At 69.8% G+C, this 57671-nt stretch carries 42 protein-coding genes and 1 riboswitch (2 of these 43 only partly in view); of the genes, 20 read left to right on the top strand and 22 right to left on the bottom strand.

Features of this window, described 5'->3' with window-relative positions; genetic code table 11:
- Positions 1–2173: the 5' portion of a winged helix-turn-helix domain-containing protein gene (locus tag H570_RS15730; protein WP_051175937.1), read on the bottom strand. It extends 362 nt beyond the left edge of the window; only the first 2173 of its 2535 coding nucleotides appear in the window; the start codon lies at positions 2171–2173; its stop codon lies beyond the left edge, outside the window.
- 199 nt (positions 2174–2372) lie between these two features.
- Here H570_RS15730 and H570_RS0100610 point away from each other — a divergent pair, with 199 nt between their 5' ends.
- Positions 2373–3950 (top strand): tetratricopeptide repeat-containing sulfotransferase family protein, encoded by a 1578-nt coding sequence (locus tag H570_RS0100610; protein WP_027079067.1) that lies wholly within the window; start codon positions 2373–2375, stop codon positions 3948–3950.
- A gap of 223 nt (positions 3951–4173) precedes the next feature.
- Here the strand turns inward: H570_RS0100610 and H570_RS0100605 are convergent, their stop codons facing one another.
- Positions 4174–7020 carry a TonB-dependent receptor plug domain-containing protein gene (locus H570_RS0100605; protein ID WP_036134551.1) on the bottom strand — a complete coding sequence of 949 codons (2847 nt, stop codon included), beginning with the start codon at positions 7018–7020 and terminating at the stop codon, positions 4174–4176.
- A 216-nt stretch (positions 7021–7236) separates the two neighbouring features.
- Between H570_RS0100605 and H570_RS17945 the strand changes: the two genes are divergently transcribed.
- A complete protein-coding gene (locus H570_RS17945; RefSeq protein ID WP_051175936.1) occupies positions 7237–8088 on the top strand; it encodes a DNA/RNA non-specific endonuclease in 852 nt (283 codons plus the stop codon).
- A 24-nt stretch (positions 8089–8112) separates the two neighbouring features.
- On the top strand, positions 8113–8499 hold the full coding sequence (locus H570_RS0100595) for a hypothetical protein (protein WP_027079065.1): 387 nt from the start codon (positions 8113–8115) through the stop codon (positions 8497–8499).
- 139 nt (positions 8500–8638) lie between these two features.
- On the opposite strand, the gene H570_RS0100590 is transcribed toward H570_RS0100595, so the two are convergent.
- From H570_RS0100590 to thiC, 3 genes are all read right to left on the bottom strand, one after another.
- Complete coding sequence (locus H570_RS0100590) at positions 8639–9328, bottom strand: ion channel (protein ID WP_036134549.1); 690 nt, start codon at positions 9326–9328, stop codon at positions 8639–8641.
- Between the two features lie 13 nt (positions 9329–9341).
- The gene (locus tag H570_RS0100585) at positions 9342–9944 is read right to left on the bottom strand and encodes a DUF4136 domain-containing protein (RefSeq protein WP_051175934.1); all 603 of its coding nucleotides are present in this window, start codon (positions 9942–9944) and stop codon (positions 9342–9344) included.
- Positions 9945–10074: 130 nt separating this feature from the next.
- On the bottom strand, positions 10075–11952 hold the full coding sequence (thiC, locus tag H570_RS0100580; RefSeq protein WP_027079062.1) for a phosphomethylpyrimidine synthase ThiC: 1878 nt from the start codon (positions 11950–11952) through the stop codon (positions 10075–10077).
- 100 nt (positions 11953–12052) lie between these two features.
- Positions 12053–12149: riboswitch (TPP riboswitch) on the bottom strand.
- A gap of 360 nt (positions 12150–12509) precedes the next feature.
- On the opposite strand from thiC, the gene H570_RS15715 reads away from it, so the two are divergent.
- A complete protein-coding gene (locus H570_RS15715; protein WP_036134547.1) occupies positions 12510–13457 on the top strand; it encodes a homoserine kinase in 948 nt (315 codons plus the stop codon).
- Between the two features lie 127 nt (positions 13458–13584).
- Here H570_RS15715 and H570_RS0100570 read toward each other — a convergent pair whose 3' ends face one another.
- The 3 genes from H570_RS0100570 to H570_RS0100560 all read right to left on the bottom strand — a co-directional run bounded on the left by H570_RS0100570 (position 13585) and on the right by H570_RS0100560 (position 18579).
- Positions 13585–14640 (bottom strand): 2-oxoacid:ferredoxin oxidoreductase subunit beta, encoded by a 1056-nt coding sequence (locus H570_RS0100570; RefSeq protein ID WP_027079061.1) that lies wholly within the window; start codon positions 14638–14640, stop codon positions 13585–13587.
- A gap of 191 nt (positions 14641–14831) precedes the next feature.
- Positions 14832–16685 (bottom strand): 2-oxoacid:acceptor oxidoreductase subunit alpha, encoded by a 1854-nt coding sequence (locus tag H570_RS15710; RefSeq protein WP_036134545.1) that lies wholly within the window; start codon positions 16683–16685, stop codon positions 14832–14834.
- 55 nt (positions 16686–16740) lie between these two features.
- Positions 16741–18579: an FAD-dependent oxidoreductase gene (locus tag H570_RS0100560; RefSeq protein ID WP_027079060.1), complete on the bottom strand. Its 1839-nt coding sequence runs from the start codon at positions 18577–18579 to the stop codon at positions 16741–16743.
- A gap of 254 nt (positions 18580–18833) precedes the next feature.
- Between H570_RS0100560 and H570_RS0100550 the strand changes: the two genes are divergently transcribed.
- From H570_RS0100550 to H570_RS0100540, 3 genes are all read left to right on the top strand, one after another.
- Positions 18834–19514: a TetR/AcrR family transcriptional regulator gene (locus H570_RS0100550; RefSeq protein ID WP_027079059.1), complete on the top strand. Its 681-nt coding sequence runs from the start codon at positions 18834–18836 to the stop codon at positions 19512–19514.
- 158 nt (positions 19515–19672) lie between these two features.
- Positions 19673–20323, top strand: coding sequence for a protein-L-isoaspartate O-methyltransferase family protein (locus tag H570_RS0100545; protein ID WP_027079058.1), 651 nt, complete (start codon positions 19673–19675; stop codon positions 20321–20323).
- Between the two features lie 46 nt (positions 20324–20369).
- A complete protein-coding gene (locus tag H570_RS0100540) occupies positions 20370–21761 on the top strand; it encodes a TolC family outer membrane protein (protein ID WP_027079057.1) in 1392 nt (463 codons plus the stop codon).
- A gap of 80 nt (positions 21762–21841) precedes the next feature.
- On the opposite strand, the gene waaA is transcribed toward H570_RS0100540, so the two are convergent.
- Complete coding sequence (waaA, locus tag H570_RS0100535) at positions 21842–23140, bottom strand: lipid IV(A) 3-deoxy-D-manno-octulosonic acid transferase (RefSeq protein ID WP_027079056.1); 1299 nt, start codon at positions 23138–23140, stop codon at positions 21842–21844.
- 39 nt (positions 23141–23179) lie between these two features.
- On the opposite strand from waaA, the gene H570_RS18720 reads away from it, so the two are divergent.
- Positions 23180–23383: a hypothetical protein gene (locus H570_RS18720; RefSeq protein WP_156899781.1), complete on the top strand. Its 204-nt coding sequence runs from the start codon at positions 23180–23182 to the stop codon at positions 23381–23383.
- Positions 23380–24294 (top strand): LpxL/LpxP family Kdo(2)-lipid IV(A) lauroyl/palmitoleoyl acyltransferase, encoded by a 915-nt coding sequence (gene lpxL / locus H570_RS0100530; RefSeq protein WP_027079055.1) that lies wholly within the window; start codon positions 23380–23382, stop codon positions 24292–24294. Before H570_RS18720 ends, lpxL begins: the two co-directional genes overlap by 4 nt.
- Positions 24295–24375: 81 nt before the next feature.
- Here lpxL and H570_RS18715 read toward each other — a convergent pair whose 3' ends face one another.
- From H570_RS18715 to H570_RS0100495, 7 genes are all read right to left on the bottom strand, one after another.
- Positions 24376–24702, bottom strand: coding sequence for a hypothetical protein (locus H570_RS18715; RefSeq protein ID WP_169447713.1), 327 nt, complete (start codon positions 24700–24702; stop codon positions 24376–24378).
- A gap of 228 nt (positions 24703–24930) precedes the next feature.
- Positions 24931–26280 (bottom strand): O-antigen ligase family protein, encoded by a 1350-nt coding sequence (locus H570_RS0100520; RefSeq protein WP_027079054.1) that lies wholly within the window; start codon positions 26278–26280, stop codon positions 24931–24933.
- Complete coding sequence (locus tag H570_RS0100515) at positions 26277–27416, bottom strand: glycosyltransferase (RefSeq protein WP_027079053.1); 1140 nt, start codon at positions 27414–27416, stop codon at positions 26277–26279. Before H570_RS0100515 ends, H570_RS0100520 begins: the two co-directional genes overlap by 4 nt.
- Before the next feature lie 31 nt (positions 27417–27447).
- Complete coding sequence (locus H570_RS0100510) at positions 27448–27648, bottom strand: zinc-finger domain-containing protein (RefSeq protein WP_027079052.1); 201 nt, start codon at positions 27646–27648, stop codon at positions 27448–27450.
- A 402-nt stretch (positions 27649–28050) separates the two neighbouring features.
- Complete coding sequence (locus H570_RS0100505; protein ID WP_027079051.1) at positions 28051–28761, bottom strand: pirin family protein; 711 nt, start codon at positions 28759–28761, stop codon at positions 28051–28053.
- Positions 28762–28844: 83 nt separating this feature from the next.
- Positions 28845–29432, bottom strand: coding sequence for a YceI family protein (locus tag H570_RS0100500; protein ID WP_027079050.1), 588 nt, complete (start codon positions 29430–29432; stop codon positions 28845–28847).
- Positions 29433–29499: 67 nt separating this feature from the next.
- Positions 29500–30090: a malonic semialdehyde reductase gene (locus tag H570_RS0100495; protein ID WP_027079049.1), complete on the bottom strand. Its 591-nt coding sequence runs from the start codon at positions 30088–30090 to the stop codon at positions 29500–29502.
- A 130-nt stretch (positions 30091–30220) separates the two neighbouring features.
- Here H570_RS0100495 and H570_RS0100490 point away from each other — a divergent pair, with 130 nt between their 5' ends.
- Positions 30221–31174, top strand: a complete 954-nt coding sequence (locus H570_RS0100490) for a mitochondrial fission ELM1 family protein (protein ID WP_027079048.1) — start codon at positions 30221–30223, stop codon at positions 31172–31174.
- 58 nt (positions 31175–31232) lie between these two features.
- On the opposite strand, the gene H570_RS15700 is transcribed toward H570_RS0100490, so the two are convergent.
- From H570_RS15700 to H570_RS0100465, 5 genes are all read right to left on the bottom strand, one after another.
- On the bottom strand, positions 31233–32393 hold the full coding sequence (locus tag H570_RS15700; RefSeq protein ID WP_051176004.1) for a PQQ-dependent sugar dehydrogenase: 1161 nt from the start codon (positions 32391–32393) through the stop codon (positions 31233–31235).
- Between the two features lie 714 nt (positions 32394–33107).
- Positions 33108–35969, bottom strand: a complete 2862-nt coding sequence (glnE, locus tag H570_RS15695) for a bifunctional [glutamate--ammonia ligase]-adenylyl-L-tyrosine phosphorylase/[glutamate--ammonia-ligase] adenylyltransferase (protein WP_051175933.1) — start codon at positions 35967–35969, stop codon at positions 33108–33110.
- A gap of 160 nt (positions 35970–36129) precedes the next feature.
- Positions 36130–37710: a flavin monoamine oxidase family protein gene (locus H570_RS15690; protein ID WP_036134541.1), complete on the bottom strand. Its 1581-nt coding sequence runs from the start codon at positions 37708–37710 to the stop codon at positions 36130–36132.
- Positions 37711–37933: 223 nt separating this feature from the next.
- Positions 37934–39550 carry a phytoene desaturase family protein gene (locus H570_RS0100470; protein ID WP_027079047.1) on the bottom strand — a complete coding sequence of 539 codons (1617 nt, stop codon included), beginning with the start codon at positions 39548–39550 and terminating at the stop codon, positions 37934–37936.
- Positions 39551–39643: 93 nt separating this feature from the next.
- Positions 39644–40774: a UDP-N-acetylglucosamine--N-acetylmuramyl-(pentapeptide) pyrophosphoryl-undecaprenol N-acetylglucosamine transferase gene (locus tag H570_RS0100465; RefSeq protein WP_051175932.1), complete on the bottom strand. Its 1131-nt coding sequence runs from the start codon at positions 40772–40774 to the stop codon at positions 39644–39646.
- A gap of 822 nt (positions 40775–41596) precedes the next feature.
- On the opposite strand from H570_RS0100465, the gene H570_RS0100455 reads away from it, so the two are divergent.
- From H570_RS0100455 to H570_RS0100415, 9 genes are all read left to right on the top strand, one after another.
- Entirely contained in the window at positions 41597–42166 is a 570-nt protein-coding gene (locus tag H570_RS0100455) for an ECF-type sigma factor (protein ID WP_027079045.1), read from the top strand.
- Positions 42156–44771, top strand: a complete 2616-nt coding sequence (locus tag H570_RS17940) for a serine/threonine protein kinase (protein WP_027079044.1) — start codon at positions 42156–42158, stop codon at positions 44769–44771. The genes H570_RS0100455 and H570_RS17940 overlap by 11 nt, the downstream gene beginning before the upstream one ends.
- Positions 44772–44938: 167 nt before the next feature.
- Entirely contained in the window at positions 44939–47557 is a 2619-nt protein-coding gene (locus H570_RS17935; RefSeq protein WP_027079043.1) for a serine/threonine-protein kinase, read from the top strand.
- Between the two features lie 271 nt (positions 47558–47828).
- Positions 47829–49790: a hypothetical protein gene (locus H570_RS17930; RefSeq protein WP_027079042.1), complete on the top strand. Its 1962-nt coding sequence runs from the start codon at positions 47829–47831 to the stop codon at positions 49788–49790.
- A 335-nt stretch (positions 49791–50125) separates the two neighbouring features.
- Positions 50126–51301 carry a hypothetical protein gene (locus H570_RS0100435; RefSeq protein ID WP_027079041.1) on the top strand — a complete coding sequence of 392 codons (1176 nt, stop codon included), beginning with the start codon at positions 50126–50128 and terminating at the stop codon, positions 51299–51301.
- 61 nt (positions 51302–51362) lie between these two features.
- A complete protein-coding gene (locus tag H570_RS15670; protein WP_051175931.1) occupies positions 51363–52121 on the top strand; it encodes a carboxypeptidase-like regulatory domain-containing protein in 759 nt (252 codons plus the stop codon).
- Positions 52122–52170: 49 nt separating this feature from the next.
- On the top strand, positions 52171–52527 hold the full coding sequence (locus tag H570_RS0100425) for a hypothetical protein (RefSeq protein ID WP_027079040.1): 357 nt from the start codon (positions 52171–52173) through the stop codon (positions 52525–52527).
- Positions 52524–52979: a hypothetical protein gene (locus tag H570_RS0100420; protein WP_027079039.1), complete on the top strand. Its 456-nt coding sequence runs from the start codon at positions 52524–52526 to the stop codon at positions 52977–52979. Before H570_RS0100425 ends, H570_RS0100420 begins: the two co-directional genes overlap by 4 nt.
- Before the next feature lie 50 nt (positions 52980–53029).
- Positions 53030–56044 (top strand): PKD domain-containing protein, encoded by a 3015-nt coding sequence (locus tag H570_RS0100415; RefSeq protein WP_027079038.1) that lies wholly within the window; start codon positions 53030–53032, stop codon positions 56042–56044.
- Between the two features lie 88 nt (positions 56045–56132).
- Here H570_RS0100415 and H570_RS0100410 read toward each other — a convergent pair whose 3' ends face one another.
- On the bottom strand, positions 56133–56741 hold the full coding sequence (locus tag H570_RS0100410; RefSeq protein WP_027079037.1) for a DUF6445 family protein: 609 nt from the start codon (positions 56739–56741) through the stop codon (positions 56133–56135).
- A gap of 292 nt (positions 56742–57033) precedes the next feature.
- On the opposite strand from H570_RS0100410, the gene H570_RS0100405 reads away from it, so the two are divergent.
- On the top strand, positions 57034–57671 hold the 5' portion of the coding sequence (locus H570_RS0100405) for a hypothetical protein (RefSeq protein WP_156899777.1). The gene runs 19 nt beyond the window's last position; only the first 638 of its 657 coding nucleotides appear in the window; it begins with the start codon at positions 57034–57036; its stop codon lies beyond the right edge, outside the window.

Genomic DNA, 57671 nt, shown 5'->3' with positions numbered 1-57671 from the left:
AGACCACGTCGTCGAGCGTCGCCAGCGCGCGCCACGGACGCGCGCCGCGGTCGTACAGGATGAGCGCCAGCCGCCCGCCGCCGGCGTCGGCCACCACCAGCAGGCGGTTGGGATCGGGCAGGTACTCGGCGCGGATCGGGTTGTCGGCCGGCACCGGCAGGCGGTCCACCCGGGCCGAGGCCGGATCGATCTCGAAGATTGCCTGCCGCTCGTCGCCCGGCGCGCGCCCGGCCACCAGCAGGCGTCGGCTGTCGGCGGACCAGACCGGCGCGTAGCGTGCCATCGGCACCAGTCCTTCGAGCAGGCGCAGCGACTCGGGCCGGCCAAGCTCGGCCCACCACAGCGCGTCACGCTGCGAGCGGTCGGACAGGAAAGCGATCTGGCGCCCATCGGGCGACACCGCGGGCAGCAGGTCCTGGCCGCTGGAGGGGAACAGCGGCTCCGGCTTCGCCGCCGCGCTTCCGGTCGACCCGACCTGCAGCGAATACATGCGCGACTGCGGATCGCTGAGCACGAAGGCCAGCGACTGCGCCGCGGTGGAGGTGCTCGGCGAGCTGGCATGCCCTTCGAGGCTTCCCAGCTCCTCGATCCGGCGGCTGTCCAGGTCGAGGCGCATCAGCTTGACCAGGTGGTCGCGGTAGCCGCCGAACACGATGGCCTTCGCATCGTGGGTCCACGCCAGGCCATGGATGTTGACCCGCAGCCGCGTGAGCCGCTCCGGCGTGCCGCCCGCGGCCGGCATGCGCCACAGGTCCGACAGCGAGATGTTGCGCTGGAAGGCGATCCAGCGACCGTCGGGCGAATAGACCGGCGACATGTCGACGTCGGTATCGGCCTTGTCGTAGGGCAGCGGCGTCCACTGGCCGGTCGCCAGGTCGAGCACCTGGAAACCGGTGGCTGCAGCCCGGGTGGCGCCCACTCCCGCGGCAATGATGTGGGCACTGTCGGGATGCCAGCCCAGCGCCGGCATCAGGTCGACATGGCACTTGCCGACGGTGCGCGGCGCTCCTCCGGTCGAAGGAATCAGCAATACCGCGCAGCCGGCCTTGCCCTCGTCGCGGACGAAGGCGATCTGGCGGCCGTCGGGCGACCACACCGCCATCATGTCGACGCGGCCATCGACCGCCGGGGTGAGTTCGCGCGGCGGCACCGGCGCGGTCGCCTGCACCATCAGGCGCGCCGATCCGGCCTGGGCGCCCGCGCTGTAGACCACCTGGCCACCATCGGGCGACAGGCTGGGCCAGCCTTCGCCCCCGGGCGAGGAGGTGATGCGCTGGAAGTCGAGCGGAGCAGTTGCGTCTTCGACCCGCTCCGCCGGCACCCCCGGACGCGCCTGGCGAGCCGCCGGCGACGACGCGGCAGGATCGGGCGTCGGCCGCTGGCCGCGCCAGCCGAAGACGCCGACGAGAATCAGCGCGACCGCAGCGACGCCGATCGCAAGCGGGGCGGGGCGGCGCGCGCGTCCGCTCAGAAGTGGCGCAGCAAGGGGGACGGTCGCGGCCGCGGAAGCCTCCGCCCCGGACGCCGGCAACACCGCTGCCGAAGTCGTGGCCGGGGCCGGCGTGTCGCCGGGTAACGCGACGGCCTGCGGCGCCACGACCTGCGCGGCGCTGCCCGAGGTTGCCTGGCCCGCGCCGAACGCGCGCGCCGGTGCCTCCGGAAGCCATTCGATGTCGGCCTGCAGCCGGTAGCCGCCCTTGGCGATGGTCTCCACGTAGCGCGGCGCTTCCCGGTCGTCGCAGAAAGCCTTGCGCAGCTGCGCGATGGCCTGCGTCAGCACGTCATCGGTGGGCAGCGTGTCGGGCCAGACCCATTCGATCAGCGCCTCGCGGCTGAGCACGCGCCCGCGGTGCGCCACCAGCACCATCAGCACCTGCTGCGCCTTGGGCGTGATCCGCATCGGCTGCGCCCGGCACGGGGCATCCACCTCGCGCCGCGGCAGGTCGAGCACGCACTCCCCGACCCGAAGGAAGTCGGACTGGGGCACGCTCAGGTTGCGGTGCTGGTCGAGCATTTCGGGATACGTCGTCCGTGGTTCGAGGAAGGACACGCTCGCAACTGCCTGTGCATCGCCGCGACCCGCGACCTGCGCGACGGCCTCGCCGCGGGTCGCGGCGACCGCCCCCGATGGCGACACCACCGCCGGGCCGGGCCCGACGCTTGCGCCAAGCATCCCCTGAATCACCGGGCCGCGCATATGACATTCGTCTTGGTCCGCGCTTGTGTACAGCTTGGCGACAGGGCCTGCCATTGGCCACGCCGCTGTGCCGCGCTTGGCGGCTGTGGCCGGGCGCGCCCACGCCCGGCGCCGCCTGGGCGACCATGCGCCAGGCGGCGGCACGAGCCGCGGTGCCGGCCCACGAGGTGACCGGATGGCGTCATCCCCGCAGGCAATCGCAGACCGCGCGCTCTGGCAGCAGGCCCGACTGCACCTGCACGACGGCCGCTACGCCGAAGCGCAGCGCGCGTTCGTGCGGCTGCTCGAGCGCCATCCCGCGCTGGTGCCAGCGCGGCTGATGTGCGCCGCTACCCTGCTCGCGCAGGGCCGGCTGCGCGAGGCCTGCGAGCAGACCCGGCGCGCGGCTGGCACGATCGGCGACGACGCCGCCCTGGCCTGCCGGGTCGCGCAGGCGCTGTCGGCGCTCGGCGAAACCAATGCCGCGCGCGCCTGCCTGGCGCATCCGGCGGTCGCCTCGACCCGCTCCGGCGCCGTGCTGGTTGCGCTCGCGCACGTCCACCAGGGACTGGGCGAGCACCCCAGGGCGCTGGCGCTGATGGAGCGGGCGCGCGCGCTCGGCCACGCCGATCCGGACTTCCGCTACTACCGCGCCCTGCAGCTGCAGTTCAACGGCCGCCTCGACGAAGCGGAGGCGGAGATGGAAGCCTGCCTGCGCCAGGGCGCGACCCTCGGCCGCGCCTCGCTGAGTCTGGCGCGGATCCGCCGCCAGCGCCCCGGCGCGAACCACGTCGACGCCCTGCGCGCACGCCTGCGGCAGGCGCCGGCCGGCTCGGAGGACCACGCCGCGATCGCCTTCGCGCTGCACAAGGAACTCGACGACCTCGACGATCGCGCGCCGGCCTGGGAGGCACTGCAGCTTGCCAACGCGACCATGGCCGCGCGCCTGCCGCCCTGTGACAGTGGCGCCGAGGCGGCGCTGTTCGACGCGCTCGTCGCTCGCAGCGGTGCCGCCGAGCTGGCGAACGTGGCCGCGCCCGCGCCCGGGCCTGCGCCGGTCTTCGTCGTCGGCCTGCCGCGCTCGGGCACCACGCTGCTCGAGCGCGTGCTCGGCAACCACTCGCGGATGGCCGCCGCGGGCGAGCTCGACGACTTCCCGCGGCAGTTGCGCTGGTGCGCCGACCGCCACGGCCACGGCCTGCTCGACCACGCCCTGCTGCAGGCCAGCGACGGCATCGACCACGCCCTGCTGGGCCAGCGCTATCTCGCGCAGACCCGCTGGCGGGCCCAGGGCCGCGACTTCTTCATCGACAAGCTGCCGCCCAACTTCATGCTGCTGGGCTTCATCCACCGCGCCCTGCCGCAGGCGCGGATCGTGCACGTTTCGCGCGCGCCGATGGATGTGTGTTTCTCCAACTATCGCGCCATGTTCGGCAGTGCCTACCACTACAGCTACGGGTTCGACTCGCTGGCCCGCCACCACCGCCAGTACCGGCGGCTGATGGCGCACTGGCACGCAGCCATGCCCGGCGCCGTGCTCGACCTGCCGTACGAGCTGCTGGTGCGCGACAGCGAGGCCGCGGCGCGGCGCGTGTTCGACTTCTGCGGGCTGCCTTTCGAGCCCGGCTGCGGTGACACCCGCCGCAACACCAGCGCGGTGGCGACGCTCAGTGCCGCGCAGGTGCGCCAGCCGATCCATGCCCGCGGGATCGGCGAATGGCGGCGCTACGAACGCCAGCTCGCGCCGCTGCGCGCGCTCGTCGAACCGGGCTGAGCGCTGCCCGTCTGCGCGACCTGTCGCCGTCCCGCCGGCGCCACGCGAACGGCGCCACGGCCACAAGGGCGGCAGGATGCAGCCACGGCATCCACCGCGGCGCATCCGTAAGCACGGGCAACCGCAGTTCCAATGCACCGCCGGCGATCGACGGCACCGACGCCAGCAGGGCGCCGCTTGCCGGTGGGTCGTGGTGGACCGCTCCCTAGGCCCGCCAGGCGCCTCAATCATCCGCGCCGAAGTCGATCCGGTACTCCAGCCACAGCGATCGCCCGTAACCGTTGTAGGCGAAGATGTTGTAGTACGGCGGCGCGAAACCCTGCGAGCCGTCGTAGCTCGGGTCCCTGGGCGGCCGCGAGTTGCGCACGTTGTTGACGATCAGGCTCAGCGTGCTGCTGTCGGTGATGGCGTAGTCCACGCTCAGGTTGTAGAGCATCCAGGGCCGGATCGTGCCCGGACCGACGCCATTGGAGGTGACGTACGGATTTTCCGGATCGCTGGTGAACTGCCTGGCGTAGTTGGGCAGCGAACCGTAGCGCACGCCATGCAGGTTGGCCGACCAGCGGCCGAGTTCCCAGCCGATGTCGCCGGTGACGATGCTCTTGAACTCGGCCGACAGCAGCTGCCCGCTGCTGAACAGGTCGAGCGCGGGGCTGTCGGGCGAGCTGCGGGTTTCATGCTCCAGGGTCAGGTTGTACTCGAGCCCGAGATTGAAGCGCCCGGCGCGGTCGGCGTCGAAGCGCCAGTTGCCGCCGGCGGTGATGCCCGACACGTTTTCCTCGGCGATGTTGATGCCCTTGACGATCAGCAGGTCGACGTTCTCGCTCAGCTGCGGGTTGCCGGGATTGACCGCGGTGCGGATCACGCGCGCCAGCGCGTCCTGGCAGCGCGTGGAGTTGATGTCCAGCCGCCCCTGCCGGCATTCGTTCTCGTCGAACAGGGTCTGGGTGGTCGACTGCGGCACCACCTCGTCGTCGATGCCGACGTTGTAGTAGTCGACGTGCAGGTCGAAGTCGCTGCCCGGTGCCCAGACGATGCCGAAGCCGTAGGAATCGGCCGTGATCGACTTGAGGTCCGGGTTGCCGACCTGGTTGGCCTCCACCGACAGCCCGGTGTAGAGATTGCAGTTGTCCGGATCGATCTCGCACTTGTAGAAGTCGGTCTCGCTCGAGAAGAAGCCGTTGCCACCGGTGAAGATGTAACCCATGTCCGGCGCGCGGAATGCCGTGGCGACGTTGCCGCGCAGCAGCAGGGTATCGGTGGGCCGGAACTCCAGCCCGACCTTGTAGGTCGGCGCCGAGTCGGAGCCGGCATCGACGTTGCGGTAACGGTCGTAGCGCAGCGCCACGTCCGCGGTCAGCATCTGGAACAGCGGCACGGTGAACTCCAGCCCCAATGCCTGGCTTTCGCGCTTGCCGCGTCCGCTGGTGCCGTTGATGCCGAAGAAGTCGCCACCCTGCACGCGCGCGTCGATCGGGTTGTCCCAGAACTGGTTGCCGGCCTGGAGCACCGCCGCGACGCCCACGTCGCCGGCCGGCAGCCCAAACAGGCTGGCGTTGACCACCTGCACGTTGAGGTTCTGGGTCCAGGTGCGCGAGACGTTGTGGATGTTGCCGGAGAAGGCGCGGAACTGTTCGGGCGTCACCGCCTGGTACATCGCGTCCTTGTCGGGCGCATACACCGGGTAACCGTAGTAGGTGCCCAGCTGCGGACCCATGAACTGGCTGCGGAAGAATTCCTCCATCGGCTCCACCAGCGGCCACAGCTGGTCGGACGTGACCTCGTAGCCCGAGCGGCTGTAGTAGGCGTCGTAGTCCCAGTCGGACTCGCCCAGCGCGCCCTTGATGCCGAACGCGGCGCTGTACGAATCCGAATCCGCCTCGTAGAAGCGCGCCTCCTCGGGCATTTCCTCGGGTGCGAAGATGCGCTGGTAGGTTTCCAGCGTCTGCTCGGTGTCGTTCCAGACGTAGTTCTGGTGGCTGCCGTTGTAGTCGGGCACCCAGAAGCGCGAACCGCTGTCGTTCTTCGCCTTGTTCCGGCCGACCAGCACGGTGGCATAGAGGTCCGTGGTCGCGTTGAGCGCGAAGCTGCCGTTGAAGTAGCCCGAGAGCCCCTTCTCCTCGTTGAGCAACGTCGCGTAGCCGGGCTGGGCGCGGCTGCCGCAGAAGTCGCCGCGCCCGGGGCGGAAGTCCTTGAACGTGGTGCCGCCGAACAGGTGCGCCACGTCATCGCATCGGTCGCCCGGATCGTCGTAGAGGCCGGTGATCCCGTTGAGGATGATGAAGGTGCGGCTGCCGTAGCGCAGGTTCGGGTTGGGGTTGTCGTCGGTGGTGTCGGTGTAGTCGCGCTCGTGCATGTAGATCGGGTCCTGGTGGCTGTATTGCAGCCCCCAGGTGATGCCCAGCTGGTCCCACTGCTTGCCGCCGGTGAGCTGCAGGCGCTCGTTGTCGCCGCCGCCGTCGCTGTAGCCGCCGACGCGGGCGTTGAGCTGGATGCCGTCGATGCGCTTCTTGAGAATGATGTTGACCACACCGGCGATCGCCGCGGAGCCGTAGATCGACGACTGGTTGCCGGGCAGGATGTCGATCCGGTCCACCATCGCGGTCGGGATGCTGGTCAGGTCGGTGAAGTTGCTCTGGCCGTTGTAGAGCAGCGGGTAGTCGGCCAGCGGCCGGCCGTCGAGCAGGATCAGGGTGAAGCTCGGCGACAGCCCGAGCAGGCTGATGGTGGTCGCGGTCGCGGTGAACCCGGCGAACTGGTTGTCCTGCACCGCGCCGGTCGACAGCGGCTGCGCGCGCAGCACGTCGGACACGTTGCGGAAGCCCTGGCGCTGGATGTCCTCGGAGGTGATGGTCACCACCGGCGAGGCGGTTTCGATCTGCGCGCGCGGGATGCGCGAGCCGGTGACCACGATGGCGTCCAGGTCGGTGGCCGCGTCCGCCGCATCGGCTGGCGACGCGTCCTGTTGCGCGGGGGCGGCCTGCACGGGAGCCTCCTGCGCGTGGGCACCGTCACTGGCCGCGAAGGCGAGCGCGGCGCAGATGGCGGTGGCCAGCAGCTTGCGTTCCATGATGTGTTCCCCGTCGATCGCGCGATACGGCGCCCTGCCACGATGGCACCGGAGGCCTGCTTGCCGGATGGCGCGGCTTGCCGCCGATGTGTGCCGCGTCTGGCGGCAGCCGCCGCGGCCTGCGGCGGCGGCGATCCTGCATCTAGGGTCAGCCCCGGATATCGCGCGCGCGCAGCGGCATCCACACTTGCCGCATCGTTCGCACGAGGCTTGGGCATGTTCGATCCGGTTCGCGACTGCACGCCGCATGTGGCGACCCGCGCCGACGCGCCGGATGCCATGCAGGCGGCCCCCGCCGTCACGGATGGCCCGGGCATCTCGCGCCTGCTGCGTGAATCGCCCTGCGTCGAGCGGCCGGCGCTCGCGCGTGGCCTGGTCGACGCGCTGGACGACCGCGCGTTGGCGGCACTCGCCGTGCCTGCGCAGCGAGACTCCCTGCACGCCCTGGACGACGCGCTGGCGGAGGCACCGGCGATACTGGACGTCGCGCCGCAGCGCGGGCGCCTGGCCGGCGCGCTGCGCGCGGCCGACGACGATCCCGTGCCGCAGGGCCATGCCGGCGCGCCCGGCATTTCCACCACGACCACCGCGCACATCGGCGACAACACCGTCACCTGGACCAACGACAGCGAAGGCCGCCCGATCCGCGCCGAAGCCGACCTGAGCGAGGTCTTCAGCGGCATCGATCGCAGTTCCGCCGAAACCCGCGCGCAGCGCGAATCCGCTGACCGCGGCATCGACGGCGACCAGGGCGGCCACGTCATCGGCCATCGCTTCGTCAAGGACCAGGGGCTGAAGAACCTGTTCCCGCAGAACGGCAACTTCAACGTCAGCGCCTACAAGAAGCTCGAGAACGAGTGGGCCGACTGGGTCGACAGCGGCAAGGACGTGCACATCACCGTCGAGCTGACGCCGGCCAACCAGGATCGCCCGGACAAGGTGCGAGTGTCGTACGAAGTGACCGATCCGGCCGACGGGCGCGTCGTGTACGATCAGCGCGTCACGTTCCGCAACGAAGCCGGCCAGCAGTTCGACCGGGTGCCGCGCGCGGACATGGCCAACGCCTGACGCAGCACGAGGTTGTTCAACCCGATGGACAAGGATGCACCGATCCTCAATGCACTGGTCGTCGAGATCGGCCGCATGATCGCCGGCGACCGCAAGGTCGCCGCACAGCCGTGGGACAAGTACGCGCTGGTGGCCTGGTACGGCGAAGGCATCTCGACGCTCAACGGATTTCGCTACGTCGGCGAGGAGCCGGGGCAACCGGCGACGCCCGCAGCGCCCGAGCTCGAGGACCGCATCGACGCCCTGCGCGCGGCGACCCGCGTCGAGGGGCGGGACGCGTGGCGCGCCTGCGTGGTGAGGCTCGACAAGGCCACCGGCAAGGCTTCGGTGGTCTTCGCCTACGAGGACCCGGACCAGTGGCGGGTCACCCCGCAAACGGTTGCCGAAGTCGCACGGCGCGCGCGTCCCTGAATCGTCCGCTCCGACGGGCGCGACTCCGGCTTCAGCCTCGCGCGCCTGCTCTTTCCCGGGGCAGGCCAGGCGTACGCGGAACGGTGCGCGCCCCTGGCCGTTGCAGCGGAAGCCGGCCAGGGCCGGCACCGACCCGGGTTCAGCGCTGCTGCTGCCGGATCACCGTCAGCGCAATCAGCCGCGAGACGGCGATGGCGATGTACATCACGCCGGAAAACATCGCCAGCATCGTCAACGCGCGCGCCAGCGGCGAGAGCGGCACGATGTCGCTCAGGCCCACGCCCGACAGCGTGCTGAAGCTCAGGAACAGCAGCTCCATCCACGTCCGCGGCTGCGGCGGGACGGCGACATCGCTGAAACTGCCCGGCACCCACGCCTGGCATGCCGAGAACGCATAGGCGAACGCCCACGCCATCAGGGTGAAGGTGGTGGCCGCCGCGACCAGTTCGTCGGTGGTCACGCGCATGTCGCCGAGCATGTAGCGGATCAGCCCCGCGACGGCGTAGAAGTAGAGGACCGACTCGAAGGCATGCGCCCAGGGCAGCAGCATCGGCATGCCGACGAAGTTCGCCAGCAGCGACATCGCCACCGCCGGCACCGCGAGCAGCCACGCCACCCAGTGCGCGGACGCCCGGTTGATCACCCACAAAACCAGCGACAGCACCGCGATGCTCATCGCGCCGAACAGCGCGCGACCGACGCCGGTGTCCTCCATCAGCGGGTAAGACAGGATGCCCAGCATCTGCACGGCCAGCAGGATGGCCGACGGGTGCTTGCGCAGGCCGCGGGCCAGGCGCCACGGCGCCAGGAGCGGTGGCGCCCAGTTCATCGCGGCACTTGCCTCATTGTGCGGGGAGGCTGCCTGCGCGACTTCCGGCGCGGAACGGATAGCGCATGAAGATTTCCGCGATGGCGCGATCGACATCCGCCGCCCGTTCCTCCGGCGCCTTGCGCGTCACCCGCCCGATCGCCGCTCCGGTCCAGACCAGGTGGTTGCGCGCCGCGTCGACCAGGTCGACCGTCAGCGTGCCCTCGGTGTACCGGCTCACCTGCGCTTCGTCGTACCAGTACGGCACTGCGTAGTAGGCGCGATGGCGATAGCTGTAGAAGTACTGGAAGTCGGTCCTTGGCACGCTGTAGACGTTGGTCTTTTCCTGCACGATGCCCTGGAAGTTCACCCGCAGGTCGGGCGACGCCTCGTCGTAGGCGTAACCGCGCGCTTCCATCTCGCGGCGCACGTCGTCGCGGATGCGCTCGGTGAGGAAGGTCGAGTAACCCGACTGCTCCATCGCGATCGGCTGGTAGAAAGCCCAGGTGCGATAGCGCGAGAAGTCGGCCCGGGGATCCGCGTCGGTACTGACCCGCGGGCCGGTCGCGCAGCCGGCGAGCAGCGCGAGCGCGCAGGCTGCCAGCAGCCAGGCGCCGAATCGATGCGAAGCTTTCATGACGACACCTCCGTTCGGTGATGGGCGAACGCTAGCACGCCCTGCCCGGCTTCCGGCGTGAGCAAAGGCCAACCACCGGTGAACGCCGGCTGACGCCGTCGCTGCCCGTCGGCCCTGGTCGAAGGCCGCCTCAGCCCTGTCGATAGACTTCCGCGCCCTGCGCCACGAATTCAGCGGACTTCTCCGCCATGCCCTCCGCCAGCGCCGCCGCCTCGTCCACCCCGTGCTCGGCGGCGTAGTCGCGCACGTCCTGGGTGATCTTCATCGAGCAGAAATGCGGCCCGCACATCGAGCAGAAGTGCGCCAGCTTGTGCGCGTCCTTGGGCAGGGTCTCGTCGTGGAACTCCCTTGCCTTCTCAGGATCGAGGCCGAGGTGGAACTGGTCCTCCCAGCGGAACTCGAATCGCGCCTTGCTCAGCGCGTTGTCGCGCACCTGCGCGCCCGGATGACCCTTGGCGAGATCCGCGGCATGGGCGGCGATCTTGTAGGCCATGATGCCGTCGCGCACGTCCTCGCGGTCGGGCAGGCCGAGATGTTCCTTGGGCGTGACGTAGCAGAGCATCGCGGTGCCGAACCACCCGATCATCGCCGCCCCGATCGCACTCGTGATGTGGTCGTAGCCCGGCGCGATGTCGGTGGTCAGCGGGCCGAGGGTGTAGAACGGCGCCTCGCCGCACTCGGCCAGCTGCTTGTCCATGTTCTCCTTGATCAGCTGCATCGGCACGTGGCCGGGGCCTTCGATCATGGTCTGGACGTCGTGCTTCCAGGCGATCTTGGTCAGCTCGCCGAGCGTTTCCAGCTCGCCGAACTGCGCGGCGTCGTTGGCATCGGCGATGCAGCCCGGGCGCAGGCCGTCGCCGAGGCTGAAGGCCACGTCGTAGGCCTTCATGATCTCGCAGATGTCCTCGAAGTGTTCGTACAGGAAGCTCTCGCGGTGGTGCGCCAGGCACCACTTGGCCATGATCGAACCGCCGCGCGAGACGATGCCGGTCACGCGCTTCGCCGTCAGCGGCACGTAGCGCAGCAGCACGCCGGCGTGGATGGTGAAGTAGTCCACGCCCTGCTCGGCCTGCTCGATGAGGGTGTCGCGGAAGATCTCCCAGGTCAGCTCCTCGGCGCGGCCGTCGACCTTCTCCAGCGCCTGGTAGATCGGCACCGTGCCGATCGGCACCGGCGAGTTGCGGATGATCCACTCGCGGGTCTCGTGGATGTGCTTGCCGGTGGACAGGTCCATCACCGTGTCGCCGCCCCAGCGGATCGCCCAGACCAGCTTCTCGACTTCTTCCGCGATCCCCGAACTCACGGCGCTGTTGCCGATGTTGGCGTTGATCTTGGTCAGGAAGTTGCGGCCGATGATCATCGGTTCGCTTTCGGGATGGTTGATGTTGTTGGGCAGGATCGCGCGGCCGCGGGCGATCTCGTCGCGGACGAACTCGGGCGTGATGGATTCCTGGATGCTCGCGCCGAAGGCTTCGCCAGGATGCTGCTTGCGCAGCATCGCGTCGTGCACCGCCTCCAGGCGCTGGTTCTCGCGGATCGCGACGTACTCCATCTCCGGGGTGACGATGCCGCGGCGCGCGTAGTGCATCTGGGTCACGTTGGCGCCGGCGTTGGCCACGCGTGGCAGCCTGCGGCCGGGGAAGCGCACCGCGTCGAGGCGCGCGTTGCCCTCGCGCCCGCGGCCGAACTCGGAGCTCAGCTGCGACAGCAGCCCGGTATCGCCGCGCTCCTCGATCCAGCGCGCGCGCAGCGGCGCCAGGCCCGTGGCAAGGTCGATCTTCGCGTCCGGGTCGGTGTAAGGGCCGGACGGGTCGTAGACGGTGACGGGCGGGTTGTCCTCGCCGCCGAACAGGGTGGGCGTCTGCGTCAGGGTGATCTCGCGCATTGCCACCCGGATGTCCGGGCGCGAGCCTTCGACGTGGATCTTGCGCGAGCCGGGGATCGGCCGGGTCACGGATTCGGACAGCTGCTGGGTCTGCTGCAGCAGGGAGGCGGGCACTGCGTTCATGGCGTTCGTCCTGGAATGGGCTGGACGAAGCGGCGGCGCATGGATCCGCGTGGGATTGCCGGGGTCCCGAACGGGGAACCCGGCGGGCTCGCGCCCTCCTGCGTGATCCTGCGAAGCTTCCCTACGCCGGCATCACCCGGATCAGGTTCGAAGGGACTGTCTCAACCGGCTGCTGGCCGGTACCCCCGCTTCAACGGCCATTGGATCACGATGCGAAGCGGGAGGCCAGTTCGACCGGCAACCCTGCCGATGGAGCCGCCGCGCTGCGGCGCGGGCCCCGGGGCGTCGACCGGCCAGCGGTGCCGGGCGGCGCGCATCTTGCGCGCACTGAAGGACGCGCTCGCAAGGCGCTGGACTGGCTGGCGACAGGTGCGATGGCCACTTCCGCTGACCGGCGACCGGCTTCCGCCCAGGGGCGAAAGCTGACGCGAGCGCGCGAATCGCGTGAGAATGCGCACCGCGCGCCTGCAGCGCCTTGCCCTCCCAGGAAAACCGATGCCGGTAGCTCCGCCCCCCGTCGCTGGAAATCCCGCGTCCATCGCGCGCAGCCTCCGCGCATGAAGGCTTGCAACGACTTCGCCCGCGCCTTCGCGCCCGCAGGCGTGGGCAACATCGGCGTCGGCTTCGACCTTCTCGGGCACAGCATCGCGGGCCCGCGCGACATCGTCCGGGTCCGGCGCATCGACGTCCCGCGGGTCCGGGTCGCGGCGATCGGCGGCGATGCGCCGGGCCTGGACGTGATTCCGCTGGACATCGAGCGCAACACCGCCGGGCGGGCCGTCGCGTCGCTGCACGCCGCGCTCGGCCTCGCGTTCGGCTTCGAACTGGAGCTTGAGAAGGGCATCCCGGTGGGCGCCGGCCTCGGCGGCTCCGCGGCCTCGTGCGTGGCCGCGCTGGTGGCGGCGAACGCGCTGCTCGACGCGCCGCTGCCGCGCGAGGCGCTGTATCCGTTCGCGATCGACGGCGAAGCCGTGTCCAGCCGCAGCCGCCAGGGCGACAACGTCGCGCCGATGCTGCTCGGCGGCGTGGTGATGGCCACCGCGCAGCGCATGATCCGGCTGGATTCGCCCGACTGGCTGCACTGCGTGGTGGTGCATCCCGACCAGGTGCTGGAAACCCGGCGCGCCCGCGAAGTGCTGGCCGACCCGTACGCTCTGCCGCAGGTCGTGCAGCAGAGCGCCTGCCTGGCGCTGTTCCTTACCGGCCTGCAGCGCGGTGATGCCGGCCTGATCCGCGAAGGCCTGCGCGACCTGCTGGTCGAGCCGCGACGCGCTCCGCTGATTCCCGGCTTCGCGGCGGTGAAGGCCGCGGCGCTGGACCATGGGGCGCTGGGGGCAAGCATTTCCGGCGCCGGGCCGAGCGTGTTTGCATGGTTCGAATCGAAGGCGCAGGCCGAAGCCGCCGCGCCGGCCATGCGCGCAGGTTTCGCGGCCGCCGGCTTCGACTCGCGCGCGTACGTCTCGCCGGTGGCGGGGCCGCGTGCGGAGGTGCTCGAAACGGGTTGATCCCGTGCGCAGCACGCGGACCATTGACCTGCATTGGCCCCGTAGGAGCGCCCCATGGGCGCGATGGCTTTACCGAGAACGCATCGCGCCCATGGGGCGCTCCTACGGGATCGACCGACTCGACGCTTCAGCGCAAAGCGGCGTTGATCTTTTCCAGTGCCGCTGCGCCCGGGTTCAACTCGTCCACGCCAAGCGAGTTCAGCGGCGCCGGCACCGTGTTGATGTGGCCATGCAGGTCGCCGGCCGCGGCATCGACGTACAGCAGGCCGGTCACCACTTCGCCGCGCGCGTGGCGCTGCTGGATCAGGTTCATCGCCGCGATCCGGTCGCGCGGATCGTAGTCGGCGTCCAGCTTCCGCAGGCGCAGGACCGAGCCGTCGTGCTGCTCGACGTCGATGGTTTCACCCGCTTCGTAGTCGACCACGATCTCGGCGCGCGGCAGCATCACGTCGAGCTGGTTGACAGCGTCGTTGTGCTCGCGCACGTAGTCGTAGCTCTTGGTGCTGCCGGCGTGGTTGTTGAAGGCCACGCAGGGACTGATCACGTCGAGGAAGGCGGCGCCGCGGTGCGACAGCGCGCCCTTGATCAGCGGCACCAGCTGCGACTTGTCACCGGAGAATCCGCGCGCTACGTAGCTGGCACCGAGCTGCAGCGCCATCGTCACCATGTCCAGCGGAGTGTCGGTGTTGGCCACGCCCTTCTTCGACACCGAGCCCTGGTCGGCGGTGGCCGAGAACTGGCCCTTGGTCAGCCCGTACACGCCGTTGTTCTCGACGATGTAGACCATGTCGACGCCGCGGCGGATCGCATGCACGAACTGGCCGATGCCGATCGACGCCGAATCGCCGTCGCCGGACACGCCGAGGTAGATCAGCTCGCGGTTGGCGAGGCTGGCGCCGGTCAGCACCGACGGCATGCGCCCGTGCACGGTGTTGAAGCCGTGCGACTGGCCGAGGAAGTAGTCCGGCGTCTTCGAACTGCAGCCGATGCCCGAGAGCTTGGCGACGCGGTGTGGCTGGATGTCGAGTTCCCAGCAGGCCTGGATGATCGCCGCCGAGATCGAGTCGTGCCCGCAGCCCGCGCACAGGGTGCTGATCTTGCCCTCGTAGTCGCGGCGGGTGAAGCCGATCGCGTTGCAGCCGAGCGAAGGGTGGTGGAGCTTTGGCTTGGCGAGGTAGGTCATGGGCTTGGCTCGTGCTGTTCCCTTCTCCCTCTGGGGTGAAGAGAAGTTTTTGCGGACCACTGGTCCGCGCGACGATGAACGCCTGGGCGCTGGCGCCCAGGCCGGGGCGCGGAGCGAGGTGCCCGAAGGGCGGATGAGGGAACGGACTTTCCGTTCGCGATGAAGGTTGGTCGGCCAGTCATTGCCTGCCCTCATCCGGCGCTTTGCGCCACCTTCTCCCGGAGGGAGAAGGAAACAGCGATGCGCTCCTTGACCGCCCCGGCGATGAAGCGCGCCGTGATCGGCGTGCCGTCGTAGTGCAGCACCGCGACCAGCCGCGCCGGATCGATGCCGAATTCGTTGACCAGCAGCGAACGCAGCTGGCCGTCGCGGTTCTGCTCGACCACGAACACCGCGTCGTGCGCATCGATGAAGTCGCGCACCGATTCCGGGAACGGGAACGCGCGGATGCGCAGCGTGTCGATGGCGATGCCGACGGCCTGCAGGTGTTCGACTGCTTCGGCCATCGCCGGGCTGGTGGAACCGTAGAAGATCGCGCCGTGCCGGGCCGGCACCTCGGACTGCGACGCAACGGGCTGCGGCACCAGCGACTTCGCGGTCTCGAACTTCTGCAGCAGCCGCTGCATGTTGTAGACGTAATCCGCGCCGCGCTCGGAGTACTGCGCCTGCGGATTGCGCGAGGTGCCGCGGGTGAAGTACGCGCCCCTGTCCGGATGCGTGCCCGGCCAGGTGCGCCAGGGAATGCCGTCGCCGTCGACGTCCTTGTAGCGCGCGAACTCGCGGCCGCTGTCGAGCTGTTCGGCGGTCATCACCTTGCCGCGGTCATAGGTGCGCGCGTCGTCCCACGCGAACGGCGCGCACAGCCGCTGGTTCATGCCGATGTCCAGGTCGCTCATCACGAACACCGGCGTCTGCAGCCGGTCGGCGAGATCGAACGCGGCCGCCGCGAACTCGAAGCATTCGCGCGGGTCTTCCGGGAACAGCAGCACGTGCTTCGTATCGCCGTGCGAGGCATAGGCGCAGGCCAGCACGTCGGACTGCTGGGTGCGCGTGGGCATGCCGGTCGAGGGCCCGCCGCGCTGCACGTTGAGGATCGTCACCGGGATCTCGGCGAAGTACGCCAGGCCGATGAACTCGTTCATCAGCGACACGCCCGGCCCCGAGGTGGTGGTGAAGGCGCGCGCGCCGTTCCAGCCGGCGCCGACCACCATGCCGATCGACGCGATCTCGTCCTCGGCCTGGATCACCGCGAAGCGCGCCCTGCCGGCGTCGTCGACGCGGTACTTCTGGCAGTACTTCTGGAAGGCCTCGGCCAGCGACGACGATGGCGTGATCGGATACCACGCGCAGACGGTGGCCCCGCCGTACACGCAGCCAAGCGCCGCGGCGGCATTGCCTTCGACGAAGATACGGTGGCCGACGGCATCGGCCTTGCGCACGCGCAGCCCGATCGGGTGCGGCAGGTGCTCCATGACCCAGCTGCGTCCCAGGTGCAGCGCCTCGACGTTCGGCGCCAGCAGCTTCGGCTTGGTCCGGTACTGCTCGCCGATCAGCGTTTCAATCACCGCCGGATCGACCTCCAGCAGCGCGCTCAGCGCGCCGACGTACATGATGTTCTTGAACAGCTGGCGCTGGCGCGGATCGTCGTAGGTCGCGTTGCAGATCTGCGTCAGCGGGACGCCGACGATGGTGACGTCATCGCGGAACTTCGACTTCGGCATCGGCTTGCTGTTGTCGTAGAACAGGTAGCCGCCCGGCTCGATCTCGGCGACGTCGACGTCCCAGGTCTGCGGATTCATCGCCACCATCAGGTCGACGCCGCCGCGGCGGCCGAGCCAGCCGCGCTCGGACACGCGCACCTCGTACCACGTAGGCAGGCCCTGGATGTTGGACGGGAAAATGTTGCGCGGACTGACCGGCACGCCCATGCGCAGGATGGCCTTGGCGAACAGCTCGTTGGCGGAGGCGGAGCCGGAACCGTTGACGTTGGCGAACTTGACGACGAAATCGTTGGTGGACTGGAGCGGCGCATGGACGGGGGTCATGCGACGCCCCCGGCGCGAACAACCTGGCGAAAAGCCGGCACGGCCTCTTCGACGTTCATGCCGCCTCCCGGCGCTTCTTGCTGCGGCAGCCGGACCCGGCGTGCGTTTCGAGCAGCAGGAACTTCTGCATGTCCCAGGCCCCGGTCGGGCAGCGCTCGGCGCACAGGCTGCAGTGCAGGCAGACGTCCTCGTCCTTGACCATCACCCGCATCGTCTTCAGCGGTTCGGACACGTAAAGATCCTGTTCGAGGTTCAGCGCCGGCGCGGTCAGCCGGGTGCGCAGGTCGGCCTCGTCGCCGTTGCGGGTGAAGGTGATGCAGTCGGTCGGGCAGATGTCGACGCAGGCGTCGCATTCGATGCACTTGTCGCGGGTGAACACGGTCTGCACGTCGCAGTTGAGGCAGCGCTGGGTTTCCTTCCACGCGGTGGCGGCGTCGAAGCCCAGTTCGACCTCGGTGCTGATGCTGTCGAGCTTCTTCGCCGCCTCCGCCCACGGCACCGCGTAACGCTCGTCGGGCGAGACGGCGTTGTCGTAGCTCCACTCGTGGATGCCCATTTTTTGCGATTCGAGCCGCACCATCGGGTCGGGGCGCTCGCGCGGGTCCTCGCCGTGCAGCAGCTTGTCGATGCTGATCGCCGCGGCGTGGCCGTGCGCGACCGCCCAGATGATGTTCTTCGGTCCGAACGCGGCATCGCCGCCGAACAGCACGTGCGGCAGCGAGGACTGGTGGGTGACCCTGTCGACCACCGGCATGTCCCACTCGCCGAACTCGATCCCGGCGTCGCGCTCGATCCAGGGGAAGGCGTTCTCCTGCCCGACCGCGATCAGCACCTCGTCGCAGGGATGGAATTCGTCCGGCTCGCCGGTGGGCACCAGCTTGCGCCGGCCACGCTCGTCGTACTCGGCACGCACGCGTTCGAAGGTCATGCCGGTGAGCCGGCCGCTGGCGTGGACGAAGGCCTTGGGCACGCGATAGTCGAGGATCGGGATGCCCTCGTGCATCGCGTCCTCCTTCTCCCACGGGCTGGCCTTCATCTCGTCGAAGCCGGAGCGCACCAGCACCTTGACGTCGGTGCCGCCGAGCCGGCGCGCGGAGCGGCAGCAGTCCATCGCGGTGTTGCCGCCGCCGAGCACCAGCGCGCGCTTGCCGATCCTGGTGACGTGGCCGAAGTAGACGTTGGCCAGCCAGTCGAGGCCGACGTGGATGCTGGCGGCACCCTCCTTGCGCCCGGGCAGGTCGAGGTCGCGCCCGCGCGGCGCCCCGCTGCCGACGAAGACCGCATCAAAGCCCTCGCCCAGCAGCGCCTTCATCGAATCGATGCGACGGCCGCCGACGAACTCCACGCCCAGGTCGAGGATGTAGCCGCACTCCTCGTCGATCACTTCCTCGGGCAGACGGAACCGCGGCACCTGGGTACGCATGAAGCCGCCGGCCTTCGGGTCGGCTTCGAACACGGTGACCTGGTAGCCCAGCGGTGCGAGGTCGCGGGCGACGGTCAGCGACGACGGCCCGGCGCCGACGCAGGCGATGCGTTTTCCGTTTGGCTGCGCGGCGGGTTTGGGCATCCGCGCGCGCACGTCGCCCTTGTGGTCGGCGGCGACGCGCTTGAGCCGGCAGATCGCCACCGGCTCGGGCTTGTCTCGCATCGACTCGGGGCCGTTGTTCTCCTCCACCCGGCCGCGCCGGCAGGCGGGCTCGCAGGGGCGGTCGCAGGTGCGGCCGAGGATTCCGGGGAAGACGTTGGAGTGCCAGTTCACCATGTAGGCATCGGCGTGGCGGCCGGCGGCGATCAGGCGGATGTATTCGGGAACCGGCGTATGCGCCGGGCAGGCCCACTGGCAGTCGACGACCTTGTGGAAGGTGTCGGGGTTGCGGATATCGGTCGGTTCCACCGCTGCGCTCCGATTCTGCTGGGGAATCCTGCTGGGAAATCCTGCCGGGGAATCCTGCGGCAAATCTCGCTGGCACATCCCGCGGGCAGGCCGGACACGCCGGCCAACGCTCGCCGGTTCGAGTCTAGCGCGCAATGCGCGCCGCGGTGGAAGGGGCCGGCGAGGCCACGACCTTGCCCGCCGAACCGGAACCGCCGGCAACGGCGGCGGTGCCACGCCTGTAAATACAGAACCGATTGGTCTAGTATTAGGCCATGTCAGTTCCCCCCGCCCGCAAGCCCGGCGCCGCAGCGCCTGTCAGGCACGCCAGCCCCGGTCGCCCCAAGGATCTCGCCAAGGGCGCGGCGATCCTCGAGGCTGCCAAGCGCATGTTCACCGTGCACGGATTCGACCGCACCAGCATGGACCAGATCGCCGCCGAGGCCGGCGTGTCCAAGCTCACCGTCTACAGCCATTTCGGCGACAAGGAGGCGCTGTTCGCGGCCGCGGTCAAGTCGCACTGCGAAACCCAGCTGCCTGACGCCCTGTTCGAAGCGGCGCCCGAGATGCCGCTGCGCGAGCGCCTGCTGACGATCGCGCATGCCTTCTTCGCGATGGTCAGCTCGCCCGAGGCCGTCGCCGGCCATCGCATCATGTGCACTCCGCAGATCACCGGTTCGCCGCTGCCGGCGATCTTCTGGCAAGCCGGCCCCGAGCGCATCCAGGCGGTCTTCGCGGCGCTGCTGCAAAAGCGCGTCGATGCCGGCGAACTCGACATCGCCGATGTCCCGCTTGCCGCATCGCAGTTCTTTGCCCTGCTCAAGGGCGAGGCGCACGCGCGGCTGGTGTTCGGCTGCCTCAAGGGGGCCCGTCCGGTGGAAGAGCATCTCGCCGCGGCGGTGGACATGTTCCTGCGCGCCTACGCCCACCACGCGAAGGACGGCGCCCGCGCGTGACCATGCGCACGGTGCCGGCGGTCTCGGTGACTTCCGGCACTGCGTGCTGCTGTGCTGCAACAGCCATCCTGCTTCCTGCCCGCTGATGCGGGGACAGGGGTCAAACACGGTTAAAATGGTGGGCTGACCGCACCACTCCCCTAAAGAGAAGAGCAGCGATGATGGACTACACCAAGGCCCGCGAAACGATGGTGGAACAGCAGGTGCGTCCCTGGGACGTGCTCGACGTGCGCGTCCTGGACGTGCTGGTCCGGCTGCCCCGCGAGGCGTTCGTGTCCGAGACCCACCGCGCGCTCGCCTATGCCGACATCGAACTGCCGCTCGGCCACGGCGAACGCATGATGAAGCCCGTCGTCGAAGGCCGCGCGCTGCAGGCGCTGGAACTCGACCCCGGCGACGAGGTGCTGGAGATCGGCACCGGCAGCGGCTTCCTGTCCGCATGCCTGGGCATGCTGGCGCGCGACGTGGTCAGCCTCGAGCGCCACGCCGACTTCGTCGACCTCGCGCGCGCCCGCCTGCAGGCGCAGGGCATCGCCAACGTCGCGGTGGAAGTGGCCGACGCGATGGCGTGGGACACCGATCGGCGCTTCGACGCGATCTGCGTCACCGGCGCCGTCGCCGCGGTGCCGTCACGTTTCCTGCAGTGGCTGCGTCCCGGTGGGCGCATGTTCGTGGTCCGCGGCAACCCGCCGGTGCTGGATGCGGCGCTGCTGCGCCAGGATGTCAACGGCATCCGCACTGAATCGTTGTTCGAGACCGACCTCACTTACCTCGTCGGCGCGGCCCCGGTGCCGGCCTTCGTCTTCTGAAACCACTTGCGCTGAAGCCAAGTGCCCTGATCCCAAGGAACTCCGCATGAGCCGCCGCCCCCTCGCCCTCGCGCTCGCCCTGGCCGCCCTGCTGCCCGCCTCGGCATTCGCCGAAGACCTGCTGCAGACGTACGAGCTCGCCCGCACCGGCGACCCGCAGCTTGCAGCGGCCGAGTCCGGCCGCCTCGCGCAGAAGGAAGGCGCGGTGCAGGCGCGTGCCCAGTTGCTGCCGCAGATCAACGGCAGCGCCTCGCTGTCGCGCTCGCACGTGGCCGGCCAGGACTACTCGGACCCGACCACGCGCAGTTACAGCGCCAACCTCGACCAGACGGTTTTCAACTGGAGCAGCTTCGCCAACGTGCGCGCGCAGAATGCGCTCAGCCACGCGGCCGACTACGACCTGGAAGCCGCCGGTGATTCGCTGATCACCCGCACCTCCGCCGCCTACTTCAACGTGCTGGTGGCGATCGAGACGCTGGCCGCCGCCGAGGCCGCCGAGACCGCGCTCAAGCGCCAGTTCGACTACGCCGACAAGCGCCTTGAAGTGGGCCTGGCGCCGATCACCGACGTGCACGAGGCGCGCGCCCAGTACGACAGCGCCCGCGCCAACACCATCGCCCAGCGCAACGCGCTGGCCGATGCCTACCAGGCGCTGACCGAGATCACCGGCACCCGGATCGGCAACCTCAAGGGCCTGCCGGACGACTTCCGTCCCGAGCTGCCGGCGGGTGGGGACGCCGACACCTGGGTCGCCTCGGCCATGGAGAACAACCCCTCGCTCAAGTCGAGCGAGTACCAGGTCAAATCTGCCGAGCAGGGCGTCTCGTCCGCGCGCGGCGGGCACTATCCGACGCTGAGCTTCGGTGCTACCTACGGCAACCGAGACAGCTGGGGCGGGCCGGAGTTCATCCCCGATCCCACCGATCCCACATCAACGACGCGCGCGGGCGAAAGCCGCGGCATCGGCCTGACGCTGACCGTGCCGATCTTCTCCGGTGGCGCCACCCAGTCGCGCGTGCGCGAGGCGATCGCCAACCGCGACATCCGCCAGGACCAGTTCGAGCAGCAGAAGCGCGCCGTGGAGCGCAACACCCGCAACTCGTACCAGACCCTGGTGGCCGGCATCAGCGAGATCGAGGCGCGGCGGCTGGCGGTGGTCTCTGCCGAAGCCGCCTACGATGCATCGCAGGTCGGCCTGGAAGTCGGCACGCGCACCGTGCTGGACGTGCTGATCAACCAGCAGAACCTGTTCAACGCGCGCCAGGCCTACGCGATCGCCAAGTACAACTACCTGCAGAACCGGCTGCTGCTCGACCAGTCGGCCGGCTCTCTGGATTACGCCGACGTGCAGGACGTCAACCGCCTGCTCACCGTCGATGCCAACGCACAGCTTTCAACCGAGTCGGCAATGCAGCCGGGCGACCCGCAGGCCCGGTAAGCCCGCCTCCATCGACTGCCTCCGCGGCCCGGCCATGCCGAGCCGTCGCGTTCCTGGCGCCCCGGGCGGCGCAAACCCGTTCAGGCCGGCTTGCGCGGCAGGTCCCGGCCAACCAGCTCGAGCGTGCGTGCCAGCGCGCCGCGTCCCTGCATCACCAGCGCCATGCCGGCCGCGGTCATCGCGGTGCGGCGCGCGCCGTCGGCGAGCAGCGCCTCGATCGCATCGCCCACCGCGTCGGCATCCTCGCCCACGCACAGCGCATCGACGCTGCGCAGCTGCCGGGCGATGTCGGCGAAGTTGTGCAGGTGCGGCCCGGTGACCACCGCGGTCCCCACCGCCGCCGGCTCGAGCATGTTGTGGCCGCCGATGTCCTGCAGGCTGCCGCCGACGAAGGCGACCTGCGCGCAGGCGTAGAAATCCATCAGCTCGCCAAGCGTGTCGATCACGAACACCGCGTCGTCGCGGTCCGGCCAGCGGGTCAGCCGGCGCGTGGCCACGCGCCAGCCGGCGTCGATCGCAGCCTGCGACACCGGCCGGAAGCGCTCGGGATGGCGCGGCGCCCACAGCAGCAGCAGGTCGGGCCAGCGTTCGCGCAGGCGCCGGTGGATCGCGACCACCGCCGCCTCCTCTTCGGGATGCGTGCTGGCGGCGATCCACGCCGGACGCGTGCCCGCATGCTCGCGGAACGTGGCCGCCGACGCCTGCCAGCGCGGGTCCATCGCGATGTCGAACTTCAGGTTGCCGGTGACCACCACCGCATCGCGGTCGGCGCCCAGGCGCACGAAGCGCTCGCCATCGCGGCGCGACTGCGCGGCGACTGCGCGCAGCGTGCGCAATGCGCGCCCGACCAGCGCCCGCAGCACCCGATAGCCGCGCAGCGATCGCTCGGACAGGCGCGCATTGACGATGTAGACCGGAATGCCCTGGTCGCGGCAGCAGAACAGCAGGTTCGGCCACAGCTCGGTTTCCACGATCAGGCCCAGCCGCGGCCGGTAGTGCCTGAGGAAGCGACGCACCGCGCCGGACAGGTCGTAGGGCAGGTAGACGTGTTCGACGCGGTCGCCCCACAGCGCGCGCGCGCGCGACGAACCGGTGGGCGTGATCGTGCTGACCAGCAGGCGCAGGTCCGGCCGTTCGCGCAGCAGGGCGTTGATCAGCGGCGCTGCCGCGCCAACCTCGCCCACCGAGACCGCGTGGATCCACACGGTTTCGTGGTGCCCCTGCGCGCCGTACGCGGCGTAGCGCTCGTTCCATCGCTGGAAGTATTCGGGCTGGCGGAAACCGCGCCAGATCAGGTGATACACCGTGACCGGCACCAGCAGGTACAGCGCGGCCGAATACAGGGCGCGCAGCAGGTGTTCGATCGGGTCGTTCCGCATCCGGGAAGGATAGCGGGGATTCGGGATTCGGGATTCTGATTGATCGTCATCCTTCGCAAGCGCCGGTTTTCCATTGCCACGGTCGAATGCCGGGTTGTGCATCGCACCGGAGCCGCATTCGCGCAGCGCCAACGGAATTCCACTCATCCGTGGATCAGGCCCGTTATTGAAGCCGGGCCTGCGGAAGCGGCCGCTGCATGGCCGGCCGGGCCGCTGCTCGCCACCGGTAGAATCGCGGCATGAGCGCAACTCCCGACATCGGCCCGCCTCCACTCGGCCCGCGCCACTGGCCGACGTGGCTGGGCATCGGCGCGATGGCGCTGCTCGCGCGGCTGCCGTGGTCGTGGCAGCGCGCGCTCGGCCGGCCGCTGGGCGCGCTGCTGTGCACGCTGCTGGGCGAGCGCCGCCGGATCGCGCAACGCAATCTCGAACTGTGCTTCCCGAAGCTCGATGCAGCGGCGCGCGACGAACTGCTGCGCGAACACTTCCGGTCGCTGGCGATCGGCCTGTTCGAGTTCGCACGCGCGTGGTGGGGATCGGTCGCGTCGCTGCGCCGCGGCCTCGTGGTGGAAGGCCTGGAGCACATCGAGGCCGCGCGCGCCGACGGCCGCGGCGTGATCGTCGTCTCCGGCCACTTCACCACGCTGGAAGTCTGCGGCCGACTGATGTGCGACCACATCCCGCTCGCCGGCATGTATCGCCCGCACGCGCAGCCGGCGATGGAATGGGCCGTGCGTCGCGGCCGCGCGCGCTATGCCGCGGCGATGTTCCCGAAGCAGGACGTGCGCGGCGCGGTGAAGCACCTCAAGCGCGGCGGCCTGCTGTGGTACGCGCCCGACCAGGATCCCAGCCGCGGCGACAGCGTCTACGTCCCGTTCTTCGGGCGGCCTGCGCACAGCCTGACCTCCACCCACCAGCTCGCGCGCATGTCCGGCGCGGCGGTCGTGCTCTTCCAGCACGCGCGCCGCGCCGACGGCGGCTACACCCTGAAACTGTGGCCAGCCTTCGACGATTTCCCCTCGAAGGACGCCACCGTCGACACCGCCCGCGTCATGGCCGGCATCGAAACCATGGCCCGCGCCGCGCCCGCGCAGTACCTGTGGATCCACAGGCGCTTCAAGCGCACGCCGGACGGCGTCTCGCCGTACGCCTAGCCGGCGCCCTTGCAGGAGCGGCTTCAGCCGCGAGTTCCTGATCTTCGCCAAGTCGCCCAGAGCTCGCGGCTGAAGCCGCTCCTACAAGATCAAGATCAAGAGCTCGCGGCTTCCGCCGCTCCTACAGGGGCGACGATTGGTGCCGTTGCCGTTGCCGTTGCCGTTGATGTTGATGTTGCTGTTGCTGTTGCTGTTGCTGTTGCCGTTGATGTTGATGTTGATCTTCGGGGCCCCTCCGTAGCGGCGGGGCCGGCGGATCAGACCCGCAGGGCGCCGCACATGGATGTGCGGCGTTTTCCGCGGGGGCAGGATGCCCCCTCGGAAAATCCCGCCGGCTCCGCGGACGCGACGCGCAGCGTCGGGCGCGCAGGCGGGGTGTGTTTCTTTGCGCCAGGTTTCTTTGCACAAGCAAAGAAAGGTGGCTCGCGCCGTCACGGCGCGAAAGCTCTTGATCTTGATGTCGGCGAAACGGGAACGGCCGGCAGGTCAAGACCCGCCCTGCGACGAATCCGCGGCGGCAACGCGAAGAGCGCGCTTGGGGCGTAGCCCCGACCAACGGCGCAGCCAATTGTCCTGGCAAGCGGTGAAACGGCTGGCCGATTGGCCTTCAGCAAACGGAAGAAATGCCTGCGCGACTCACTGCGCCGCGGGAACTTCGCCCGGCGGCGGCTCCGCACGCGCCAGCAAACTGCCCGCGAACAGCGCCGCCAGCAGCAGCGTCAGCCCACCCCAGAACGTCGAATAGAACGCCAGGTGCGTGTTGAACGGGAACACCGTGACCGCCAGCGCCAGCATCGCCGGCCGCGCCCGGTCGCGCGCGCCATCGTCGGCGAATCGCCATGCGCGCCACGCCAGCGCAGCGCCCGACAGCCACAGCAGCAGGCCGATCAGGCCGGTTTCGCTGAGGATCTCCAGCACGATCTGGTGCGCGTGGAAGGCCGGGCCCGAACCCCAGGCCGGGATCTGTTCCGGCTCCGGGTCGCAGGCCGGGAATGCTTCGCGGAAGCTGCGCGCACCCACGCCGTTGACCGGATGCTCGCGCGCCATGCACAGCGCCGCGCCCCAGATCCGGCCGCGCCCCGACAGCGCACTGTCCAGCCCGGTCTCGTCGGCGGTCAGCGCCTGCGCCGTGCGTTCGACGCGGTCGCGCACCTGCGGCACGGTCAGCGCCAGCACCAGCAGCAACGCACCGCCGAACACGAACACGCCCGCCAGCTTCTTCCAGCCCAGCAGGCGCCAGCCGGAGAACAGCAGCACCAGCGCATACGTGATCCACGACGCGCGCGCGCCGCCGAGCAGGATGACCACCCCGACCAGCGCCGCGGCAACGATCCAGCCGACGCTGCCGAAGCGACGTCCGGCGACGTACAGCACGAACGGCGACAGGCTGGCCAGCACGATGCCGAGCTTGAGGTTGCACGGCCCGAGGATGCCGCTGAGGCGGTCGACCGCCGCGACTTCCTCGGCGCTGCACATCGGCCGGTGTTCGATCAGCTGCTTGAGCGCATCCAGTCCCCAGAACAGCGGGCTGGTCCCGGACAGCGCCTGCAGCAGCGCGTCCAGCGTCCACGCGCCGGCGATGATCGCCAGGCCGCCGAAGGTGATGCGGCGGCCGTGCCTGTCGGCCACCGCCGCCGCGACCAGCCACAGGAACGGCAGGTAGCGCAGCGCGGTGGCGGCCTTGTAGAACGCGTGCCTGGCATCGACCGCGTCGAATGCCGACAGCAGCTGCGGCAGCCAGTAGGCGAAGAACAGCGCGCTGGTCAGTGCCCACGCCGGGCCGCTGAGCAGCTCGGTGCCGCCGCGGAAGCGGGTGGCCAGCAGCTTGAAGATCGCCGCCAGCGCGCCGAGCACCAGCACGCCCTCGGCGATGCCCGGCGCCGGCCACAGCGCGACGAACGCCAGCACCCAGTACGGCGCCCAGCGCCAGCCGCTGCGCGGTGCCGTTGTTGCGGTGCCGATGGCATCTGCGGTCGGATGGGTCATGGGGCCAGTTCCCGGTAGACGGCGAGCGTGGACTGCTGCATGGCCTGCAGCGAGTAGCGCGCGACCAGGGGCGGCATCGTAGCGTGAAGCACGGCGCGCTGCGCAGCATCGCCAAGCAGCGCGCGCGCGCCGGCATGCAGCGCGTCCATGTCGAACGGCACGACCGCGCCGGCCGGCTGCAGTTCGCGAAGCAGTTCGCCGACACCGCCGTGCGCCCATCCCAGCACCGGGCGCCCGACCGACAGCGCCTCGATCACGGTGCGGCCGAATGCTTCGGGCTTGCGCGACAGCTGCAACACCAGGTCGCTGGCGGCGTAGGCATTGGCGATGGCGGCCGTCGGCGGCGTGATCGCCAGCGCGTCGGCGATGCCGAGTGCGGCGGCACGCGATTCGAGTTCAGCGACGTAATCCGCGCGCGCCGGATCGCGCGCACCGGGCATCCACAGTCGCGCATCGAGGCCATCGCCGCGCAGTCGCGCAAGCAGGACCAGCGCGTCGGCATGGCCTTTCAGACGGGTGCCGCGCCCTGGCAGCAGCAGCAGCGGGCCGTCGCCGCCGAGCCGCGGATACGGCGCCGACACGCCAATGCGTGCAATGCGGTCCGGCCACGGCGCGGACGGGAAGGCTTCCGGGTCGATGCCGCGCGGAACCACCCGGAGTTTCGCGGGATCGGTGCGCGGATAGTGCCGCAGCACGTAGTCGCGCACCGTATCGGAGACGCAGACCACGCGCTCGCCGTGCGTCATCACCGCGCTGTAGCGCGAGGGCGAGTTGAGCCCGTGCACGGTGGTCATGAAGCGCGGGCGCCGTGCGCCGGGCATGCCGCGCAGCGCGCGCCAGCCGATCCACGCCGGCAGCCGCGAGCGCGCGTGCACGATGTCGACCCCTTCGCGCGCCAGCAGTTCGCGCAGCGGACGCACCTGGCCCAGCGTCGCCAGCGACTTGCGGCCGATGTCGAGCGCGACGTGCTCGGCGCCGGTTTCGAGCAGCCTCGGCACCAGCCGTCCGCCGGCGGAAACAACGATCGCACGATGCCCCGCGCGCACCAGCGCGTCGGCGATCTCGAGGGTGGAGCGTTCGACGCCGCCGGACTCCAGCGCCGGCAGCAGTTGCACGACGGTCAGCGCACCGGGCATGTCCGGGCGGGCCGGGCGCGCGCCGTCGGCCTCAGTCGACCAGCACGAAATGCGCGCCGCAGTACGGGCAGTCGGACTCGCCGCCCTCGGTCTCGATCGGCAGGTAGACGCGCGGATGCGAGTTCCACAGCCCCATCGACGGCAGCGGGCAACTCAGCGGCAGGTCGGCGCGATGCACCTCGTAGCGCTTCTGGGCATTGGCTTGCGCGGGCGTGGCGTTGGCTGCGGTCATGGCGGAGGAGACTGGAATGCGGGATGCCCGCAGTTTACCAAGGCGGGGCCAAGCCGGCCCGCTCCCCCGCTCCACCGGCCCGGCGGGGGCGAATCCCCAAGCCAGCCGGCGCAATCGCGCCGGGCGCCCGCTCTTGCCCCGACCCCGACGCCTGCCCCTGCTCCTGCTGCCGGAAACCAGCCGCCCAGCCAATGCCGGCAGACCCGGGGGCGACGCACATGGATGTGCGCCGCTTTTCCATGTGGCAGGGGGGCGATCAGAAAAATCCCTGCGCCAGTGAATCGCCCGGTGAGCGCCGTAAGGGCAAGCGTTCTTCCTTGCTTCCGTTTCTTTTGACGCCCATCAAAAGAAATGAAGCCGCCGAAGGCCGGAGCCTCCGAGTTGGGGCTGATCGCCGAATCTTCAGGCCGGCAGGTCGAACAGGAGCACGTCGGCGACGTCGCCAGCCGCGCCTTCGAGGTGCAGCTCGCCTGATTCGTCCACGTAGCCGATCGCGTCGCCCGCCACCAGCGCATGGCCGTCGACTTCGGCGGCGCCCTGCGCCAGGTGCAGCCAGTAGCGCCGATCCGGACGCAGCGCGAACGCAGCGGTTTCGCCTTCGCCCAGGCGCACGCCTTGCAGCCACGCCTGCTGGCGGATGGCGAGGCTGCCATCGGCGCCATCGGGCGAGGCCAGCGTCGCCCAACGGCCGCGCCGCGCCTGCGGATCGAAGCCCTTCTGCGCATGCGCGGGCGGCGCGTTGACGCGATCGGGCTGGATCCAGATCTGCAGGAAGTGCACCGGCGCATCCTTCGAAGCGTTGAACTCGCTGTGCTCGATGCCGTGGCCGGCACCCATCCACTGCAGCTCACCTGGTTGCAGCACGCCTTCGCCGCCATTGTCGTCGCGGTGCGCGAGCGCGCCGTCGAGCACGTAGCTCAGGATCTCCATGTTGGCGTGGCCGTGCGGCGGGAAGCCCGCGCCGGGCGCGACCCGGTCTTCGTTGATCACCCGCAGCGGACCCCAGCCCATCCACGACGGATCGTGGAAGTGGCCGAATGAAAACGTGTGGCGGCTGTCGAGCCAGCCGGTCTTGACCTGGCCGCGGTCGGCGGCGGCGCGCAGGACCTGCATGATGGATGCTCCTGTTGCAAGGCGGAAACGAAACCGCCGCGCCGTTGCGGGCGCGGCGGCGATGCCGGGCGTGCCCCGGCTGGTTACTGCGCCGCTTCGGCCTTGGGCACGACGGCCTCGGTGGTGATGCGCAGCTTCACTTCATCGCTGACGTTGGGCACGTAGCTGGCGACGTCGAAATCGCTGCGCTTGATCGTCGTGGTGGCGTCGAAGCCGATCGCCTCGCGCTGCGCCATCGGCTGCACGGCGGCCTTGTTGAGCGTCACGTCCAGCACCACCGGCCTGGTCTTGTCCTTGATGGTCAGGTCGCCGGTCACCTTCAGCTTGCCCTCGCCCGCGGCTTCGACCCTGGTGCTCTTGAAGGTCGCGGCCGGGAATTTCGCCGAGTCGAAAAAATCGGCGCCAAGCAGGTGTTCGGTGAGGTCAGGCACGAAGGCGTTGAGGCCGGCCAGCGGCAGCGTGACCTGCACGCTCGAGGCGGCAACGTCGTCGGCGTCGTACACCAGCGTGCCGTCGGCCTGGCCGAAGTGCGCCGACGGGTTGGAGAAGCCGAAGTGGTTCCACTGCGCGATCACGTCGGTGTGGTTGGGGTCGAGCTTGTAGGTCACCGGTGCGGCGAAGGCCGAAGCGGCGAACAGCGAGAGCGCGGCGGCAAGGGCGAGGCGTTTCATGGGGAATCTCCGGAATGTGGGTTGCAATGGAAAGGTGGCGGCCTTCGGGCGGGCCGCGCGGCGACGGCTACTCGATGCGTGCGGCTTCGTCGAAGCCCAGGCGCGGCGAGCGGTCGAAGATGCTGGCCGGGTCGCCATGGCCGAGGTTGACCAGGAAGTTCGACTTGATCGCGGTGCCCTTGAAGAACGCCTCGTCGACCTTGTCGGTGTCGAAACCGGACATCGGCCCGGTGTCCAGGCCCAGCGCGCGCGCGGCCATGATCAGGTACGCGCCCTGCAGGCTGGAGCTGCGCAGGGCCACGCGGTACATGCGCTCTTCCGGCGAACCTTCGAACCAGGACTTCGCGTCGGTGTGCGGGAACAGGTAGGGCAGCTTGTCGTGGAAGCGCATGTCGTAGCCGACGATCACCGTCACCGGGGCGGCCATGGTCTTGGCGAAGTTGCCCTCCGACAGCGCCGGGCCGAGCTTCTCCTTGGCCGCCTTCGACTTGACGAACACGAACCGCGCCGGCGTGGTGTTGGCCTCGGTGGGACCGAACTTCACCAGGTCGTAGAGCCGGTGCAGGGTCTCGTCGCTGACCTCCCCGCCGAAGGCGTTGTAGGTGCGGGCGGTGCGGAACAGCTGGTCGAGGGCGGCGTCGGGGAGGGCGGCGGACATGGGGCTCCTTGCGTGTGCGGTTCAAAAAAATGACGCGGGTAACGCGTCGAGGGTGCCAGTGTAGAGTTCCGCGGGTGACGGGAAAGCCCTATGCCCGGAACATATTGCGTGCAAATTCAGAACAACAGGATTGTTTTTGATCGATTACGCACATTCATGCGCCATCAGCGACGGGCGCGCCGGCAACGTCCGGCAGGCCGATGCGCTGGCCGCGGCGCTGGCCGAAGGCGACCACGCGCGCTGCCTGCTGGCGCCACGCGCGCCCTGGCGGTGGCTGGCTCCGCGCCGGTTGCCGGGCAGCCAGTTCGCCTTCGGGGATGATTTCGGGCGCCTGCTGGCAGCGCCTCCCGCGCTGGCCGTCGGCTGTGGCCGCCAGGCCGCGCTGGCCACGCGCCTGCTGCGCGCGCACGGCGTGGCGACCGTGCAGATCCTCGATCCACGCATCGACCCGGCGCACTGGGACCTGGTCGTCGCGCCGCTGCACGACGACCTGTCAGGCGCCAACGTCATCACCACCCTCGGCAGCCTGAACCCGGTCGACGACGCCTGGCTGGCTGGCGCGCGCGCGCGCTTCGCCGCCCTTGGATCCCTGCCCGGCCCGCGCACCGCGCTGCTGCTCGGCGGAGGCAGCGCGCATGCGCGCTTCGACCGCGCCGCGTTCGAGGCCATGGCGACGATGCTCGATGCCGCGCTGGCGCGCGACGGCGGCAGCGTACTCGCCACCGCATCGCGCCGCACGCCGGTGGACGTATGCGATGCGCTGCGCGAGCGCTACCGCGACACACCCGGCCTGGCCTGGCGCGACGAAGCCGACGGCCCCAATCCCTACCCCGGCCTGCTGGGCTGGGCCGACCGCATCGCCTGCTCGCCCGATTCGGTGAACATGATTTCCGAAGCCTGCGCGACGCACGCACCGGTGTTCGTATTCGACCCCGGCCGCGTGCACGGGCGGCCACGCCGCTTCCTCGATGCATTGCTGGCTCGCGGACGCATCCGCGCAATGGATGCCACGCTCGCGCCGTTCGACGTCGAACCGCTGCGCGAAACTACGCGCGTGGCCGCCGAGATCCGAAACCGCCTGTAGGAGCGCCCCATGGGCGCGGTTGCTTTCCCCGGTAAGGCATCGCGCCCATGGGGCGCTCCTACAACACGGGTGTCAGCTTCAGCAGCCTGGCGCCGGTGCCGTCCTCCAGCAGCCAGATCGCGCCGTCCGGCCCCTGCTCCACCTCGCGGATGCGCTGGCCCATGTCGTAGCGCGCCGCTTCGCTCGCCTGCACGCCGTCGAAGCGGATCCGCACCAGCGCCTGCGAAGCCAGGCCGCCGATGAAGCCGTCGCCGCGGAAGTACGGGAACATCGACCCGGAATAGATGACGAAGCCCGCCGGCGCGATCACCGGCGTCCACCACGCTTCGGGCGCGTTGAATTCCGGGCGGGTGTCGTGGTCGGGGATCGGGGTACCGTCGTAGTGGTCGCCGTTGGAGACGATCGGCCAGCCGTAGTTGGCGCCGCGCTCGACCAGGTTGAGTTCGTCGCCGCCCTTCGGCCCCATCTCGTGTTCCCACAGCCTGCCGGCGGCGTCGAAGGCCAGCCCCAGCACGTTGCGGTGGCCCAGCGTCCACACCTGCGCGGCGATGCCGCCTTGGGCGACGAAGGGGTTGTCGGCCGGCACGCTGCCGTCGGCGTTGAGCCGCACGATCTTGCCCAGGTTCGACTGCATGTCCTGCGCCGGCGTCATCTGCTGGCGCTCGCCGGAACTGATCCACAGCTTGCCGGATCCGTCGAACGCAATGCGATGGCTGTAGTGCGCGGTGCCATTGACCTTGGGCACCTGCCGCCAGACCACCTGCAGGTTGGACAGGCTGCCGCCCGTGCCGGCGTCGAGGGTCAGCGTCGCGCGCGCCACCGCGGCGCCGCGGGTGTCGCCGCTGCCCGCTTCGACGTAGCTCAGGTAGACCAGATGGTTGCTGGCGAACTGCGGATGCAGCACCACGTCGCCGAAGCCGCCCTGCCCGCCGTAGTCGACCGCCGGCACGCCGACGATCTCGCCCACCTGCCGGCTGGCCGGATCGAACAGGCGCAAGCGGCCGCGCTTCTCGGTGACCAGCAGGCGGCCGTCGGGCAGGAAGGTCATCGCCCACGGCTCGTCGAAGCGCGCGAACTCGGTCTTGACGAAAGGCTGCGCCGGAACGCGCAGCGCCGGCAGCCGGCCGCCGGTGGGCGGGGGAACGGCAGTAGCGGTCGCTCCCGTGCCCGGGGTGCTCGCCGGGCGCGGGTCGACGGCCGTGCCGGCGGCGCCCGGCATTCCGCGGCCGGCATGGGCAGCCGTTGCCGCATTGGTGGCCTGCGCATTCACGCCGTCGACGGTCACGGCAGCACGCTCGCAGCCGGCGGAGAACAGGGCAATACCTGCGATGACCGGCAGCATGCGGCGCATGGCGATCTCACCGTGGGAGGCGTGCGTGGTTATACGCCGTCATGGCGGTTGCCGCGTGATGCCCGGCGGCGGAACACACACAGCGCTCGCGGCGGGGCGAAGCGCCCACGCATCGTCATTCCCGCGGCTTTCAACAGACGAACGCTTGGTCAGCGGAGATCCAGTGGCTCGGTGGGGTGCAGTCCAGGAGCTCGCGGATGAAGCCGCTCCCACGAGATCGGGCGCCAAGTGAACCGTCACGCCCGCACATCGCTCCACGTAGGGCGGAACCGCCGCAGGCGATTCCGCCGGATGCGGATCGAACGATGCGACCCGAAAGACATGCGGCGGAATCCGCTGCGCGGGTTCCGCCCTACGAGGTCTTCGCGCGGTGCGGTCCGAGAGCTCGCGGATGAAGCCGCTCCTGCAAGGTCGAAAGCGCTCGATGAGACGCTACGTCCTTGCATCGTCATCCTTGCGCAAGCGGTGATGCAGTGGCTTTCGCGAGGCACGGTTCGGAGCTTGCGGCTGAAGCCGCTCCCACGGATCCAGTTCGCAGCTGTCGCCACCATTGCACGATCGATCGCGACACGAAATTCGCATTCAACGCGCGTCGCGCAGGCGGCGCATCTCGCTGGTTTCCTCGCGCGGCGTGGCGCGGCGCTCGTCGAACACCAGGCCCGCGCTGCGCACGCCCGCGCGCACCGCGGCGCGCGCGGCGGCGACGGCATCGTTTTCCACCACCCAGCGGCGGCGGCGGTCGAGCGTGCAGTCCAGCCCGGCGGCGAGCAGCACGCCGTGGGCTTCACGCAGTGCGGCTGCGGTGTCTTCGTCCAGCGCGCCAGCCGCGGCGCACGCATCGACCAGGCCCGGCGTGTCGCGCGGGACCAGCAGCAGCGGCGACTGCGCGGCATCGCGCAGGACCAGGTACTGGAGCAGGAACTCAAGGTCGACCAGCCCGCCCTCGCCCTGCTTCAGGTCGAAGCCGACGGCATCGCTGCGGTCGAGCTCGGCGCGCATGCGCCGGCGCATCGCGTCGACGTCCTCGCGCAGCGCAGCGCCGCCGCGCGGGCGGCCGAGGGTGTCGTCGCGGATCGCGCGCCAGGCATCGCCCAGTGACGCATCGCCGGCAACGAAGCGCGCACGCACCAGCGCCTGGTGTTCCCAGGTCCAGGCGCGGTGGCGCTGGTAGTCGTCGTAGCTCGACAGCGTCGACACCAGCAGGCCCTTGCCGCCGTCCGGGCGCAGGCGCACGTCGATGTCGTACAGGCGCCCGGCGGCGGTGACGGTCCCGAGCAGGGACACGATCTTCTGCGCCAGCCGCGCAAACCAGCGCGGCGCGTCCAGCGCACGGGCACCGTTGGACTGCAGGTCCCCGCCGCCGACGGGCGAGGCGTCGTAGAGGAACACCAGGTCGAGATCGGAACCGAAGCCCAGTTCCTCGCCGCCGAGGCTGCCGTAGCCGACGATGCCGAAACGCGCGCCGGCGATGTCGCCGTGGGCGCGGCGCATCTCGCGCAGCGCCAGCTGCAGCACCACGCCGAGCACCGCATCGGCCAGCCATGCGAGCTGGCGGGCGCTGTCGCGTGCGTGCTGGCGGCCGTCGAGGGTGGCCAGCGCGATGCGGAAACTCAGCGCCTGGCGGGTCTCGTTGAGCACCATCAGCGCGGTTTCGGTGTCGTCATGGGCCAGCGCCTGCGCGCACTGCGGGGCGAACGCGTCGCGCTCGGGCAAGGGGCCGGCAACGCGCGCGTCGAGCAGTTCGTCGAGCAGCAGCGGCAGCGTCGCCACGCGTTCGGCGAGGAACGCGCTGCGCACCACCGCATTGACCAGCCGCGACAGCGCCGCTGGCTGTTCGTCGAGCAGGGCCAGGTAGCTCGCGCGGCGCAGGATGTTGTGCAGCAGCGCCAGCAGCCGCCGCAGCACCAGCTGCGAATCGATCGCGCTGCCCGCGGCCTGCACCAGCACTGGCACCACGCGATCCAGGCGCGCGCGCGCGCCGTCGGACAGGTCGCGCACGCCCGGCGTGCGCACGAAGTCGCGCAGCGCGGTGTCCGCCGCCGCGGGATCGGCGTAACCGGCATCGGCCAGCGCCGCCGCGTCGCCACCGTCGGGCAGCGCCTGCCAGTAGGCGGCCAGTCCGCCGGCATCGGGCTTGCGCCGGCGCGGTGCGAGCAGCGCGGCGAACTCGTCGGCCACCTGCACGCGCACGCCGTCGAGCTGAGTGCGCAGCGTCGGCCAGTCGGCGTGGCCAAGCGCGGTGGCGATGCGCGCGCGATCGGAGGGATCCTCCGGCAATGCATGGGTCTGCGCATCGCGCAGCATCTGCAGCCGGTTCTCCAGCCGCCGCAGATGGCGGTACGCAGCCACCAGCATGTCGCGGGTTTCGACCGACAGATGATTGGCCTCGCACAGCGCGTGCAGCGCGCGCATCAGGCTGCGGCTGCGGAGGGTCGCGTCGCGGCCGCCGTGGATCAGCTGCAGCGCCTGGGCCAGGAACTCGATCTCGCGGATGCCGCCGGGCCCGCGCTTGATGTCGTCGGCCAGGTCCTTGCGCGCGACCTCGGCCGCGATCGCCGCCTTCATCGCGCGCAGGCCGTCGAGCGCGCCGAAGTCGAGGTAGCGGCGGTAGACGAATGGCCGCAGCGTCTCCAGGAACGCTTCCCCGGCGGCGATGTCGCCGGCCACCGGCCGCGCCTTCTGCCACGCATAGCGCTCCCAGTCGCGGCCCTCGCGCTGGAAGTACTGCTCCATCGCCGCGAACGACAGGGCGACGCGGCCGGCGTTGCCGAACGGCCGCAGCCGCAGGTCGACCCGGTGGCAGAAGCCGTCCGCGGTCACCTCGTCGAGCAGCTTCGCCAGCTGCTGCCCGAGCCGGGCGAAGTACGCCTCGGCCGCGAGCGGGCGCGGGCCATCGCTTTCGCCATCGTCGGCGTAGGCATAGACCAGGTCGATGTCGGAGCTGAAGTTGAGCTCACCGCCGCCGAGCTTGCCGAGGCCGAACACCACCAGCCGCTGCGGGTTGCCATCTCGGTCGCGGACCACGCCGTGGCGCGCGGCGAAGTCGTGCTCCAGCGCCGCCAGCGCGACCTGCAGGCACTGCTCGGCCAGCGCGGTGCTGCCGGCGAGGGTGGCGTCGACGTCGTCCAGCCCGAGCACGTCGCGCCAGACCAGCCGCGCCGAACCGGCCGTGCGATGGCGACGCAGCAGCGCGGGCCAGTCGGCGCGGCTGTCGGCCTCGAGCCGCGGCGGCGGCAGCGGATCGGCGCCGTCGCCGGCGGCCAGCCGCGCCAGAAGCTCCGGATGGCGCGCCAGCACGGCGATGGCGAAATCACTGGCCAGCGCGACCCGGGCCAGCTTCGCGCGCAGCCCCGGATCGGCCAGCACCTCGGGCGCGAACCGGGCCAAGGCACGCTCAATGGCGGGATCGTCGGGGATGGCTGGAGGGAGGGCGGGATCGTTCACGCCGCGATTGTGGCACCGGACATAAAAAAAGCCCGGAGCGGCGAACCGCTTCGGGCTTTTGCTCCCTCCCCCACGTCGGGTGCAGGTCGATCGTGAAGGAATTGTTAGTGCCATTGCACGCTGCAGTGCAAAAGAGGACTGGCCGGTTCAGGAATCGGGCTCAGGCGGCACGGCGTGCGTCCACGGAACGCAGTGCGCGCAGCACCGCCGTCGCCGCGGTCTCGCCCGATTCGCAGCCGCCTTCCATGAATCCCTGGGTGTCGAGCGCGCAGTGCTCGCCGGCAAAGTGCAGCCCGCCGACCGATTGGCCCATCGCGCCGCGCAGGCCGGTCCAGTCGCCCGGACCCAGGCACGCATAGCTGCCCAGCACCCAAGGGTTCGATGGCCAGTGCATGCGCACCTCGCGCGCGCCAGCGCGTGCCGCCGCTGCGCCAGGAAACATCCGGTCGATCGCGGCGGTGGCGGCATCGGCCTGCTGTTTCGGCGTGCCCTGCCCGATCTCGACGCCGTGGCGGCCGCCCGTGAAGTTGGTCAGCACGCCGCCGGCACCCGGCTGCTTGCGGGTGGTCTCCCAGGTGCTCTGGAACACCAGGTCGCTGAAGGACGCGCCGTTGGCACCCTGCGCGCGCCAGACCCGGCGGTCGTAGCCGATCATCAGCTTCGCATTGGTGCCGTAGGCGAGCGTGTCGATGGCCTGGCGTTTCAGCGGTGGCAGCGCCACGTCGACCCGCACCTTGCGCAGCAGGGTGAAAGGCAGCGCGAGGATGACCTGCCGCGCGGCCACGTCACGGGTCGCGCCGTCGCGGCGGAACGTCAAGGTGTAACCCGATGCGTCGCCACGCACCGCTTCCAGCACGCTGCCGGTTTCGACCGCATCGGCCAGTTTCGCGCCCAGTCCGTGCACGACCAGGTCGTTGCCGCCGCGCACGTGGAAGCGCTCGTCGCTGCTGCCGAACACGGCAAAGCGGTCCTTGTCGTCGGTGCCGATGAAGGTGAGGAAGTTCAGCGCCGACTGCCGGTCGGTCTCCAGCCCCATCTCGGTGGTGTAGGCGACGTCGATCAGCTTGCGCAGCCAGCCCGACACGCCGTTGCGGTCGAGCCACTGCGCGATCGACAGCGCGTCGAGCGCGTCGGCCCCCTGGTGGTCGTCGTGCAGGATGTCGCCGTCGCCAAGGGTGGCGAGGTCGCGCTCGATCGCCGCGACGACCGGGACGAAGGCCTCGACGATCTCGCGTTCGGATATCGCGCGACCGTCGAAAAACCAGGTGTCATGGTCGGCATCGCCTTCAAGCAGGTCGTCCAGCACCAGCCCGAGTTCGGCTGCGAGCGTGCGGATGCGGACATGGTCGCTGTCGATCAGCTCGCCGCCCAGCTCGATCACCTGGTCGTCCGGGAAGTGGTTGCGCAGGCTGAGCATGCGCCCGCCGATGCGGTTCTGCGCCTCGAACACGCGCACCCGCACGCCCTGCTGGCGCAGGCGCCACGCGGCGGTGAGCCCGGCAATGCCGGCGCCGACGATGGCCACCTCGTCGCCCGCGGGCATGAGCGGCTTCGGCAGGCTGCCGCAGCCGGCCAGCAGCAGCCCCGCGCCGGCCGCCTGCAGGAAGCGCCGGCGCGAATGATCGGCGCGCTGTTCGCAGCCGCGCGCGTAGAACTCGTCGAGCGGCGCCGCATCATGCGTGGCTGCGCGCGCGATGCGCGCAGCGCGTTGCAGCAGGTGGAACAGCGGCGTGCGGCCCATCGGTGATCCTCGCGACAAGGGTTTCAACCTGTATCGCGGAAACCGTCGGACAGCGGCCATTGGCTGCGCGCAGGCCGCCGCTGCATCCCCGGCGCGCCGGACTGCCTGGTGGCGTGGAAGCAACGGACGTCGCGATGACGCCACGATAAAAGCGTCGCGACTTCCGTCGCTTCCTGTCCGCAACTTGCGGCAGGATGACGGACGTCGGGAGTGCAGCAGCGACCTACGAAGGCCTCGGGCCGCGCTTGAGGTCGCGCAGGATTTCCCGCGCGGCATTGCGGCCCGGCAGGCCGGTCACGCCACCACCGGGGTGGGTACCGGATCCGCACAGGTAGAGGTTGCCGAGCGCGCCGCGATAGTTGCCCTGGCCCAGCAGCGGGCGCGCGCTGAACAACTGGTCGAGGCCGAGCGAGCCGTGGAAGATGTCGCCGCCCACCAGCCCGAAGGTGCGTTCCAGGTCCAGCGGCGTCAGTGCCTTGTAGCCCAGCACGCTGCGGCGGAAATTCGGCGCGCAGGCATCGACGGTGTCGATCATCAGGTTGGCCACGGTGTCGCGATGCGCATCCCAGCCGCCGTCGACGTCCGGATGCACGTGCTGGCAGAACAGGCTGGCGACATGCTGGCCGGGCGGCGCGAGGGTGTCGTCGAGCGTCGAGGAGATCACCAGTTCCACGATCGGCGCGCGCGACCAGCCGGGATTGTGCTCCTTCGACTTCGCATCGAAATACGCCTGCTCGAAATAGCGCAGCGAGTGCCCGACCAGGATTCCGCTCTGGTGGTGCGGCTGCAGCTGCGTCCCCGGCGCGGCGCTGAAGTCCGGCAGCTCCGACAGCGCGACGTTCATGCGAAACGTGCCCGAACCGCAGCGGTAGCGTTCGATCCGCTGCGCGGTGTCATCGTCGAGCACGCCGGGTTCGACCAGCTTCGTGTACAGCAGCTTGGGGTTGAGGTTGGAGACGACGGCAGCGGCGCGGAACTCCCGGCCGTCCGCCAGCGCCACGCCGACCGACTTGCCGCCTTCGACCAGCAGCCGCGCCACTTCGGCATCGGTTTCGACCACGACGCCGCGCGCCGCGCATTCCCTGGCGATGGCTTCGCTGATCGCCCCCATGCCGCCGATCGCGTGGCCCCATGCGCCGGACTTCCCGTTGACCTCGCCGAACACGTGGTGCAGCAGCACGTAGGCGCTGCCGGGCGTGTACGGACTGGCGAAGTTGCCGACCACCGAATCCCAGCCCAGCACCGCCTTCAGCGGTTCGGATTCGAACCAGTGGTCGAGCATCTCGCCGGCCGACTTGGTGAACAGGTCGAGCAGGTCGCGGCGGCCGCGCATGTCGAGGTGCTTCAGCTGCTTGGCCACCGACAGCGAGCCCAGCCAGTCGGCGAGCACGAAGCGATCGCTGACGTTGGGCGGCGTGCGCAGCATCAGTTCGCGCAGCACGACGACCACGCGCTCGAGCATCGCGTAGTACGCCGGCAGCCGCTGCGCGTCGCGCGACGACCACTGCGCGACTTCATCGTGCGTGCGCTCGCCGCCGAGGCGGAACGCGCGGCCGTCGGGCAGCGGCAGGAAGTTCGCGTACGGCCGCTCGACCACGCGCAGGCCGTGTTCGGCCAGTCGCAGGTCGGCGATGACCCTGGGGTTGAGCAGGCTGACGGTGTAGCTGGCGCTGGAGTTGCGGAAGCCTGGCAAGAATTCCTCGGTCACCGCGGCACCGCCGACGATGCCGCGCCGCTCCAGCACCCGCACCTGCAGCCCTGCGCCGGCAAGGTAGGCGGCACAGACCAGCCCGTTGTGGCCGCCGCCGATGATGAGGATGTCGCTGTCTCGGGTTGTCATCGATTCACTCCGAAGCCGGGGCCGCGGGCCTCCACTCCAAGGGAAGGGAACAGCGGGTGGTCGCGCGCTGCTGCATGGCCGCAAGCATGAATTTCATCGCGCGCGCTGCGCCAGCACCCGCTCCACCAGGTCGGCAAGGTTGATCGCCGCCCGCGGCCGGCCCATCGATGCGGCCACCGCGGCCGCCTGCGGCAGCTTGATCGCCGAGGCGAACAGTTCGCCCAGCAGTTTCGAAAGCTTTTCCGCGGTCAGCTCCGGCTCCGGCACGCACCAGCCCACGCCGGCCTCGGCCAGCGTGTCGGCATTGCGACGCTGCTCCTCGCGCGCACCGCCTTGCGGGATCGGCACGAAGATCGCCGGGCGGCCGACGGTCAGCAGGTCGGCCGCGGTGGTGGCGCCGGCGCGGGTGATCACCAGGTGCGCGGCGCGCAGGCGCGCGCCCATGTCGTCGAAGAACGGGCGCACGTCGGCAGCGATGCCGGCTTCGCGCAGGCGCGCGGCGATCGCATCGGCATCGTCGCCTTTGTACTGCAGCGCCACGCGCAGGCGGCTGCGGATATCCGCGGGCAGCGCCAGCAGCGCCGGCGGCACGACTTCGCCGAACACCCGCGCGCTCTGGCTGCCGCCGACCACCAGCAGCTCGATCGGCGTCTGCGCCGACAGCGCCGGGTAGTCGCCGCGCGCGGCGAGGATCCCGGCGCGCACCGGGTTGCCGGTCTCGGTGATGCGCGCCGGGTCGATGCCGTCGGCGCCGGCAACGGCGGGGAAAGAGGTCGCCAGCGCGTCGGCGTACCCCAGCAGCTGGCGGTTGGCCATGCTCAGGCGCGTGGCCTGTTCGTGCAGCAGCAGCGGCAGCTTCAGGCTTTTCGCCGCGACCGCGGGCGCGAAGCTCGGGTAGCCGCCGAACCCGACCAGCAGCGCGACGCCGCGACGCTTCATGTCGCGCCGCGCCTGCAGCGTCGCGCGCAGGATCACGAACGCCGCCGCCAGCTTGCCCCCGATGCCGCCTGCCAGGCTGCGCGCCGGCAGCACCAGGTGCGGGATGCCTTCCAGCGCCTTCGCGTACTGCGCGCCGCGCCGCTCGGTGTAGATCACCACGCCGTGGCCGCGCCGCTGCAGCTCGCGCGCCAGCGCTTCGGCCGGGAACAAATGACCGCCGGTGCCGCCGGCGGCAAGGCCAATCGTTGTGGACGGGGTTGGCCCGACGGCCTGGGGGTTCGCCATGGATCCATCGCGTGGAAGTCGAGCCGCGACTATAGCGAGGCGTCCACGCAGCAGCCAGAAAACATCCCGCCGCCGTCAGCCGCTGCTGTCGTCGGACATCGTGCTGCGGGAACTCGCGCAGCGGCTCGTGTGCCGGCGTCCCTGCGCCACGCCATTGTTCGCCGCCGGTTCCAGCGCGCGCCGTGCGGCTGCCTAGGCACCCTTCGAGTCGACATCCGCGTAGGTCAGCAGATAGGCGCGCGCGCTGTGCGCTGCTGCGAGGTCGGATCGATGCCAGCGCGGATGCGATCGCGGCGCGCGCCCGCACGTATTCTCCCTGCCGCTGCGTATCGCCCAGCAGCCGGGGCGCCAGGCCTCCCCGGGCCATCGCCAGTCCGGCATAGGCAGCGGCACGGCGCGGTCAAGTTCGACCGCCTTGCAGTAGTGATCAATGGCGCTGCGATCGTCGGCTTCCGAACCGCGCGCGCTGAAAAGAGCTGCCCTGGATGAACGCGCTTTCAGGCATCCAGGTTGCCGCTCGGCGGACGGACGCTCTGCACTACCAGCAGCTCAGCCAGGAACGGGCGCCGGCTCATCGCCGCCAAACCGGCATTCGCGGCACCGGCGGAACTCCACGGGCCGGCCTGCCCCGGCATGGCCTTTCCCGCACCCCCGGCAACCAGGCTTCATTCAGGGCGCAACGCAACGCGGCGGCCGCTGCGGCCACGGCGCGTGGCGGCCGCATTCGCCGCGCTCCGGACGCGCCCGGATTGTCTCCGTCCGGGGGGGCTGGTAGCGTCAACGGCTGCGTGTCCGGAGGAATCGGACCAGGGGAAGCGGGAAATGGCGGAAGCCGACATCACCAGATTGCTCGCACTTGCCCGCGACGGCGAGCCGGCACAGATGGCGGCCGTGTTCGAGGCGCTGTATCCCGAGCTGCGTCGCCTCGCCAACTCGCGCATGTACGGCCGCGAATCGACGTTCACCCCTACCGTGCTGGTGCACGAGCTGTTCCTGCGGATCAGCCAGGGCACGCCGCTGTCGCTGGCCGATCGCAACCATTTCTTCGCCGCCTCGGCCAAGGCGATGCGCTGGATCCTGGTCGAACACGCGCGCCAGCGCGCCGCCGGCAAGCGCGGCGGCGACCAGGTGATGGTCAGCCTAGACGACCAGATCCCGGACGCGGACGCGCAGATGACCAGCGTGCTGATGCTCGACCAGGGCCTGACCGCGCTGGAAGCGATCAGCCCGCAGCGCCGCCAGATCGTCGAACTGCGCTACTTCGCCGGCATGGAGTTCGCCGAGATCGCGCAGTTGCTCGAGATCTCAGAGCGCACCGTGTATCGCGAATGGGAGCGCGCGCGCGCGTTCCTGCAGGCGATGCTCGACGACGACGGTGGTGATGGACGCTGAAACCCTGGCGCACTGGCGCGCCGCCGACGCCCTGTTCGACCAATGGCTGGACCTCCCCGAAGCCGGGCGCGAGGCCTGGCTCGCCGCGCAGGCGCTGATCGAACCGGTGCGGCAGCGGCTCGGCCAACTCGTGGCCGCGCACCGCCGCCCGCGCGCGGCACTCGATCCGTTCGGCGGCAACCTCGCCGGCCACCAGTTCGGCGGCTGGGCCCTGGACGCCGAACTGGGCCGCGGCGGCATGGCAGTGATCTATCGCGGCTGGCGCGAGCAGGGCATGGCGCGGCAGCAGGCGGCGATCAAGATCCTCACCCTCGGCGCGCTGGGCGCGGTCGGCCGCGACCGCTTCAAGCGCGAAGCGGCGATCCTGGCGCGCCTCAACCACCCCAACATCACCGCGCTGGTCGACTCGGGCGTCGCCGACGACGGCACCTGCTGGCTGGCGATGCCGCTGGTGGAAGGCGAGCGCATCGACCGCTGGTGCGAATCGAACTCGCCCGACGCGCGCGCGATCGTCCGGCTGTACCTGCAGGTCTGCGCCGCGGTCGCCTGCGCGCATCGCAACCTGGTGATCCACCGCGACATCAAGCCCTCCAACGTGCTGGTGGACGCCGACGGCCACGCGCGCCTGCTCGACTTCGGCATCGGCCAGTTCGCCGATAACGAGGACGAACAAACGCAGACGATGTGGCGCGCCTTGACCGTAGGCTACGCCGCGCCCGAACAACTGCACGGCGCACCGCCGAGCACCGCGATCGACGTCTACGGCCTGGGCGCCCTGCTGCACCGGTTGCTGACCGGGCGCACGCCGCATGCCGCCCACGAGAACACCGGCACCACCCGACCCTCCGCGCTGGTGCGAAGCGCCGGCGACGCCTACCACCGTCACTATGCTCCGCTGAAGAACGACCTGGACCGCGTGCTGCTCAAGGCCCTTGCCGAGGAGCCGGAGCATCGCTACCCCACGGCCGAGGCCCTCGCCGACGACCTGCGCCGCTGGCTGGGCGGCCAGCCGGTGCTGGCGCAGCGCCCGAAGCTCGGCTACCGGGTGCGCAAGTTCGTCGCCCGCAACAGGGTCGGCGTGACCGCGGGCGTGCTGCTGGCCGCGAGCCTGTGCGCCGGCATCGGCGCGACGCTGTGGCAGGCCGGCGAAGCCCGCCGCGAGGCCCAGCGCGCGGTCGTGGTGCGCGACTTCCTCGCGCACGTGTTCACTTCCACCGAGCCTGCGGCGGGCGCGGTGCCGACCGCGATCGAACTGCTCGACGAAGGCGCGCGCCGCGCGCGCTCGAACATCCTGGAAACTGACCCGCTCGCCGCCGCGGACATCCTGATGCTCACCGGCAACGCGAGGATCGCGCTGGACGACCTGGACAAGGCGCTGGCCGACCTGACGCAGGCAGGCGAGCTGCTGTCCGCGAGCGGCTCGGCGGCCCACCTGGAACGCTCGCGCATCGAAGCCGGCCTGAGTGGCGTGATGCGCGAAACCGGCAGGACAGACGCGGCGATCGCGCATGGCCGCCGGGCGGTGGAACTCGGGGCGCGGGCCCTGGCAGGAAACGGCGACGTCGCGACCTACCTCAACGCCAGGATCAGGCTCGGCCGTGCGCTTTCCTTCAGCGATCCGCACGCCTCCCGCGCCGAGTTCGAGGCCGTCATCGGAGCGATCCACCGGTACGGGCTGCAGGACACCGGACTGCACCTCGATGCGCTCACCGGGCTGCGCGACCAGACGTTCGCGATGGATCGCGACAACATGCAGCAGCACGCCATGCACGCGGAGGAAATCCTGCGTCTGTCGCGCCTGGTGGATGGGCCCGACAGCGGCCGGTACGTGCATACGCTCGCGAACAACGTCGTCGTGTTCCTGACCGTCGGCGAAGACGAACTCGCGCGGCAGGTCGCCTTCGAGGCGATCAAGACCGCCGACCGCATCTACCGGAAGCCGCACTCGACGAAGGCCCTCGCCTACTGCGCCGCCGGCGGCTACCACTACTACACCGGGCGCAACGCCGAGTCGCTGGAATACTATTCGGTGGCCGACGGGATCTACGCGCAGCTCCCGAACAACCAGCAGGAAATCGAGTCGTGCTTCCGGATGAGCGGCCATGCCCATCTGAGCGTTGGCAAACTCGACATCGCGCTCGCGAACCTGGAACGGGCCTGGCAGATCCTCGAACAGCTCGACTACCGCGGCACCAAGCAGGGCTACGACACCTGCGGCCTGCTGGCCACGACCCAGATCCGGCTGGGGGCGGTGGACGAAGCGGAACGCACGCTCGCCCAGTGCCCACAGGCCGAAGGCGCACCGAAGGCAATCATGCGCATGCAGGCCCAGGCGGAGCTGCATTTCGCGCGCGGCGAAATCCGCGAAGCCACCATGCTGGCCGCTGCCATTCGCCAACGCTGGCCGCGCGAAGCCGATATCACACGTACCCAGTGGATGCGGCCGTGGATGCTGTCGCTGCTGCTGGCCCGCAACGCGGGTGATACGTCGGCACAGACGCGGCTCGCCGCCGAGCTCGGCGACCTTGGCGACCTTGGCGACAACTCATTTCTTTCGCATTGCCTGGCCAAGCCCGATGAAACGAACTGCCTGGCCGTCCCCTAGTCCGGCGTCGCTGTGTGCAGGGCCTGCGATCCATGCAGGACGCACGCCACGCAGCTGCTGCAGCAACGATCCGCTGCCGACCTCGCATGTTCCGGCGCGACCGGCAACCGCCTTCTTTCGACAGCGCGTGCTGTCAGTCCCCGGCGCCGAAAATCGTGGGAAGCGAAATGGACCCTGAGACCCTCTCCCACTGGCAGGCGGCCGACGCCGCCTTCGACCACTGGCTGGACCTGCCCGAAAACGAACGCGACGCCTGGCTCGCCGCGCAGGAACTGGCCGAACCGGTGCGCCGGCACCTCGACCAGCTGATCGCCGCGCATCGGCAGCCGCGCGCATCGCTTGATCCGTTCGGCGGCAACCTGATCGGCCACCAGTTCGGCGGCTGGACCCTGGACGCCGAACTGGGCCGCGGCGGCATGGCAGTGGTCTATCGCGGCTGGCGCGAGCAGGGCATGGCGCGGCAGCAGGCGGCGATCAAGATCCTCACCCTCGGCGCGCTGGGCGCGGTCGGCCGCGACCGCTTCAAGCGCGAAGCGGCGATCCTGGCGCGCCTCAACCACCCCAACATCACCGCGCTGGTCGACTCGGGCGTCGCCGACGACGGCACCTGCTGGCTGGCGATGCCGCTGGTGGAAGGCGAGCGCATCGACCACTGGTGCGAGCGCGAGGCACTGGACACGCGCGCCGTCGTCGGCCTCTGCCTGCAGGTCTGCGACGCGGTGGCCCACGCCCACCGCAGCCTGGTGATCCACCGCGACCTGAAGCCCTCCAACGTGCTGGTCGAAGCCGGCGGCCACGTGCGGCTGCTCGACTTCGGCATCGGCCAGTTCACCGACTCCACCGAAGAGCGCACCCACACGCTTTGGCGCGCGCTGACGCCGGGCTATGCCGCGCCGGAACAGCGGCTCGGAGCGGCATCGAGCACGGCGATGGACGTGTACGGCATCGGCGCGCTGCTGCACAAGCTGCTCAGCGGCAAGGCCCCGCGCGAGTCGGAGCCGGGCGAGGCCACCACGCCTACCCGTCCGTCGCTGCTGGTGCGCGACATCGGCGACCTCCATCACCATCACCACGCCGCGCTGAAGAGCGACCTCGACCGCGTGCTGCAGAAGGCGCTGGCCCCCGAACCGGCACGGCGCTACTCATCGGCCGAAGCGCTGGCCGACGACCTGCGCCGCTGGCTCGGCGGCCAGCCGGTTCTGGCGCAGAAGCCGAAGCTGGGCTATCGCCTGCGCAAGTTCGTGGGGCGCAACAAGCTGGGCGTGGCGGCGGCGGTGCTGCTGGTCGCAACGCTTGCAGGAGGCATCGGCGCGACGCTGTGGCAGGCGGACGCGGCGCGGCGCGAGGCGGACAATGCGCGCGTGCAGGCGCAGCGCGCGATCCTGGTGCGCGACTTCCTGCAGCAGGTGTTCGCGTCCACGCAGCCTTCGGCGAACGACGTCCCCAGCGCGCTGGACCTGCTCGACGAAGGCTCCAGGCGCGCACGCTCCCCGGCCCTTGCCAACGACGCGCTGGCGGCGGCCGATATCCTGACCCTCACCGGCGGCGCGCGCATGAAGCTGAGCCGGTTCGGGCAGGCCGAAGACGACCTGCGTACTGCCCTGGAGCTGCTCGAAAGGCGCGGCCCCGGAAGCATTGCCGAGCGGATGCGCGCGCACCAGGAACTGGCGGAGGTGTTCTGGAACACCGGCAGGCAGGAGTTGGGGGTGGAACACGCGCGCAAGGCTGTGGCGCTCAGCGAAACCGACGGTGTTCCGCAACGGAACCGACTCGATGCCAGGCTTGCCCTGGCGATGGCCACCACGTACCTCGACCCGGCCGCCGCGGAAACGATGTCGCGCGAGTTGCTGGACGATGCCATCGCCGCCGGGTTCGGCGACACCCACCTGCACCGCGACATCCTCGATGGCCTGGCATCGGCCCTGATCTACGCGGGGCGCGATCGCGCCGGCACGATGCCGGTCCTGGACGAGTCGCTGCGCCTGACCCGCTTGCTGGACGGTGAAATGAGCGGCGCATACGCCTATGCGCTGGCCGATGCGTCGGGTACGTTCCTGCTGGCGGGCAAGGCCGAGCGCGCCGGCGAGATGCTGGAACAGGCGGCACGGATCGCCGAGTCGGTCTACGACCAGCCCCACCAGGCCGCGGCCGTGATCCAGTGCCAGCTGGCCGCGCACCTGCACCTGCGCGGCGGCCAGCGCGAACAAGCCTTGCGGCACTACGATGCGGGCGCCGACATCGATCGCACGATCGGACGCAAGAACCTCCATGCCGCGGAGTGCGCGCGTTACCGCGGAATCCTGCGCGCGTCGCTCGGCCAGTACGCCGGGGCGCTGGAGGACCTCGACCGCAGCCAGTCGCTGCGGGCCCTGAACAGCCAGCTGAGAACCGCGGTCACCCGCAGCATCTGCGGCCTGCGCGCGTCGATCCACCTCCGCCAGGGCGACGCGTTACGGGCACAGCATGCGCTCGACCGGTGCCCGGCTTCAGCGAAGGCCGGCGACTCGATCTACTTCTCGCTGGCGCAGGCGGAAGTGCTGATCGCGCGCGGCATGACGGACGAGGCCGCGGCACTTGCAGGGACATTGCGGCGCGCGACGGGCAACCGCGGCCCGGACAACAACTGGATGCGCCCGTGGATGCTGTCGATGCTGCTGGCGCGGCGTGCCGGCGATACCACGGCGGAAGCCGAGCTGGCCTCGGAGGCCGCGGATTTCGCGCATCTGCCCCCGGCTGCCGCCTGCTTCACCAACCCGACCAAGGCGAACTGCCTGGCACTGCCCTGACAGCTGCCAGGGCCGGGGCGCCCCGGCCGCGCCATGCCGATTCACACGCGCATGCCATTCGCGGCAGCAGCGCCCATCGCGCGGCGCTGTCAGTTCCCGCTTCCGTCTGTCGTGTATGGAGGGTCCGGATTCACCGGACCCGGTCGGGCCACCGTGACGGCCCGCCGCTTCCCGCTACCCGTTCCCCCGTCGGGCGCCCGTCGCCCGCGGTGGCAGGGCTGCGGTCGCCGGATCCCAAGGCGTCGAACGCCAATCCAACATGGAGAGACACATGCACCACCCCATCACCACCGCCGCCAACCGACTCGCCCCGCTCGCACTCGCGCTCGGCCTGGTGCTCGCCCTGCCGGCCAAGGCCGCCGATCCCGTCTGCATGGTGTTCAACACCACCACGCAGCAGTGGGATCCAGCCCCCGCGGTCGATACCAACCAAGGCAGCGAGCACGGTGAAGACAACAGCACCTGCGCCGCCAATGCCAGCGCGTATGGCGAATTCAACAACGCCAGCGGAGAATTCAGCACCGCCGTTGGCGACCACAACATCGCACGTGGCAAAACCAGCACCGCGGTCGGCCAGGGCAACATCGCCAGCGGCGTGCAGTCGTCCGCAATCGGCCATTCGAACGCGGCCGAGGCCCTGAACAGCGTCGCAACCGGCACCTTCAACATCGCGCAAGGAAATAGCAGCAGCGCCTTCGGCATCAGCAACAAGAGTCCCGGCCAGAGCGCCAGCGCATTCGGCTGGCAGAACACCGCCAGCGGCCAGGACGCCGCCGCATTCGGACACAGCAACACCGCAAGCGGCGGTGACAGCAATGCATTCGGTGGTTCCAACGAGGCTTCCGGCGGATCTTCATCCGCGTTCGGGTCCGGGAACACCGTCACGGGCACGCAGAGCAGCGCATTCGGCTACGGAAACCAGGCCACCGCCAACAATGCGAACGCCGTCGGACAGAGCAACCGCGCCACCGCCAACGGGGCCAACGCGTTCGGTGGGAGCAACAAGGCGACCGCCGCCGGTGCCATCGCCTTCGGCTTCAACAACACCGCCGAAGGCGAGCGGAGCACTGCGTTCGGCTACGAGAACACCGCCAGTGGCTTGCGCAGCAGCGCCTTCGGCTATGCCTCGAAGGCCGCCGGCCATCAGAGTCTTGCGATCGGCATGAATGCCAAGGCCACCGGTTATGAAGCCATCGCCATCGGCCGGGACGCCTCGGTGCTGGCCGAGGGTGGGACCGGCTTCACCGCCAGCGGTGGCGTCGCGATCGGCGGCAAGGCGCTGGTGACGGTGGATGCCACCAACTCGGTGGCGATCGGTGCCATGTCGGTGGCCAGCGAAGCCGACACGGTTTCCTTCGGCGACACCGACAGCGAGCGCCGCCTGGTCCACGTGGCCGCCGGCATCGCCGCCACCGACGCGGTCAACGTGTCGCAGCTGTACGACATGGGCAGCACCGTGGCGTCGTACTTCGGCGGCGGCGCGGCGTTCACCAATGGCGCGTGGACGGCGCCGACGTACGTGATCCAGGGCAGCAGCCACGGCAACGTGGGCGATGCGTTCGCCGCGGTGGATGGCGCGCTGTCGAGCCTCGATGGCCGCGTTGCCGATCTCGAAGCGCTGCCGCCGGGCGGCGGCACGCAGGGTCCGGCGGGTCCGCAGGGTCCGCAGGGACCCGCGGGTCCGCAGGGTCCGCAGGGCCCGGCCGGCAGCGGGCTGGACGGCCTCAACGAAGACCAGGTGCGCGGGATTTCCACCGAGATCTCGAACGCCGGCGACGCCGACACCCTCAACGAAGCCAACGCCTATACCGATGGCCGCGAGGACGCGATCCGCGACGACATGGCCACCGGCGACACCACCACGCTCAACCAGGCCAACGAGTACACCGACATCGCGATCCAGCAGCTGATCGGCTTCGATGCCGGCGGACTGAACGATCGCCTGGACGCGCTCGAAGACCGCTTCGATGACGTCGATCGCCGCATGGATCGCCAGGACCGTCGCATCGACCGCATGGGCGCGATGAGCGCGGCGATGCTCAACATGGCGATCAACGCCTCCGGCACCCAGAGCGAGCGCGGCCGCATCGCGGTCGGCGCCGGCTTCCAGGGCGGCGAGAAGGGCCTGTCGATCGGTTACGGCAAGCGCATCGGGCGTGCGTCGTTCTCGCTGGGCGGCGCGTTCAGCGGCAGCGATCGTTCGGCCGGCGTGGGTTTCGGCATCGATCTGTAACGCGTTGGTCCGCGCCAGCCCGCCATGGACGGCGAGCGGGCGACAACCCGTGATGACCCTGCGCCCCGGCTTCGGCCGGGGCGTTTTTGTTTCCGCTTCCGCGCGTGGTGGGAAGCGCCGCACTTGCGAGTTGGCGGGATGCCGCCTGCGAGTGTCATTGGGCCGCGAGCTTCGGAGCCGGCGAAATCGTTGCGCAGGGGCGGGAGCGAGTGCGCCTGGGTGCGAATGTCCTCCGGCGCCTGTCAGTTGCGGGCGCCAAATCTCGTGGATGGGGTGCCCGGACCCACCGGGCCCGGCCGGGTCGCCGTTCGACCCCCCTATCCGGGTGGTTCAACATGCATCGTCCTTCTTCCCTCGTCGCCTCGACGCTGGCGCTCGCCCTCGCCGCAACCCAGCCCGTGCCCGCAAGCGCCCAGGCGGTGCAGGCCGACCTCTACATCGACGTCGCCACCCACACCATGCCCGGCATGGGGGGAATTGGCGCGCTCGGCCGCATGGCCGGGGCGATGTCCGGCGGCAACGCCAGCTACGGCCAGGCCCGGCATCCGGGCATGCCCGGCAAATACCTGGACGTGGCGCTGGACAACCGCCGCCGTCCCGGCGCGCCGGCCAGTCAATCCATTCCCGATGGCCTGCGACTGGGTGATCGCATCGACCTGCTGGCGCCGCAGCACAAGCAGGCACATGCGGTGCCGGAGAGCTCGGCAGCCGGCGGCCAGGGCCTCGCCGACGGCGGCCCCTACACGATCCACTACTACTGGGGCTGCGGCGAACAGGTGCGCGCCGGTCAGCCGGCCAAGTACACGCTGACGGTCCGCAACGGCAAGCCGATCCAGGGCGGCCGCACCATGGCGCCGCGCAACGTGCCGCAGCACGGCGTCGATCCCGGTCCCACCCACGCGCTGTGGCCCAACCAGTCGAGCCGCAAGTCGGTGTCGGCGAAGGCATCGCTGGTCGGCACGCACCGCGTCTCCGGCGACGGGCTGCCCGACGCGATGCAGTTCGAGCTCGGCCGCGACCACGACTTCCTGCCCGAGCTGAAACTCGAAAACGCGGGCAGCGCCGAACAGGGCATGGCGCTGCGCTGGAACGGCGTCGACGGCGCCCGCGCCTACTTCATCCATGCCACCGCGATGGACGGCAACACCATCGTGATGTGGAGCAGCTCCGAGGACGGCTACGCGGGGCCGGAGCTGATCGACTTCCTCCCCGAACAGCTCGTCACCCAGTGGACCGGCAAGCGCACGCTGCTGGGCGCCGATGCGCGCAGCTGCCAGGTGCCGCGCGAGGTGTTCGCCGGCAGCGGCGGCGCGCCGATGGTGCAGATGGTCGCCTACGGCAACCAGCGCACCATCAGCCAGCCGGGCTGGCGCGTGCACGTGCGCAACAAGTCCACCGCGATGCTGATGCCGTCGGCTGGCGCCATCGCGCCCGGCGCTTCGCAGGACGCCGCCAAGCCGACCGCCAAGGATGCGGCGAAGGGCGTGCTGCGCGGCCTGTTCGGGCGCTGACCGCATGTCCTTCTCCATGCAGGCTTCGAAACATCCGTCCATGGGCACACCGAAAAAGGCAATGTTCGCCCTCGCGTGCATGGCGTCCCTGGCCCTGTCCGGCTGCGAACAACAGGCGGGCACGGGCCACGGCGATGCGCAAGCACAGGCACAGGCACAGGCACAGGCAGGCTATGCCACCGGCAAGGTCGTCGACACGCAGGGCCGGCCGATCGCCGGGGCGAAGATCCTGCTCGACAACAGCGTGTTCTACAACTCCTACATCCACGGCTCCACCGGCGAAGACGGCACCTACCGGATCAAGGCGCAACCCGGCGCGTGGATGGCACAGGCCTCCTTCAAGAAGAACTACAACGGGCAGACCTACAACCTGGAACTGCATCCGGACAAGAGCGATTCCTTCGACGACGAGGGCGCCGTGCGCAACTTCACGTGGAAGCTGGAAGGGCGCACGCCCTTGAACGAGTACGGCTACTACGGCGGACTCATCCAGCTGGACACCGACCTCGGCTTCCACGAAGACCTGGAAAAAATCGAGCTGACCCTCACGCCCATCGGCCCGCTGATCGACGGCTCGCAAGGGAAAATCCTCCACCTGCGGCTGGAAGACCACTACTGGAAGCAGGCCGGCCTGATCGAGGACGTCCCGATCGGACGCTACAAGGTCACCGCGGTGCTGAAGAACGATGAGGGCTCGCGCGCGCTGAGGATCCAGGACCGCGACACGCGTGGCGATTTCCAGCCCGGACTCCAGCTGGATTTCAAACCCGAATCCGGCACCAGGACCCGGAACTCCGCCGCCATCATCCTTGGCTACTGAATCCACTTCTTCACTGCACCCGCAAGAACGCGACCCGGAGCATCCATCCATGAAACCGCAAGCCGTCCTCCATGCGCTGCTCCCGGTCTCCATCGCGCTGGTGGTCGCCGCGTGCACCATCAACACAAATCCCGATGCCGCCCGCGTCGACTGCGGCGCGCCCGGCCCCAATGGCGTCGACTGCAGGATCCAGCGCACCGGCGGCACCGGAGCGTTTGAAGCGTGCTGGAACCTGGTGATCACCTGCCAGAACGGCGGCCGGATGACCGGCTCGGCGTGCCACGACATGGCCGTCGGGGAGACGGAAGGAATCCGGAACATGCCGGTCGCAGGCTTCTCCAACCAGGCGGCTTGCGACGTGCCCACCTCCGGCAAGGTCGAGCGCCTGGGGATCACTTCGAAATGACGCGCTCCATCGCACGTTCCGCAGCGACACGCCGGTGGCTGGCCGGGATCGGCGCCGCGTTGCTCGCGCTGGCAACGTCGGGCTGCGAAGCGCCTGCGCACGCCGCCGTGGTGAAGTGTGCGGGGACGGGCCTCGCGGTCGGCAACATGCGGCACGACTGCACGCTCACCATCGCGAAAACCGACCGGCAGGCCGCGGCCACCATCAGCATCAAGACCCACCGGCGCCTGGCCCACGTGAAAGGGCACTTCACCGTGCAGCAGGGCTCGGTGCGGATCGCCCTCCAGGGCAACGCCGGCAGCAAGACCGAGATCATGGTCAGCCCGGGCAACCCGGGCACGCTGGAAGGCACCGTGCGCCTGCGCCGCGATGGCAGCGGTTTCCACCTGCGCTTCTACCCGGTGGGCGAAGTCACTGGAGTCCAAGGCCAGTTCTCCTACGAGGCCCGCTGAGCCGCGCGCCGCATCCGCAAACCCCATACCTCCCCGAGCGGAGCCCCGGCATGACAACGGACTGGAAAACCACGCTTGCACGCATCGCCAGCGCCATCGGCAAAGGACTGCTATGGCTGGGCAGGCATCTGCTGGCGCTGCTTGTCGCGGTCGGCAGGTTCATCGTGCTGCGGGCGATTCCCGCCATCCGGGCTTGGCTGCGCGGCACCGCGTTCCCCGCGCTGAATCGGTTCTACCTGTGGCTGCCACATCGACGGATGGTGGTCGCCGGCGCGATGGGCGTCGCTGCGATCGCGATCGCGGTCCTGCTGCTGCGCACGCCGGACGATGTGTCATCCACGACTCCGGACCGCAGCGCCGCTGCAGGCAACCCCGAATCCCCCGCCGGACCCGTGGTACTCACCTTCGCACCGGCCGAGGCTCCGCCCGGTGCCCCCGTCATCCTGTCCGGCCTGCCGGACGAAGACGCCGCAGCCCTGGAGATCACGATCGGCGGCCAGCCCACGTCGGCCATGCGGCTGGGCGACGGCAGGCTGCAGACCCGTGTCCCGCTGTACCTGGGCCCGGCTGGCTGGCCGGTGCCGCCTGCGAAGGCGCAAATCGTGGAAATCCGCCGTCATGGAAGGCTCGTGGCCGCGAGCCAGGAGGGGCTGCGGATCACCGCACTGCAGCGCGCGCCCGGCACCACCGCCAGCGTGCAGCGCTCCCTGGATGCAGCCGTCGATGCCTACCAGGCGATTTTCGAAGCGCTCCTTGCGCGAGACGAACAGGACATGGCGCACCGTCGCGCGATGCTGGCGGTGCTGCGCGAACTGGTCAGCGAAGGCGATCACTCGCTTGCCGCCGTCCTGGCCGGTTCCTCACCCCTGCTCAACAACACGAAACCGGACGTGGCGCTGCTCGACGCACTGATGGCCTCGAGCGGGACCGCGGCCAACATGGAAGCGTTTGCCGCCGCGCTGGGCGCAGGCCCGGCCGCCGCGGGTGGCATCACGATGCCCGCGGCCGGCGCCGGATTCCCCGCGCTGCTTGCGTTGGCCGGCGGATGGAAACCCGGCCCGAGGTGCCGCTCCGGCGGCAAGGACATGGAACTGGCCTGCCTGATGCAGATCCAGGGCCTGCTGGACGACCTGGCGACCCAGTACATCCGGCCCACCGCCGACGCCTGGGCCAACTTCACGGTGATCTTCGGTGGCCCGATGGTCGCCAGCAATCCGGCGACCGTGGTGATTTCCGCCCTGCTGAGCGTCACCAACCTGGTGATCGGGAAGGTCGCACCCTCGCTCCTCCCCGCCACCCTGACGCGGTTCGAGCTCGAGGTTCCCAAGCCGCTGATCCAGCGGCACCAGACCACGCAGTCCAGGATCATGGTGGAGGCCCGCAACCAGCCGCAGACCATCACCGTCAACGACATCATCGACGTCGTCAAAGCAACCGTCGGGCCCGCGATCAAGATCGATTCGGCGAGCCTCACCCAGCTCATGGGATTCTTCTCGCGCATGGTCGACGTGTACATGGCCGTGCTTCGGGGCGTCGATTCAGTCAAGCCCAACGCTTCGAACGCGGTCAACGCCGGCGTGCTTGCCTTGCCACCGAAGCACTGGGGACCGATCGAAGTCACCAGCAGCGACCTGGTCAGCCTCTTCAGCCATGACGAGTCGATCCTCTCTTCGCAGGAGGAAAAGCTGGAATGGCTCGGCAAGTCGCAAGGCCAGGCCAAGGTGCGCGTGATGCCGCGCGGGCCTGGCACGCGCAGCAAGGTGCTCCAGGACCATTCCCTGTGCTGGGGCTGCGTGTGGAGCGGCGGCGCCTTCGGCACCGACATGCCGGAAAGCTCGAAGCGGATTTCAGTCGATATCGATTTCGACGCGTCCCCGCGCCACGGGGTTGCGCCGCTGGACGTCGAACTGGAATGGCGCCTGCTTCCCAGGGAGGATGGCAAGCCCGTCGCCTGCACGCTGGACTTCGGCGACGGCTCGGACGTCGAGCGCATCGCCGACTGCACCGACACCACGTCGTTCCGGCACACCTACCCGCATACCTCGCGGCTGGAGGACGCCACCGGCGGCGCCTACGTGGCGAAGCTGCGCCTCGACGAGAACAAGGCCGAGGGCAAGGCCGAGGTGTTCCCCGACTGGACGTTCGAAGCCAGGCCCGGCTCCGGCAAGGCGCCACTGGATGCCCGGTTCAACTGGAACATCCCGTGGCCCGAAGACAGGAAGGCGCCGCGGTGCGAGTTCGACCCGGGCGACGGCTCGGAGCGGCAGTCCTTCGACGACTGCCTCGCCACCCGCAAGGCCGAACACCGCTTCGAACGCCGCGGCAGCTTCGTGCCCTCGCTCACCATCATCGACGGCGGCGCAACGGACACCAAGACCGCACCCGTCTCTGTGGCCGACGACTTCGCCTGCGATGCCGAGGAGCTGCTGAAGCACAAGGCCTGGACGGGCGGAATGTCGTACACCAAGAACAACGAGGTCTGGGACGACAACCTGGACCGCAACGTCAAGTTCAACCTCCGCATCAACCTCAAGGCCGAACTGGCCGAGCACACCCGTCGCCAGTGGCGCGGTGCCGACTACCTGGTGCGCTACTACAGCCCGCTTCCGCAGGGCTCGGCGGACGTGTCCTTCAGCGTCCACCAGTACGACGACCGGGGCCTGGCCAGTTACCAGACGTTCGTCGGCAATGGCCAGATCCGGCGCCAGGAGCCGGACATGACCGAAGACGGTTCGATGCTGAACCTCGTCCTGGATGCCAACCAGTGCACCTTCTCGTTCTTCCTGCAGGGACAGGTCTACGGTACCGAAGAACGCTGGAGCCGCGGCGAAGGCAAGAAGTCGACGCAATCCCATTACTGGATCGAGTCCGCACGCGTCGAACAACCGCTGACGTCATCGACCTCCATCAGCGGCTCGGTGCCGGTCCAGGTGATTCCGAAATTCGACGATATCCCCACCGAGCAAACCACGTGGATCAGCGCGCATCCCTACATCGTGGAAGCCCTGGGCAAGGGAAACCTCGGCAAGGTCACCGTCGACTGGCACGCGGAGCCCGTGGATTGACGATGCACCCGCATGCGCGGGCCGATGCTCCGGCGGCTGCCACGCGGCCTGCGCCGACGCGCCCGCGCAGCGGTGCCGCCACGCGAGTTCAGCCCGCGGCGAAGAACATCAGGTACACCAGCCGCCCGTTCCCGGGACGGTCGCCGAACGCCTCGCCCGCCGTGTGCCACAGCCACGGCCGCAGCAGCACCAGGCGGTTGAAGCGCATCGGCACGCGCATGGTCATTTCCCACTTCGAGTCGTCGGTGCCGTCGCGGTTGATGACCTCGCTGAACATCTGCTTGCGCGAGCTGTAACCCATCGCGGCCAGCTCGGCGTCGTCGTACGGCGCGCGCTCGGTGTTGGTCGGGATGTGGCGGAAGAACTCGGTGCCGCCGCGGCAATCCTCGGGCCGGCTGAGGTAGAGGATGCCGGACCAGTGCGACGAGTCGACGTGCACCTTGGCCCGGCCGACGTCGCCGGCCAGGGTGATCCGGAACTTGGCGTGCGATTCGGTCGGCGGCATCGGCTTGAGCGGTTCGCCAACCAGCTGCGACACCGCTTCGGTCAATCCACCGATCTCCATCCGCTCCACCGAGTTGCGGCCCGGAAACGCACCCTGCTGCTCCGGGTAGGTCAGCCCGAGCGCGGCCTCGCGCAAGCCCTTCGCGTCCGCGGGCCCGAGGAAGTCGTCGACGATGATCAGCGAAGTCGGCATGAGGTGAAGCGTAGTGGTACTGGGGGGACGCACTCAAGTCCGGGTGGCGGATGTCGCTTGCCGGGCACGCCAAAGCCCTCCAGAGCACGCCCCGTCGTTCGCGAACACGGAAACCCGCGACGCATCAGAATGTCGGATGGCCATCCGGCGAATCGGGAAGTTCGTTATGGAACCGCCCAACAGCCCGCGCTAGTCTGTCCATCCCACGCATCAACGGAGGATGCCTGTGCACCGCAGCAACCGGGACGCCAGCAACAGACCACCGCGCCAACCCATGCCGTTCAAACGGCCGATGCCCCTGCTCATCGCCTTCCTCAACCATGCATCTGCCATTGCCTGCGTGCTGGCGGTATCCGCCTGCGTCGCTTCCAACCCGCCGCATCCTGCCAAGGAGGCTCAAGCCATGAACGCCGCAGCAACAACTCCTTCCTCTCCAAGGCTCGACGCAGAACAGCTGTTGACCAGGCTGCTGGACCTGATTCGAAACAGCAGGAGCATCAAGGATTTCACGCCGGAAAAACTGCATGAAGTCACCGGGGTGACCATCGAGTTCGCGAATGACGGGAGTGAACGATATGGATTCGGAGGCCAGCTGACGCAGGACTGGAGTTACGGTTTCGGCGTGGACAAGTCGTTGTTTCAAGGGCCGCGTTTTGAACTCCGCTTCAATGAAACCGTCCCCGGTTCCAGTCCTCCAATGACCGACATCTGCCAAATCGACTTTGAAAAGTTCGCATCCGAACTGGAATCGATGGGTTTTACCCGGGAGCCCTACTACGATTCTGCGCCGCCCGCCCCTCCCGGCGAGGAACGGCTACCGCATGGCTCGCTGCTTTACTGGACGTTCTATCGCCCAGAACTTGGAGTCCAGGTCTATCCCCGGGGCGAAGCGAACGAGCCGCATGAAAAGACCAGCCATGGCTGCGTGCA

Source organism: Luteimonas mephitis DSM 12574, assembly GCF_000422305.1.
GTDB classification, from domain to species: domain Bacteria; phylum Pseudomonadota; class Gammaproteobacteria; order Xanthomonadales; family Xanthomonadaceae; genus Luteimonas; species Luteimonas mephitis.
The sequence above is the reverse complement of the archived record's forward strand: the minus strand, read 5'-3'. Positions and strand labels throughout refer to the sequence as shown.

Excerpts from the sequence above, each read along its gene's own strand:
- H570_RS0100455 (WP_027079045.1), top strand. The coding sequence starts at position 41,597 with ATGGCGGAAGCCGACATCACCAGATTGCTCGCACTTGCCCGCGACGGC.
- H570_RS15700 (WP_051176004.1), bottom strand. The coding sequence starts at position 32,393 with ATGCCGGGCGCCGCCGGCACGGCCGTCGACCCGCGCCCGGCGAGCACC.
- waaA (WP_027079056.1), bottom strand. The coding sequence starts at position 23,140 with ATGCGGAACGACCCGATCGAACACCTGCTGCGCGCCCTGTATTCGGCC.
- H570_RS17945 (WP_051175936.1), top strand. The coding sequence starts at position 7,237 with ATGTTCGATCCGGTTCGCGACTGCACGCCGCATGTGGCGACCCGCGCC.
- H570_RS0100420 (WP_027079039.1), top strand. The coding sequence starts at position 52,524 with ATGACGCGCTCCATCGCACGTTCCGCAGCGACACGCCGGTGGCTGGCC.
- H570_RS15670 (WP_051175931.1), top strand. The coding sequence starts at position 51,363 with ATGTTCGCCCTCGCGTGCATGGCGTCCCTGGCCCTGTCCGGCTGCGAA.
- thiC (WP_027079062.1), bottom strand. The coding sequence starts at position 11,952 with ATGAACGCAGTGCCCGCCTCCCTGCTGCAGCAGACCCAGCAGCTGTCC.
- H570_RS15715 (WP_036134547.1), top strand. The coding sequence starts at position 12,510 with ATGAAGGCTTGCAACGACTTCGCCCGCGCCTTCGCGCCCGCAGGCGTG.
- H570_RS0100550 (WP_027079059.1), top strand. The coding sequence starts at position 18,834 with ATGTCAGTTCCCCCCGCCCGCAAGCCCGGCGCCGCAGCGCCTGTCAGG.
- H570_RS0100605 (WP_036134551.1), bottom strand. The coding sequence starts at position 7,020 with ATGGAACGCAAGCTGCTGGCCACCGCCATCTGCGCCGCGCTCGCCTTC.
- H570_RS0100570 (WP_027079061.1), bottom strand. The coding sequence starts at position 14,640 with ATGACCTACCTCGCCAAGCCAAAGCTCCACCACCCTTCGCTCGGCTGC.
- H570_RS0100495 (WP_027079049.1), bottom strand. The coding sequence starts at position 30,090 with ATGTCCGCCGCCCTCCCCGACGCCGCCCTCGACCAGCTGTTCCGCACC.
- H570_RS0100585 (WP_051175934.1), bottom strand. The coding sequence starts at position 9,944 with ATGAAAGCTTCGCATCGATTCGGCGCCTGGCTGCTGGCAGCCTGCGCG.
- H570_RS15690 (WP_036134541.1), bottom strand. The coding sequence starts at position 37,710 with ATGGGCCGCACGCCGCTGTTCCACCTGCTGCAACGCGCTGCGCGCATC.
- H570_RS0100470 (WP_027079047.1), bottom strand. The coding sequence starts at position 39,550 with ATGACAACCCGAGACAGCGACATCCTCATCATCGGCGGCGGCCACAAC.
- H570_RS0100415 (WP_027079038.1), top strand. The coding sequence starts at position 53,030 with ATGACAACGGACTGGAAAACCACGCTTGCACGCATCGCCAGCGCCATC.
- H570_RS0100500 (WP_027079050.1), bottom strand. The coding sequence starts at position 29,432 with ATGAAACGCCTCGCCCTTGCCGCCGCGCTCTCGCTGTTCGCCGCTTCG.
- H570_RS0100425 (WP_027079040.1), top strand. The coding sequence starts at position 52,171 with ATGAAACCGCAAGCCGTCCTCCATGCGCTGCTCCCGGTCTCCATCGCG.
- H570_RS0100410 (WP_027079037.1), bottom strand. The coding sequence starts at position 56,741 with ATGCCGACTTCGCTGATCATCGTCGACGACTTCCTCGGGCCCGCGGAC.
- H570_RS0100515 (WP_027079053.1), bottom strand. The coding sequence starts at position 27,416 with ATGCCCGGTGCGCTGACCGTCGTGCAACTGCTGCCGGCGCTGGAGTCC.
- H570_RS0100545 (WP_027079058.1), top strand. The coding sequence starts at position 19,673 with ATGATGGACTACACCAAGGCCCGCGAAACGATGGTGGAACAGCAGGTG.
- H570_RS0100510 (WP_027079052.1), bottom strand. The coding sequence starts at position 27,648 with ATGACCGCAGCCAACGCCACGCCCGCGCAAGCCAATGCCCAGAAGCGC.
- H570_RS0100590 (WP_036134549.1), bottom strand. The coding sequence starts at position 9,328 with ATGAACTGGGCGCCACCGCTCCTGGCGCCGTGGCGCCTGGCCCGCGGC.
- H570_RS0100465 (WP_051175932.1), bottom strand. The coding sequence starts at position 40,774 with ATGGCGAACCCCCAGGCCGTCGGGCCAACCCCGTCCACAACGATTGGC.
- H570_RS0100505 (WP_027079051.1), bottom strand. The coding sequence starts at position 28,761 with ATGCAGGTCCTGCGCGCCGCCGCCGACCGCGGCCAGGTCAAGACCGGC.
- H570_RS0100540 (WP_027079057.1), top strand. The coding sequence starts at position 20,370 with ATGAGCCGCCGCCCCCTCGCCCTCGCGCTCGCCCTGGCCGCCCTGCTG.
- H570_RS0100610 (WP_027079067.1), top strand. The coding sequence starts at position 2,373 with ATGGCGTCATCCCCGCAGGCAATCGCAGACCGCGCGCTCTGGCAGCAG.
- H570_RS17940 (WP_027079044.1), top strand. The coding sequence starts at position 42,156 with ATGGACGCTGAAACCCTGGCGCACTGGCGCGCCGCCGACGCCCTGTTC.
- H570_RS0100435 (WP_027079041.1), top strand. The coding sequence starts at position 50,126 with ATGCATCGTCCTTCTTCCCTCGTCGCCTCGACGCTGGCGCTCGCCCTC.
- H570_RS0100595 (WP_027079065.1), top strand. The coding sequence starts at position 8,113 with ATGGACAAGGATGCACCGATCCTCAATGCACTGGTCGTCGAGATCGGC.
- H570_RS0100520 (WP_027079054.1), bottom strand. The coding sequence starts at position 26,280 with ATGACCCATCCGACCGCAGATGCCATCGGCACCGCAACAACGGCACCG.
- H570_RS15710 (WP_036134545.1), bottom strand. The coding sequence starts at position 16,685 with ATGACCCCCGTCCATGCGCCGCTCCAGTCCACCAACGATTTCGTCGTC.
- H570_RS17930 (WP_027079042.1), top strand. The coding sequence starts at position 47,829 with ATGCACCACCCCATCACCACCGCCGCCAACCGACTCGCCCCGCTCGCA.
- lpxL (WP_027079055.1), top strand. The coding sequence starts at position 23,380 with ATGAGCGCAACTCCCGACATCGGCCCGCCTCCACTCGGCCCGCGCCAC.
- H570_RS17935 (WP_027079043.1), top strand. The coding sequence starts at position 44,939 with ATGGACCCTGAGACCCTCTCCCACTGGCAGGCGGCCGACGCCGCCTTC.